The sequence below is a fragment of the Saccharothrix sp. BKS2 genome (assembly GCF_047689505.1).
In the GTDB taxonomy this organism is placed as follows: domain Bacteria; phylum Actinomycetota; class Actinomycetes; order Mycobacteriales; family Pseudonocardiaceae; genus Actinosynnema; species Actinosynnema lopnurensis.
Genome location: NZ_JAUQOL010000023.1, coordinates 1 through 55855, shown reverse-complemented (window position 1 = coordinate 55855; position 55855 = coordinate 1). Strand labels below are relative to the sequence as shown.

General features: G+C 73.6%; 55 protein-coding genes and 1 pseudogene (1 of these 56 cut by a window edge). 21 read left to right on the top strand and 35 right to left on the bottom strand.

Features of this window, described 5'->3' with window-relative positions:
- The 4 genes from hutU to Q5530_RS34865 all read right to left on the bottom strand — a co-directional run.
- Positions 1–141: the beginning of a urocanate hydratase gene (hutU, locus tag Q5530_RS34880; RefSeq protein WP_415367088.1), read on the bottom strand. The gene continues 1503 nt to the left of window position 1, outside the view; the window shows 141 of its 1644 coding nt (coding positions 1–141); the start codon lies at positions 139–141; the stop codon falls past the left edge of the window.
- Positions 141–1646: a histidine ammonia-lyase gene (gene hutH / locus Q5530_RS34875; RefSeq protein WP_415367087.1), complete on the bottom strand. Its 1506-nt coding sequence runs from the start codon at positions 1644–1646 to the stop codon at positions 141–143. Before hutH ends, hutU begins: the two co-directional genes overlap by 1 nt.
- Positions 1647–1757: 111 nt before the next feature.
- Positions 1758–2714, bottom strand: coding sequence for a hypothetical protein (locus Q5530_RS34870; protein WP_415367086.1), 957 nt, complete (start codon positions 2712–2714; stop codon positions 1758–1760).
- Positions 2711–3190, bottom strand: a complete 480-nt coding sequence (locus tag Q5530_RS34865) for a SigE family RNA polymerase sigma factor (protein ID WP_415367084.1) — start codon at positions 3188–3190, stop codon at positions 2711–2713. Before Q5530_RS34865 ends, Q5530_RS34870 begins: the two co-directional genes overlap by 4 nt.
- A gap of 45 nt (positions 3191–3235) precedes the next feature.
- Here Q5530_RS34865 and Q5530_RS34860 point away from each other — a divergent pair, with 45 nt between their 5' ends.
- Positions 3236–4012 (top strand): IclR family transcriptional regulator, encoded by a 777-nt coding sequence (locus Q5530_RS34860; protein WP_415367083.1) that lies wholly within the window; start codon positions 3236–3238, stop codon positions 4010–4012.
- Between the two features lie 192 nt (positions 4013–4204).
- On the opposite strand, the gene Q5530_RS34855 is transcribed toward Q5530_RS34860, so the two are convergent.
- The 4 genes from Q5530_RS34855 to Q5530_RS34840 are packed head-to-tail and all read right to left on the bottom strand — an operon-like array spanning position 4205 to position 7503.
- Positions 4205–5089 (bottom strand): ABC transporter substrate-binding protein, encoded by an 885-nt coding sequence (locus tag Q5530_RS34855; protein ID WP_415367082.1) that lies wholly within the window; start codon positions 5087–5089, stop codon positions 4205–4207.
- A complete protein-coding gene (locus tag Q5530_RS34850) occupies positions 5086–5805 on the bottom strand; it encodes an ABC transporter permease (RefSeq protein ID WP_415367081.1) in 720 nt (239 codons plus the stop codon). The genes Q5530_RS34855 and Q5530_RS34850 overlap by 4 nt, the downstream gene beginning before the upstream one ends.
- Positions 5802–6404, bottom strand: coding sequence for an ABC transporter permease (locus Q5530_RS34845; RefSeq protein WP_415367141.1), 603 nt, complete (start codon positions 6402–6404; stop codon positions 5802–5804). Before Q5530_RS34845 ends, Q5530_RS34850 begins: the two co-directional genes overlap by 4 nt.
- Before the next feature lie 49 nt (positions 6405–6453).
- On the bottom strand, positions 6454–7503 hold the full coding sequence (locus Q5530_RS34840) for an ABC transporter ATP-binding protein (RefSeq protein ID WP_380635914.1): 1050 nt from the start codon (positions 7501–7503) through the stop codon (positions 6454–6456).
- Positions 7504–7606: 103 nt separating this feature from the next.
- Between Q5530_RS34840 and Q5530_RS34835 the strand changes: the two genes are divergently transcribed.
- Positions 7607–9166: a bis-aminopropyl spermidine synthase family protein gene (locus tag Q5530_RS34835; RefSeq protein WP_415367080.1), complete on the top strand. Its 1560-nt coding sequence runs from the start codon at positions 7607–7609 to the stop codon at positions 9164–9166.
- A 140-nt stretch (positions 9167–9306) separates the two neighbouring features.
- Here the strand turns inward: Q5530_RS34835 and Q5530_RS34830 are convergent, their stop codons facing one another.
- From Q5530_RS34830 to Q5530_RS34815, 4 genes are all read right to left on the bottom strand, one after another.
- Positions 9307–10074, bottom strand: coding sequence for a hypothetical protein (locus Q5530_RS34830; protein WP_380635910.1), 768 nt, complete (start codon positions 10072–10074; stop codon positions 9307–9309).
- Positions 10071–10565 carry a YbaB/EbfC family nucleoid-associated protein gene (locus Q5530_RS34825; RefSeq protein WP_415367079.1) on the bottom strand — a complete coding sequence of 165 codons (495 nt, stop codon included), beginning with the start codon at positions 10563–10565 and terminating at the stop codon, positions 10071–10073. Before Q5530_RS34825 ends, Q5530_RS34830 begins: the two co-directional genes overlap by 4 nt.
- 49 nt (positions 10566–10614) lie before the next feature.
- Entirely contained in the window at positions 10615–13827 is a 3213-nt protein-coding gene (locus Q5530_RS34820; RefSeq protein ID WP_415367078.1) for an EAL and GGDEF domain-containing protein, read from the bottom strand.
- 222 nt (positions 13828–14049) lie between these two features.
- A complete protein-coding gene (locus tag Q5530_RS34815) occupies positions 14050–15231 on the bottom strand; it encodes an NAD(P)-dependent malic enzyme (RefSeq protein WP_415367077.1) in 1182 nt (393 codons plus the stop codon).
- Between the two features lie 289 nt (positions 15232–15520).
- Here Q5530_RS34815 and Q5530_RS34810 point away from each other — a divergent pair, with 289 nt between their 5' ends.
- Positions 15521–16114 (top strand): dTDP-4-dehydrorhamnose 3,5-epimerase family protein, encoded by a 594-nt coding sequence (locus Q5530_RS34810; RefSeq protein WP_415367076.1) that lies wholly within the window; start codon positions 15521–15523, stop codon positions 16112–16114.
- Between the two features lie 38 nt (positions 16115–16152).
- On the opposite strand, the gene Q5530_RS34805 is transcribed toward Q5530_RS34810, so the two are convergent.
- Entirely contained in the window at positions 16153–16455 is a 303-nt protein-coding gene (locus Q5530_RS34805) for a S26 family signal peptidase (protein WP_415367075.1), read from the bottom strand.
- A gap of 114 nt (positions 16456–16569) precedes the next feature.
- Here Q5530_RS34805 and sodN point away from each other — a divergent pair, with 114 nt between their 5' ends.
- The 4 genes from sodN (at position 16570) to Q5530_RS34785 (ending at position 18912) form a co-directional block, all read left to right on the top strand.
- A complete protein-coding gene (sodN, locus tag Q5530_RS34800) occupies positions 16570–16989 on the top strand; it encodes a superoxide dismutase, Ni (RefSeq protein WP_415367074.1) in 420 nt (139 codons plus the stop codon).
- Positions 16990–17259: 270 nt separating this feature from the next.
- Positions 17260–17769: a hypothetical protein gene (locus Q5530_RS34795; RefSeq protein WP_415367073.1), complete on the top strand. Its 510-nt coding sequence runs from the start codon at positions 17260–17262 to the stop codon at positions 17767–17769.
- A 59-nt stretch (positions 17770–17828) separates the two neighbouring features.
- Positions 17829–18434 carry a histidine phosphatase family protein gene (locus tag Q5530_RS34790; RefSeq protein ID WP_380635896.1) on the top strand — a complete coding sequence of 202 codons (606 nt, stop codon included), beginning with the start codon at positions 17829–17831 and terminating at the stop codon, positions 18432–18434.
- Positions 18427–18912, top strand: a complete 486-nt coding sequence (locus Q5530_RS34785; RefSeq protein WP_415367072.1) for a GNAT family N-acetyltransferase — start codon at positions 18427–18429, stop codon at positions 18910–18912. The genes Q5530_RS34790 and Q5530_RS34785 overlap by 8 nt, the downstream gene beginning before the upstream one ends.
- On the opposite strand, the gene Q5530_RS34780 is transcribed toward Q5530_RS34785, so the two are convergent.
- Entirely contained in the window at positions 18887–19357 is a 471-nt protein-coding gene (locus Q5530_RS34780; RefSeq protein ID WP_415367071.1) for a hypothetical protein, read from the bottom strand. The two genes, Q5530_RS34785 and Q5530_RS34780, sit on opposite strands and share 26 nt — an antisense overlap.
- A gap of 73 nt (positions 19358–19430) precedes the next feature.
- On the opposite strand from Q5530_RS34780, the gene Q5530_RS34775 reads away from it, so the two are divergent.
- Positions 19431–19922, top strand: coding sequence for a MarR family transcriptional regulator (locus Q5530_RS34775; RefSeq protein WP_415367070.1), 492 nt, complete (start codon positions 19431–19433; stop codon positions 19920–19922).
- Between the two features lie 24 nt (positions 19923–19946).
- Here the strand turns inward: Q5530_RS34775 and Q5530_RS34770 are convergent, their stop codons facing one another.
- The 3 genes from Q5530_RS34770 to Q5530_RS34760 all read right to left on the bottom strand — a co-directional run bounded on the left by Q5530_RS34770 (position 19947) and on the right by Q5530_RS34760 (position 22244).
- The gene (locus tag Q5530_RS34770; protein ID WP_415367069.1) at positions 19947–20741 is read right to left on the bottom strand and encodes an SAM-dependent methyltransferase; all 795 of its coding nucleotides are present in this window, start codon (positions 20739–20741) and stop codon (positions 19947–19949) included.
- Positions 20742–20969: 228 nt separating this feature from the next.
- Complete coding sequence (locus Q5530_RS34765; RefSeq protein WP_415367067.1) at positions 20970–21719, bottom strand: S1 family peptidase; 750 nt, start codon at positions 21717–21719, stop codon at positions 20970–20972.
- A 126-nt stretch (positions 21720–21845) separates the two neighbouring features.
- A complete protein-coding gene (locus Q5530_RS34760; RefSeq protein ID WP_380635885.1) occupies positions 21846–22244 on the bottom strand; it encodes a hypothetical protein in 399 nt (132 codons plus the stop codon).
- A 266-nt stretch (positions 22245–22510) separates the two neighbouring features.
- On the opposite strand from Q5530_RS34760, the gene Q5530_RS34755 reads away from it, so the two are divergent.
- Together Q5530_RS34755 and Q5530_RS34750 are read left to right on the top strand one after the other, a co-directional pair.
- Positions 22511–23455 (top strand): diacylglycerol/lipid kinase family protein, encoded by a 945-nt coding sequence (locus tag Q5530_RS34755; RefSeq protein ID WP_415367066.1) that lies wholly within the window; start codon positions 22511–22513, stop codon positions 23453–23455.
- A 238-nt stretch (positions 23456–23693) separates the two neighbouring features.
- On the top strand, positions 23694–23948 hold the full coding sequence (locus Q5530_RS34750) for a WhiB family transcriptional regulator (RefSeq protein ID WP_053719541.1): 255 nt from the start codon (positions 23694–23696) through the stop codon (positions 23946–23948).
- 130 nt (positions 23949–24078) lie between these two features.
- On the opposite strand, the gene Q5530_RS34745 is transcribed toward Q5530_RS34750, so the two are convergent.
- Entirely contained in the window at positions 24079–25557 is a 1479-nt protein-coding gene (locus Q5530_RS34745; protein WP_415367140.1) for a sensor histidine kinase, read from the bottom strand.
- Entirely contained in the window at positions 25558–25773 is a 216-nt protein-coding gene (locus Q5530_RS34740) for a biotin/lipoyl-binding carrier protein (protein ID WP_415367065.1), read from the bottom strand.
- Between the two features lie 108 nt (positions 25774–25881).
- Between Q5530_RS34740 and Q5530_RS34735 the strand changes: the two genes are divergently transcribed.
- On the top strand, positions 25882–25956 hold the full coding sequence (locus tag Q5530_RS34735; RefSeq protein WP_096498094.1) for a 50S ribosomal protein bL37: 75 nt from the start codon (positions 25882–25884) through the stop codon (positions 25954–25956).
- A 303-nt stretch (positions 25957–26259) separates the two neighbouring features.
- On the opposite strand, the gene Q5530_RS34730 is transcribed toward Q5530_RS34735, so the two are convergent.
- From Q5530_RS34730 to Q5530_RS34720, 3 genes are all read right to left on the bottom strand, one after another.
- Positions 26260–27732: a class I tRNA ligase family protein gene (locus tag Q5530_RS34730; RefSeq protein ID WP_415367064.1), complete on the bottom strand. Its 1473-nt coding sequence runs from the start codon at positions 27730–27732 to the stop codon at positions 26260–26262.
- A gap of 132 nt (positions 27733–27864) precedes the next feature.
- Entirely contained in the window at positions 27865–28230 is a 366-nt protein-coding gene (rsrA, locus tag Q5530_RS34725; RefSeq protein ID WP_415367063.1) for a mycothiol system anti-sigma-R factor, read from the bottom strand.
- Positions 28227–28853 carry a sigma-70 family RNA polymerase sigma factor gene (locus Q5530_RS34720; RefSeq protein WP_380635874.1) on the bottom strand — a complete coding sequence of 209 codons (627 nt, stop codon included), beginning with the start codon at positions 28851–28853 and terminating at the stop codon, positions 28227–28229. Before Q5530_RS34720 ends, rsrA begins: the two co-directional genes overlap by 4 nt.
- Before the next feature lie 256 nt (positions 28854–29109).
- Here Q5530_RS34720 and ybaK point away from each other — a divergent pair, with 256 nt between their 5' ends.
- Positions 29110–29586, top strand: coding sequence for a Cys-tRNA(Pro) deacylase (ybaK, locus tag Q5530_RS34715; RefSeq protein ID WP_380635872.1), 477 nt, complete (start codon positions 29110–29112; stop codon positions 29584–29586).
- Positions 29587–29700: 114 nt separating this feature from the next.
- Here ybaK and Q5530_RS34710 read toward each other — a convergent pair whose 3' ends face one another.
- Positions 29701–30312: an alpha/beta family hydrolase gene (locus tag Q5530_RS34710; RefSeq protein ID WP_415367061.1), complete on the bottom strand. Its 612-nt coding sequence runs from the start codon at positions 30310–30312 to the stop codon at positions 29701–29703.
- Complete coding sequence (locus Q5530_RS34705) at positions 30309–31070, bottom strand: SOS response-associated peptidase (RefSeq protein ID WP_415367060.1); 762 nt, start codon at positions 31068–31070, stop codon at positions 30309–30311. Before Q5530_RS34705 ends, Q5530_RS34710 begins: the two co-directional genes overlap by 4 nt.
- Positions 31071–31167: 97 nt before the next feature.
- Between Q5530_RS34705 and aroA the strand changes: the two genes are divergently transcribed.
- Genes aroA through Q5530_RS34690 form a run of 3 tightly spaced genes read left to right on the top strand, consistent with a single transcriptional unit; the run spans position 31168 to position 33862 of the window.
- Positions 31168–32433, top strand: coding sequence for a 3-phosphoshikimate 1-carboxyvinyltransferase (gene aroA, locus Q5530_RS34700; RefSeq protein ID WP_415367059.1), 1266 nt, complete (start codon positions 31168–31170; stop codon positions 32431–32433).
- 1 nt (position 32434) lies between these two features.
- A complete protein-coding gene (rsgA, locus tag Q5530_RS34695; protein WP_415367057.1) occupies positions 32435–33445 on the top strand; it encodes a ribosome small subunit-dependent GTPase A in 1011 nt (336 codons plus the stop codon).
- Positions 33446–33493: 48 nt separating this feature from the next.
- Complete coding sequence (locus tag Q5530_RS34690; protein WP_415367056.1) at positions 33494–33862, top strand: VOC family protein; 369 nt, start codon at positions 33494–33496, stop codon at positions 33860–33862.
- A 306-nt stretch (positions 33863–34168) separates the two neighbouring features.
- Here Q5530_RS34690 and Q5530_RS34685 read toward each other — a convergent pair whose 3' ends face one another.
- The 3 genes from Q5530_RS34685 to Q5530_RS34675 are packed head-to-tail and all read right to left on the bottom strand — an operon-like array spanning position 34169 to position 36700.
- Positions 34169–34660: a DUF6912 family protein gene (locus Q5530_RS34685; protein ID WP_380635861.1), complete on the bottom strand. Its 492-nt coding sequence runs from the start codon at positions 34658–34660 to the stop codon at positions 34169–34171.
- Positions 34657–36033, bottom strand: a complete 1377-nt coding sequence (locus tag Q5530_RS34680) for a WS/DGAT/MGAT family O-acyltransferase (RefSeq protein ID WP_415367055.1) — start codon at positions 36031–36033, stop codon at positions 34657–34659. The genes Q5530_RS34685 and Q5530_RS34680 overlap by 4 nt, the downstream gene beginning before the upstream one ends.
- Positions 36034–36043: 10 nt before the next feature.
- Positions 36044–36700, bottom strand: coding sequence for a phosphotransferase (locus Q5530_RS34675; protein ID WP_415367053.1), 657 nt, complete (start codon positions 36698–36700; stop codon positions 36044–36046).
- Between the two features lie 12 nt (positions 36701–36712).
- Between Q5530_RS34675 and Q5530_RS34670 the strand changes: the two genes are divergently transcribed.
- Positions 36713–37510 carry a TrmH family RNA methyltransferase gene (locus tag Q5530_RS34670; RefSeq protein ID WP_415367138.1) on the top strand — a complete coding sequence of 266 codons (798 nt, stop codon included), beginning with the start codon at positions 36713–36715 and terminating at the stop codon, positions 37508–37510.
- Here the strand turns inward: Q5530_RS34670 and Q5530_RS34665 are convergent.
- A complete protein-coding gene (locus Q5530_RS34665) occupies positions 37499–37897 on the bottom strand; it encodes an HAD-IA family hydrolase (protein ID WP_415367052.1) in 399 nt (132 codons plus the stop codon). The two genes, Q5530_RS34670 and Q5530_RS34665, sit on opposite strands and share 12 nt — an antisense overlap.
- 58 nt (positions 37898–37955) lie before the next feature.
- Between Q5530_RS34665 and Q5530_RS34660 the strand changes: the two genes are divergently transcribed.
- Positions 37956–38330: an Rv3235 family protein gene (locus Q5530_RS34660; protein WP_415367051.1), complete on the top strand. Its 375-nt coding sequence runs from the start codon at positions 37956–37958 to the stop codon at positions 38328–38330.
- A 689-nt stretch (positions 38331–39019) separates the two neighbouring features.
- Here Q5530_RS34660 and secA read toward each other — a convergent pair.
- The 6 genes from secA to Q5530_RS34630 form a co-directional block, all read right to left on the bottom strand.
- Positions 39020–41899: a preprotein translocase subunit SecA gene (gene secA, locus Q5530_RS34655; RefSeq protein ID WP_415367050.1), complete on the bottom strand. Its 2880-nt coding sequence runs from the start codon at positions 41897–41899 to the stop codon at positions 39020–39022.
- Positions 41900–42491: 592 nt separating this feature from the next.
- Complete coding sequence (hpf, locus tag Q5530_RS34650; protein WP_380635852.1) at positions 42492–43175, bottom strand: ribosome hibernation-promoting factor, HPF/YfiA family; 684 nt, start codon at positions 43173–43175, stop codon at positions 42492–42494.
- A gap of 1353 nt (positions 43176–44528) precedes the next feature.
- Positions 44529–46271: an LpqB family beta-propeller domain-containing protein gene (locus Q5530_RS34645; RefSeq protein ID WP_415367049.1), complete on the bottom strand. Its 1743-nt coding sequence runs from the start codon at positions 46269–46271 to the stop codon at positions 44529–44531.
- Positions 46268–48010, bottom strand: a complete 1743-nt coding sequence (gene mtrB, locus Q5530_RS34640) for an MtrAB system histidine kinase MtrB (protein WP_415367048.1) — start codon at positions 48008–48010, stop codon at positions 46268–46270. The genes Q5530_RS34645 and mtrB overlap by 4 nt, the downstream gene beginning before the upstream one ends.
- Positions 48011–48035: 25 nt before the next feature.
- On the bottom strand, positions 48036–48713 hold the full coding sequence (mtrA, locus tag Q5530_RS34635) for an MtrAB system response regulator MtrA (protein ID WP_033429120.1): 678 nt from the start codon (positions 48711–48713) through the stop codon (positions 48036–48038).
- A gap of 172 nt (positions 48714–48885) precedes the next feature.
- Complete coding sequence (locus Q5530_RS34630) at positions 48886–49551, bottom strand: dTMP kinase (protein WP_415367046.1); 666 nt, start codon at positions 49549–49551, stop codon at positions 48886–48888.
- 141 nt (positions 49552–49692) lie between these two features.
- Here Q5530_RS34630 and Q5530_RS34625 point away from each other — a divergent pair, with 141 nt between their 5' ends.
- Entirely contained in the window at positions 49693–50709 is a 1017-nt protein-coding gene (locus Q5530_RS34625; RefSeq protein WP_415367044.1) for a hypothetical protein, read from the top strand.
- Positions 50710–50766: 57 nt separating this feature from the next.
- Here Q5530_RS34625 and ahcY read toward each other — a convergent pair whose 3' ends face one another.
- Entirely contained in the window at positions 50767–52230 is a 1464-nt protein-coding gene (gene ahcY / locus Q5530_RS34620; protein ID WP_415367043.1) for an adenosylhomocysteinase, read from the bottom strand.
- 125 nt (positions 52231–52355) lie between these two features.
- On the opposite strand from ahcY, the gene Q5530_RS34615 reads away from it, so the two are divergent.
- The 3 genes and pseudogenes from Q5530_RS34615 to Q5530_RS34605 form a co-directional block, all read left to right on the top strand.
- The gene (locus Q5530_RS34615) at positions 52356–54866 is read left to right on the top strand and encodes a hypothetical protein (RefSeq protein ID WP_415367042.1); all 2511 of its coding nucleotides are present in this window, start codon (positions 52356–52358) and stop codon (positions 54864–54866) included.
- Positions 54867–54970: 104 nt separating this feature from the next.
- Positions 54971–55438 (top strand): hypothetical protein, encoded by a 468-nt coding sequence (locus Q5530_RS34610; RefSeq protein ID WP_415367041.1) that lies wholly within the window; start codon positions 54971–54973, stop codon positions 55436–55438.
- Positions 55431–55855: pseudogene (locus Q5530_RS34605) on the top strand (hypothetical protein); the annotation flags it as partial. The gene Q5530_RS34610 and the pseudogene Q5530_RS34605, both read left to right, overlap by 8 nt.

Here is a 55855-nt window from a genome sequence, read left to right as displayed (position 1 = left end):
CTTGCCCGTGCCGCCGTAGACCACCAGGTCGTCGGGGCGCTCGGCGACCTCCGGGTCCAGGTTGTTGTGGAACATCCGCAGGGCGGCCTCGGTCTGCCAGCTGCGGGCGGTCAGCTCGGTTCCTCGGTTGGCGCGGACCATCAGATCGCTCCACTTCGAATCAGTTCCTCGGCGGCGGCGATCTCCGGGGCGAGGTGGCGGTCCGGGCCGGGGCCCGGCACGACCTCGCGGAGCGTCGCGACGGCCGCCGCGGTGGCGGGTGCGGGCTTGAGGGGGTGGCGCAGGTCCAGGGCGCGGGCGGCGGTGACCAGCTCGATCGCCAGCACGGTCCGCAGCCCGTCCACGGCCCTGCGCAGCTTGCGGGCGGCGGACCAGCCCATGGAGACGTGGTCCTCCTGCATGGCGCTGCTCGGGATGGAGTCCACGCTCGCCGGGACCGCGAGCCGCTTGAGCTCGCTGACGATGGCGGCCTGGGTGTACTGGGCGATCATGTGGCCGGAGTCCACGCCCGGGTCGTGCGCCAGGAACGGCGGCAGGCCGTGCGAGCGGTGCACGTCGAGCATCCGGTCGGTGCGGCGCTCGGCGATGCTCGCCACGTCCGCGGTCGGGATGGCCAGGAAGTCCAGCACGTAGGCCAGCGGCGCGCCGTGGAAGTTGCCGTTGGACTCGACCCGGCCGTCGGCCAGCACCACCGGGTTGTCCACCGCGGCGGCCAGCTCGCGGTCCGCGACGGTCTCGGCGTGGGCCACGGTGTCGCGGGCGGCCCCGTGGACCTGGGGCGAGCAGCGCAGCGAGTAGGCGTCCTGGACCCGGGTGCAGTCCGGGCCGCGGTGGCTGGCCACGATCTCCGAGTCCGCCAGGAACGCGGCCATGCGCCGGGCCGAGTGCCCCTGGCCGGGGTGGGGGCGCAGCGCCTGGAGGTCGGCGGCGAACACGCGGTCGGTGCCGAGCAGGGCCTCCACGCTCATCGCCGCGGTCAGGTCGGCCACGTCCAGCAGGCGGTGCAGGTCCTCGATCGCCAGCACCAGCATCCCCAGCATCCCGTCGGTGCCGTTGATCAGCGCCAGGCCCTCCTTCTCGGCCAGCCGGACGGGCTCGATGCCCGCCGCGGCCAGCGCGTCGGCGGCCGGGACCAGGTGACCGGCGGCGTCGCGCACCTCGCCCTCGCCGATCAGCGCCAGGGCGGCGGCGGACAGCGGCGCGAGGTCGCCGGAGCAGCCCAGCGAGCCGAACTCGCGCACCACCGGGGTGATGCCCGCGTTGAGCATGGCGGCCATCGCCCCGGCGGTCCCCGGCCGGATGCCGGTGTGGCCGCTGGTCAGCGTCTTGAGGCGGAGCAGGACCAGCGCGCGGACGACCTCGCGCTCCACCTCCGGGCCCGCGCCCGCCGCGTGCGAGCGGACCAGGGACCGCTGGAGGGCGGCGCGGCGGTCCGGCGGGATGTGCCGGACCGCGAGCGCGCCGAACCCGGTGGACACGCCGTAGGTGGGCTCGTCGGCCGTGGCCAGGCGGTCGATGTGCGCGCGGGCGGCGGTGACCGCCTCGCGCGCCGCGTCCGTGATCTCCACCCGCGCGTCCTCGCGGGCCACGGCGTGGACGTCGGCTCGGGTCAGGGGCTTCGGACCCAGCTGCACGGGTTGCTGCATGTCCCCATCCCACCCCGGCGGCCGGGTCCGCACGACCCGGGAACCCGCGATGCCGTCTGGTACCCCAGACAGCTACCCCAGAGAGTTACCCCGGCCGGCCGGGGTAGCCGGCTACCACCTGACCTGGGGCCGCGGGTCCACCACCACCCGCCCGGCGATCCCGACCAGCACCTCGGGGGGCGCCAACGGGCCGGTCGGGGCGGAGTTCGACACGCCGAGGTACCGCCCGCCGCCGAGGTCCACGTTGAGCAGCCCGCCGCTGACCTCGTAGTACTGCGCGGGACGGTCCCGCGCCGTCACCTCCCGCACCGTGTTGGCCAGGTAGGGGGAGGTGGAGAGGGAGACGAGGTAGCGGTGCCCGTCCTGCGTCGCGTTCACGTAGGCGGTCCAGCCCTCCTCGCCCAGGGCGGAGACGGTGAAGTCGGTCGAGCCGTCGACGGACACCGGCACGCGCACCACCCGGTCGTCCGGCTGGACGGATTCGGCCACCCGCAGCGCCGTGGCGCGCGCGTCGGGCACCGCCTGCGTGGTGACGACGAGGAACCGGTCCTCGCGGACCCGCCAGTGGAGGTCGCCGCCGACGAAGTAGCCCGGCGCGCCGTGGATCGCGACCCGGTCGGCGGACGCCTCCAGCGAGGCGGTGCGCGTGGCGATGTCGTCCCGGCGGACGCTGAACCCGATCAGCGACGCGACGGAGTCGGGTGCCCCGGTCCGCTGGTAGGAGCGCTCCGAGCCGTGGGGGGAGGTGCCGCGCTGCCACTCGGTGAAGCCGTCGGGCAGCCACGTCGGGCTGTACTCCAGCGGCACGGTCGGCACGACCGGGCCCGGGTCCACCGCCGTCGTGGGGATCGACACCGCCGGCGGCGCCTGCTCGGCGGCGGGGGGCCCGGTGACCGTGGTGACCGCCACGACGGCCGCGGCGACCGTGCCGGCGGTGGCCAGGACCAGGAACAGCGGCCTGCGGTCGCGGCGCGGGCGGCGCAGGGCGGCGAGCACGGGACCGGGCGGCGGGGTGCGCTCGGCGCGCAGCCGCAGGGCCTCCGCGACCAGCTTCTCGGTGTCGTTCACAGCGCCTCCTTCACCTTCTCGGCCGCGCGCAGGGTGGCCAGCGCGCGGGAGATGTGGCTGCGGACCGTGCCCCGGGAGCAGCCCAGGGTGGCGGCGATCTCCTCGTCGTCGTACCCCTCGTAGAAGCGCAGGACCACGGCGGCCTTCTGCTTGCGCGGCAGCGCGTCGATGCGCTGGAGCATGGCCTCGCGCTCGTCGTAGTGCCCGGTGGGGTCCGGGGTGGGCGGGTCCACGCCGGTCAGCGGGACGTGGGGTTTGAGGCGGCGGCGCCAGCTCAGGTACTCGTTGGTGACCATGCGCTTGAGGTAGGCCACCGGGGCGTCCACGCCGCTGATGCGCGCCCAGCGCTGCTGCGCGCGCAGCAGGCACTCCTGGACCACGTCCTGGGCCAGGTGCGGGTCGCCGGTGAGCACGGTGGCGTAGCGGAGCAGCGGGGTCACCTGAGCCGCGGCGAACTCCTCGAAGCTCGTCGTCATGACCCTCCAATGCGCGCGACCGCCGATTTGTTGAGAATGGGTCCCGTGGGAGCCAGCAGCGACGTGCCGGCGCTGCGCCGGGGACTCGCCGTGCTGCGGCTGCTGGCGAGCAGGCCGGGACCGCTGTCGGCGGCGGCGGTGGCCCGCGAGCTGTCCCTGCCCCGGTCGACGACCTACCACCTGCTCGCGGAGCTGGCGGCGGCCGGGTTCGCGACCCACTTCCCCGAGGAGCGACGCTACGGGCTGGGCGTGGCCGCGTTCGAACTCGGGTCGGCCTACCTGCGGCACGACCCGCTGGAGCGGCTGGCCGGGCCGGTGCTGCGGCGGCTGGTGGACTCCGCCGGCCGCGCCGCGCACCTGGGCGTGCTGCACGGGGCCGAGTCGCTCTACCTGGTGCGCGAGCAGCCCCGGCAGCCGACCACGATCGTGTCGGACGTGGGCGTGCGGCTGCCCGCGCACCTGACCGCGTCGGGTCGGGCGGTGCTGGGGCGGCTGCCCGCGGCGCAGGTCCGGGCGCTGTTCCCGGGGGCGGCCTCGTTCGTGGACCGGACCGGGCGCGGGCCGGCGGACCTGCCCGCCCTGCGGCGGCTGCTGGCCGTGGAGCGGCGGCGCGGCTGGGCCGTGGAGGACGGCTACGTCACGGCCGGGTTCGCCTCGGTGGCGGCCCCGGTCTTCGACCACGGCCGGCGCCCGATCGCCGCGGTCACGGTGACCTTCCGGCACGAGTGCGCGGCGGAGTGCGGCGAGACCTGGCCCGACCTGGCGGCGGAGGTCCGGCGGGCGGCCGACGAGCTGACCTCCCGCATCGGCGGCCGCACCTGACACCCCCGCGAGTCGTACGCCCAGCCCCCGCGAGTCGTACCTCCAGACCCCCCGAGTTACACGTTCAGCCCGCGCGAGTCGAACACCCAGGACCACCGTGTCGAACGCTCAGGACGGGTGAGTTCCACACTCGGAACAGCGCGACGGCCCGGCTCCCACCGGGAACCGGGCCGTCGAAGCCGACCTGAAGACCTACAACGACACGTTCTTCAGGAAGTCCGCCGCCACGTTGGCGATGGTCTTCTTGTCCACGTCCACCTGCTTCACCAGGTCCGCCAGGATCTCGGTGGTCAGCTCCGCCGACACCTTGTCCAGCGCCTCCCGCCCCTTGGCGTCGACCGCGTCCGACCGCAGCAGCGGCACCACGTTCTGCGCCGGGTACATCGTCTTCGGGTCCTCCAGCTGCACGAACCCGTTGGCCGCGATGTCGGCCGACGTGGTGTACAGGTTGGCCACCTGCACCTCGCCGTTCTTGAGCGCGTCCACGGTCACCGGCCCACCCGCGTCGGTGGTCTTGATCTCGGTGAACTTCACCCCGTACAGCTCGTCGACCTTCGCCTCCCAGCGCTGCGCCCACTCGCCGGCCGCGCCGAGCGCGTACTTGCCCGCGCCGAGGTCCGCGATCGACTTCACGCCGCCGGCCGCGGTCTCCGCGGTGACCACCAGGACGTCCTTGTCCTCCGCCGACGACTGCGCCAGCACCTCCAGCCCCTCGGGCGTCTTGGCCTTCAGCGCCTCGTAGACCTCCTCGGACCCGGTCGTGGTGTTGGTCTTGTCGAAGTAGTTGAGCAGGTTGCCGCTGTACTCCGGCACCACGCCGAGCGACCTGTCCTGCAACGCCTTCACCACCAGCTCGCGCGCGCCGATGCCGGCCTTGACCGACACCGTCGCGCCCGTCGCCCGCAGCGCGCCGGCGTAGATCTCGGCCAGGATCTTGTTCTCGGTGAAGTCGGCCGAACCGACCACGACCTCACCGGACGCCGCCTGCTGGTTCGCCCCGCTCAGGTCGTCCTGCGACCCACAGCCGGTGACGACCAGCGCGGCCGCCGCGGCGATGACGGCCCACGTGCGCTTCATGCCGTGCTTCCTCCCGATTCGACGGTCACCGGCTTCTCCCGGCGACCCGGCCGCGTCCGCAGCCTCAACCCGGCCGGGACGACCAGTCGCCCCAGCCCCGCGAGCAGGACGTCCAGCACGACCGCCAGCAGCGCGATGACCACCGCGCCGCCGACGAACTGCCCGTAGTCCAGCACCCGGAGGCCGTCCAGCAGCGGACGGCCCAGCGTCTCGATGCCCACGTACGCCGCGACCGAGGCGGTCGCGACGACCTGGAGCGTGGCGTTGCGCAGGCCGCCGACGAGCAGCGGCAGCGCGTTGGGCACCTCCACCCGCCACAGCCGCTGCGCGCCGGTCATGCCCATGCCGCGCGCGGCGTCCACCACCCCGCGGTCCACGTCCTGGATGCCCGCGTACGTGCCCGCCAGGATCGGCGGCACGGCCAGCACCACCAGGCCGATCAGCACGCCGACCGCGCCGCCGCCCGCGACCAGGTACAGGAACGTCACCAGGCCCAGCGTGGGCAGCGCGCGCAGGGCGTTCCCGGCGCCAACCAGCACCACGCCGCCGCGCCCGGTGTGCCCGACGTACAGGCCCAGCGGCACCGCGACGGCGGCCGCGCCGAGCACCGCGCCCAGGCAGTACAGCAGGTGCACGCCGACCCGCACCGGGATCGACTTCGAGCCGGTCCAGTTGACCGGGTCGACGAGCCACGCGAAGGCGTCCGCGAAGATCATGGCTTCTCCAGCCTCGCCCACGGCGTCAGCAGGTTGCGCAACAGCACCAGCAGCAGGTCGACCACCAGCGCGAGCACGAGCGTCAGCACGATGCCGACGATGATCGGCGCGAGGTAGCGCTGGCGGAACCCGTCGGTGAACAGCGCGCCCAGCCCGCCGGTGCCGATCAGCGCGCCGACGCTGACCAGGCTGATGTTGCTCACCGAGCCGACCCGCACGCCCGCCGCGAGCACCGGCACGGCCAGCGGCAGCTCCACCGCCAGGAACCGGCGCAGCGGCCGGAAGCCCATCGCGGTGGCGGCGGCGGTGATGTGCTCGGGCACCGCGTCCAGCGCGTCGGCGACCGGTCGCACGAGCAGCGCGGTGGTGTAGGCGGTCAGCGCGATGATCACGTTGAGCGGGTCGAGCACCCGCGTGCCGACGATCGCCGGGATGATCGCGAACAGCGCGAGCGACGGGATCGTGTAGACCACGTTGGACAGCCCGACCAGCGCCGACCGCACCCGCCGGAACCGGTGGCACAGCAGGCCGAGCACGACCGCCAGCGCCACCGACACCAGCAGCGGGACCAGCGACAGGTAGACGTGGTCGAGCAGCATGTCCACCAGCGCCGCCCGCGTGCCCGCGTCGGCCAGGTAGGTCCCGAGCTCACCCACGGCCGCGCTCGATCACGTCCAGGACCTGCCGCGCGGTGACCACGCCCGCCAGCCTGCCCTCGGCGTCCACGGCCACGCCCAGGCCGGACGGCGAGGACAGCGCGGAGTCCAGCGCGCCCCGCACCGGCGCGCCCACCTCGTAGAGCGAGCCGCCGGGCACGAGCGCGCCGTCCGGCGCGACCCAGCCGCTGGGCCTGCGGTCCGCGCCGACCACCAGCCGCCAGCCGTCGCCGGGCGCGTGGCCGTCGGCGGGCGCGACGGTCGGCGCGTCGGCGACCTCCACCCCGGAAGCGTCCAGAAAGGACAGACTGCGGTAACCGCGGTCCTTGCCCACGAACCCGGCCACGAAGTCGTCGGCGGGGCGGGCCAGCAGCTCGGCCGGCGGCGCGTACTGCGCGAGCACGCCGCCGACGCGCAGCACGGCCACCTTCTCCCCGATCCGCACCGCCTCGTCGATGTCGTGGGTGACGAACACGATCGTCTTGTCCAGCTCGGCCTGGAGCCGCAGCAGCTCGTCCTGCAACCCCTCGCGCACCACGGGGTCCACGGCGCTGAACGGCTCGTCCATCAGCAGCACCGGCGGGTCCGCGGCCAGCGCCCGCGCCACGCCCACGCGCTGCTGCTGCCCGCCGGACAGCTGCACGGGGTAGCGCCGGCCCAGCTCGGCGGGCAGGCCCACCAGCTCCAGCAGCTCGGCGGCCCGCGACCGCGCCCGCCGCCGGGTCCACCCGGTGAGCAGCGGCACGGTGGCCACGTTGTCCAGCACCGTCCGGTGCGGGAACAGGCCGGCCTGCTGGATGACGTACCCGATGCCGCGCCGCAGCGTCGGCGGGTCCACGGCCATGACGTCGCGGCCGTCCACCAGCACGGTGCCCGAGGTCGGGTCGAGCATCCGGTTCACCATGCGCAGCGACGTGGTCTTGCCGCACCCGGACGGGCCGACGAAGACCGTGATCGTGCCCGCCTCGACCACCAGGTCCAGGCCGTCGACCGCGGTGGTGCCGTCGCCGAACCGCTTGGTCACGTCGCGGAACTCGATCACCCGTGCTCCTCCTGCCGATGGGCGCCAAGCGTCGAACGACCCTAGCCCGTCACCCGGACCGGGGCACGGCGTTCCACCATCCGGTCAGTACGCTGCACCGTTTGTGGCAACCGAACCGGTGCGCGCCCTGCTGGCCGCACGAGGCGTGCACGCGCGCAAGCTCCGCCGCGTGGTGGACCTGCTGATCGAGGACTGGCACCCGCTCGCGGAGCTGGTGCGGCTTCCCGCAGTGCCCCGGCGCACCGTGCAGGAGCTGCTGGCCGCGATCGGTGACGACCTGGAGACCAGCGGTGACCGCCACCGCGTGACCCCGGCGAAGGCCGCCGACTACGCGGAGTTCCGCGCGGGCGGCGAGCTGCCCGACCCGCTGGACGAGCTGGTGCGCGGGCACGCGGGGCAGCTGCGGTCGATCCGGGCCGACATCGCCGCCGTGCCGCCGCCGCTGGCCGCGCTGGACCACGTGCAGGCGACGCCGGAAACCGCGCTGCGGCGGGCGCTGTGGTTGGACGCGACCTACGACCTGGCCGGTCGGACGCTGCTGTGCCTGGGCGACCACGACCTGACCTCGCTGGCGGTGTGCGCGGTGAACCCGGCGGTGTCGGTCGTGGTGGTCGACGTGGACGACCGGCTGCTGGAGCACGTCGCGACCCTGGCCGGGGAACGCGGGTGGTCGGTGCGCGCGCTGCACGCGGACTTCCGGTTCGGGCTGCCGCCCGCCGCGCTGGAGTCGGCGGACCTGGTGTTCAGCGACCCGCCCTACACGCCGGAGGGCATGGCGCTGTTCGCGTCCCGGGCGATCGAGTGCCTGGCCGACCTCGGCCGGGGCCGGGTCCTGCTGGCGCACGGGTTCAGCGAGCGCACCCCCGCGCTCGGGCTCAAGGTCCAGCAGGAGCTCCAGAAGCTGGGCCTGCTGTTCGAGGCGGTCCTGCCCGCGTTCCACCGGTTCGACGGCGCGCAGGCCATCGGCAGCGCGGCGGACCTGTACGTGTGCCGGCCCACCACCCGCCGCTCGGCGGGCGCGCCGCCGAAGACCGCCATCTACACCCACGGCCCGCAGTCGGTGGAGGCGTCCGGCCCGGGTTCGCGGGCGCTGGAGGCGCTGGTCGACCTGGCCCCGCGCCCGGAGTCCTCGCCGCCGCCGAAGCCGCGCCGGCCGGGGTGGGCCGAGCCGGTCGGCAAGGGCGCGGCGTCCCTGGCGGTGGACCTGTCCGGCGACCCGGGACCGTGGCTGCTGCGGACGCTGCTGGCGTGCTCGCCGGGCCGGATGGCCGCGCTGGTGCCGAACAACCACCCGGACGTCGCCTCCGAGAAGGGGCAGCGGGCGCTGACGTCGTTGGTGGGCACCAGGTTCGCGCTGAGGTTCCTGCGGTCCACCCCGGACGGCAAGCACTGCGTCGTGGTGGCGGACCAGGTGCTGGCGGGCACGCTGGACGCGGGCGGCCTGGCCGTGCGCGAGGTGCTGTCGCGGGCGCACGGCAAGCTGGGCAACGTGTGGCGGGAGGCGCTGGTCACCGCGTCGCGGGGGCAGCTGACCAAGCGCGAGGCGCGCGACCGGGTCGACGGGCGCGTCGAGGACGAGGACGAGCTGGAGCTGAGGCTGATCGACCTGCCCCGGCACCGCATCGCCGCGCTGCTGCCGCTGGTCCGGGAGTCGGCGGGCTGATCCCGAGCGGCCGCGGGGGTTGGTTGCGGGGAGGTTGGCCGCGGAGGGTCGGGCACGGAGGGTCGGGCACGGAGGCGCTTGGCCACGGGGCCGGCGGCGGGGGCTTGGCCGCGAAGGGCTTGACCGCGGGGTCGGCTCCGTCACACCGGGCGGGCCAGCTCCTCCAGCCGCCCCAGGATGCGCGCGACCGCGCCGAGCAGCTTCGCGACCTGCTCGGTGATCCGCGCCAGCACGGCCGCCGCCCGGCCGACCGCCCACGCGGTGAACTCCGCCACCGACGCCCCGCCGCTCGCCTCGGCCGCGGCCAGCGCCACGGCGGCGTTGCGCACCACCTCGCGCGCGAACATGACGACCAGGTCGCGCACCACGCCGCGCACGGCCGCCACGGCGGTGCCCGCCATCGACACGTGGTCGGCGACCGCCCCGCACCGGCGCGAGGCGGCGAGCGCCTCCTCCACCCACGCCGCCCGCGCGTGCCGGAACGCCTCCGCCGCGCGCGGCGCCCACCCGGCGACCTGCACCTCCACCTCGTCGCGCCGCTCGCGGGCGAGGCGGTCCAGGTCGATCGACGCCTGCCGCCACCGGGCGACCGCGTCCTTGACCCGCTCGCCGTCGCCGGCCAGCCAGTCCAGCGGGGCGCGCAGGAAGGCGACGTGCTCGACCAGCCAGCCGACGTCGGCCTCGGCGAACGCGGCCAGCGGGTCGAGCACCGCGCCGAGCGTGTCCAGCCACGCGGCGGCCAGCCCGCGGCTGCGGGCGGCTCGGGACGGCTCGCCCACCCCGACGTCCGGTCCGGCGCGCCGGACGTCCTCCACCGCCCGCGCCGCCGCGTCGGCGAAGGGCCTCAGGAGCACGCCGAACGCGTCCCCGCCGAGGTCGACGCCGGACCGCAGGTCGAGACCGCTCACCGCGCCGCCTCACCGCCGTCCTCGGGGCACCACAGGCTGCGCGGCAACGGCAACCCGGGCACCTCGACCGGCGCGGGCGGCGGCTCCACCGACGACACGGCGTCCACCCGCTCCACCGGCGTCACGAACGCCACCCGCTCCACCGGTTCCGGCGCCCCCTCCGGCAGGAACCCGGTGAGGAACTCCATCGCCTCGGTCCCCCCGAACTCGACCTCCACGACCTCCGCCACCCGCCGCGCCACCTGGGCCTGCGCCCGCCGGACCGTCTCCATCACCACCTCGGTGAGCCGGGCGTCCGACACCCCCTCGGCGGGCAGCGCGAACCGGATGTCCCGCAGCGCCCCGTTGGGCGCGACGGTCGCCGTCACCACCCCGTCGGGCGAGCCGACCACCGCCTCCGCCGCGCGGATGCCCGCCCGCACCTCCCGCGACCGCCGGGCCAGGTCACGCGCCCTCGCCTCCAGGTCGGCGATCATCCGTGCCTGGTCCACCGCACCGCCCCCCGCTCCACGTAGTCACCCGATCGTGGAGTATCCCGAATCAGCCGGCGCGGGGGATGTGCAAGGGTCCCAGCGCCAGCACCGCCCGGAACTCCCTGGGCGGCACGGGCCGGGAGAACAGCCAGCCCTGGTACGCGTCCACGCCGACCCCGCGCAGCACGTGGAACTGGGTGGCGGTCTCCACGCCCTCGGCCACGCACTCGCGGCCCATCGCCCGCGCCATGTCCACCACGGCCTTGGCCACCGCGAAGTCCGACGAGTCGTTGCCCACGCCCGAGACGAACCTCCGGTCGACCTTGATGATCTGCGCCGGGAGGTCCTTGAGCCGGGCCAGCGACGAGTAGCCGGTGCCGAAGTCGTCGACGGCGAACCGGATGCCGCGGCCCACCAGCTCGTCCATCGACTGCCGCACCCGCGACGGCAGGTCGACCAGCGCGGTCTCGACCAGCTCCAGCACCACGCGGTCCCACTCGATGCCCGCCTCGGCGATCGCGTCGGCCACGATGTCGACGAACTCGGGGTCGCCCGGCACCAACCCGGCCAGGTTCACCGCCACCGACACCGCCCGGCCGCCGGGCGACGGCCAGCCCGCCGCCTCCTTCAGCGCCGTGCGCAGCACCCACCGGTCCAGCTCGCGCAGCAGGTCGCCCTGCTCGGCCACGGGCAGGAAGATGTCCGGCGGCAGCAGCCCGCGGTCCGGGTGCGGCCAGCGCACCAGCGCCTCCGCGGTCAGCACCGTCCCGTCCACGCCGACCACCGGCTGGAAGTGCAGCGTCAGCCCGTCGTGCTGGAGCGCCTCGCGCAGCTGGCCCTCCAGGTGGACCTGCCGGTCGGCGGAGGCGATCAGCGCGGCGCTGGCCAGCGACACCCGGCCCGCGCCGGCGCGCTTGGCCTCGAACATCGCCGCGTCGGCGAAGCGCAGCAGGTCGTTGCCGGTGACCCGGGACCCGTTGGGCACGGCCGCGCCGATCGACGCCGACACCCGGACCAGCTGCCCGTGCACCGGCACGGCCGTGCGCAGCAGGCTCGCCACCGTGGTGGCCAGCTTGTCCACGCCGCCCACCTCGTCGAGGTCCTCGCAGATGATCACGTACTCGTCGCCGGACAGCCGGGCCGCGGTGCAGCTGCCGGGCAGGCCGCCCTCCAGCCGCCGGGCCAGCGCCACCAGCAGCTCGTCGCCCGCGTCGTGGCCGAGCGAGTCGTTGACCCGCTTGAAGTTGTCGATGTCGCAGAACAGCACCGCGACCTTGGCCCGCCCCGGCGACGCCAGCAGGTCCGCCAGCATCTCCTTGACCAGCGCCCGGTTGGGCAGGCCGGTCAGCTCGTCGTGCGTGGCCTGGTGGCGCAGCGCCTCGGCGGTGCGGCGGCGCTCGGTGATGTCCTGGAACACGATCAGCCAGAACCGGCGGCCGTCGTCCTGCACGGACAGCGCGATGTGCAGCTCGCAGTAGACCTGCACGCCGTCGCGGCGCACCAGGATGCGCTGCGGGATCTTGAACGAGCGCTCGGCGCCCGGCGCGGACATCTCGTCGATCGGCGGCAGGGGGTTGCCGCTGTCGTCGGGGTGGGTGAGCTGCCCCGCGGTCATGCCGCGCAGCTGCTCCAGGTCCATGCCGAGCAGGTCGCACAGCGCGTCGTTGGCGTCCACCAGCCGCTCGCCCTCGTCGAACAGGCCGATGCCCACGGGCGTGAGCGACACCAGGTCGGCGAAGCGCTGGCTGGACCGCTTCATGCGGGTCTCGGTGGCCCGCTGCTCGGTGATGTCCTGGGCGGTGCCGACCGCGAGCGGCCTGCCGTCCGGGCCCTTGACCACCACGCCGTAGCAGCGGAACACGCGCACCCTGCCGTCGCGGCGCACGAGCCGGTGCTCCAGCTGGATCGGGACCTCCTCGCCGGCCAGCTGCTGCCACAGGTCGTCCACCCAGCCCCGGTCGTCGGGGTGCACCAGGTCCAGGTAGGTCTGGTAGTGGGTGTGCTCCTCGCGCGGCACGCCGAACAGCTCGGTCATCATGTCCGACCAGATCACCTCGCCGGTCTGGAGGTTCCACTCCCAGACGCCCAGCTGGGCGGCCTGCTGCGCGTCGGCGAGCCGGCGGCGGTCGGCGCGCAGCTGCCGCTCCAGCGCGCGGGCCTCGGTGACGTCCTGGACGGTGCCGTGCAGCCGGGTGACCCGGCCGCCCTCGGCCTCGGCCCGCGCCCGGCACACGTACACGCGGTCGCCCAGCTCGCCGCGCACCTCGGCCTCCAGCGTGCGGCCGTCGGGCCCGTCCTCGCCGTCCCCGCCGCGCAGCAGCCGGCGGCGCAGGTCCTCCAGCAGGGCCCGGTCCTCCGCGCGCACGCCGCACAGCAGGTCGTCGTCGGGGACCACGCCCAGCTCGGCGTACATCTCCAGCAGCACCTCGCTGCGGTGCACGGTGCCGGGCCGGCCCGCCCTGGTCGGGAACTCGTAGCTCCAGCTGCCCATGCGGGCGATGCGCTGGGCCTCCAGCAGGCGGGCGCGCTCGGTCTCCAGCGCGCGGTCGGAGCGCCACTGGTCGGTGATGTCGCGGATGTAGCCGGTGATGAACTGGGTCCGGCCGTCGGACCTGACCTTGGCCTCGGCGACGCCGCGGATCCAGCGCAGGCCGCCGTCGGGCCGGACGATCCGGTAGACGATGTCGATGGGGCTGCCGTCGAGCGCGCGGTTCGCCCAGTAGCTGGCGACCATCTCGTGGTCGTCGGGGTGGACCACGTCCAGCACGGCCCGCGCGCCGGGGACCACCTCGCCGGGCTCGACGCCCATCATCTCGTAGTGCGACTCGGACCAGACCGTGACGCCGGTGTCCGGGTCGTACTCCCAGGAGCCGATCTGGGCGACCCGCTGCACGGTGCGCAGCCGCCGCTGCTCGTCGCGCAGGTCCTCGGCGGCCCTGGCCAGGTCGGAGACGTCCACCATGAGCACGGCGTGCAGGCCCGTGCCCGGCACGTGGGTGCGCACCACGCGGACCGGCAGCAGCACGCCGTCGACCCGGCGCAGCCGCAGGTCCTCGGCGTCGCCGAGCAGCAGGTCGGTCAGGTCGCGGCCGACGAGGTCGTCGGCGGAGCGGGCCCGGCACAGCGCGACCGCGCCGGGGTTGGCGCGCATGACGACGCCCTTGGGGTCGCACAGCAGCGCGGGCGCCTCGGGCAGCGCGAGACCGCCCAGCTCCACCTCGCCGTTCGGCGGGCGGGCCGGGTCGAGCACCACCGGAGCGCGTCCAACCCGCTTGGGCACGGTCCCACCTTCCCGTGTCTACGGCAGGGATGACCGGCCCGACCGCACCCGAAAACGGCGTCCCTCTCCACGGGCAATATTCACCCGAGGAGAGGGACGGTAGCGCTTCGGAGCGTCATCGCCCACCCCTCAACGGGTTAACGAAACAACACCTTGGCGGTTTCGTTGTCAATCGAGGGGTACGGACGGATGCGGCCGGAGCTCTCCCAACTCCGACTCCGGTCAGGCTACCCCGTCCTGCCGGGCTGCCAAGGCCACCGCGGCGGCCACTTCGGGCGCGACCCGGGGGTCCAGCGCGCTGGGCACGATCCGGTCGACGGCGAGGTCGTCGGCGGCGACCGCGGCGATGGCGTCCGCGGCGGCGAGCTTCATGCCCTCGGTGATCCGGCGGGCGCCGGCGTCCAGCGCGCCCCGGAAGATGCCGGGGAAGGCCAGCACGTTGTTGATCTGGTTGGGGAAGTCGCTGCGCCCGGTCGCGACCACGGCCGCGTGCCGCCCGGCGACCTCCGGGTGCACCTCGGGGTCGGGGTTGGACAGCGCGAACACGATCGCGTCGCCCGCCATGGCCGCGATCAGCTCCTCCTCCACCCGCGAGGAGGACACGCCGACGAACACGTCCGCGCCGCGCAGCGCCTCCGCGATGCCGCCGCGCAGGCCGCTCGCGTTGGTGACCTCGGCCAGCTCCGCCTTGACCGGGTTCAGCCCGTCGCGGCCCGCGTGCACGATGCCGCGCGAGTCGACCAGCGTCACCTCGCCCACGCCCGCCGCGAGCAGGATCCTCGCGCAGGCCACCCCGGCCGCGCCCACGCCGGAGATGACCACCCGCTGGTCGCCGACGCGCTTGCCGAGCACGGCGTTGGCGCCGCGCAGGGCCGCCAGCGCGACCACGGCGGTGCCGTGCTGGTCGTCGTGCATGACCGGCACGTCCAGGGCCTCGACGAGCCGGGCCTCCAGCTCGAAGCAGCGGGGCGCGGCGACGTCCTCCAGGTTGACCGCGCCGAAGGACGGGCGCAGCCGGACCAGCGTCTCCACGATCTCGTCCACGTCCGTGGTGTCGAGCACCAGCGGGATCGAGTCCAGGCCGCCGAAGGTCTTGAACAGCGCGGCCTTGCCCTCCATGACCGGGAGGGAGGCGCGGGGGCCGATGTCGCCCAGGCCGAGCACGGCCGTGCCGTCGCTGACCACCGCGACCAGGCGGTGCGCCCAGGTGTAGCGGGCGGCCAGGGCCGGGTCGTCGGCGATGGCGCGGCTGACCCGGGCCACGCCGGGCGTGTAGGCGATGGACAGGGCGCGGGGGTCGGCCAGCGAGGCGGTGGTGCCGACGCCGAGCTTGCCGCCCTCGTGCGCGGCGAAGATCTCGTCGTCGGTCAGCTCGGTCGTGAGCGGCTCGTTGACTGCGGTCACGGAAGTCCCTCCTGCGGTGCGCGAATGGCGGTGGCGCACCGGGACCGGCGTGGTCACGCGGGTCGACGGGGCCTGGCTGCGGGTCGGCCCACGCGGTCGCGGGGCCGCCCTGGAAGGCGGTGTGCGGGCAAGCATGGCAGCGCGGACGATCGCTGTCTGCGACGGGGATCACAGTCTTTTCGCAGGTCAGAGGCCATTTTCACGAGACGTACGTCCGGTTTTCTGGACCGACCGGTCAGTTTCCGCAGGCAGGATCGGTCAAGAATCGCCGGGCCCTAGGGTGTCCGGCATGAAGGCACGTGAGCTGAAAATTCCCGGGGCGTTCGAGTTCACCCCTTCGGTGTTCCCGGACGACCGAGGGCTGTTCGTCGCCCCCTTCCAGGCGGAGGCGTTCGAGGAGGCCGTGGGCCACCCGCTGCGGGTCGCGCAGACCAACCACAGCGAGTCCCGGCGCGGTGTGGTCCGGGGGCTGCACTACGCCACCGTGCCGCCGGGCCAGGCCAAGTACGTCCACTGCTCGCGCGGGCGGCTCCTGGACGTGATGTACGACCTGCGGGTCGGGTCGCCGACGTTCGGCGAGTGGGACGCCGCGGAGCTGTCGGCCGACCGGTTCAACGCGGTGTACCTGCCCGAGGGGCTGGGCCACGCGCTGATGTCGCTGGAGGACGGGTCGGTCGCCTCCTACCTGTGCTCGGAGGGCTTCAACCCGAAGGCGGAGCGCGGCGTCCACCCGCTGTCGGTGGAGCTGCCGTGGCCCGTCGACATCGAGCCGGTGCTGTCGCCGAAGGACGCGGCCGCGCCGACCCTGGAGGAGGCGCGGGTGGCGGGCCTGCTGCCCTCGTACGACGCCTGCCAGGCGTGGTACGCGCAGCTGAAGGGCTGAGACCGGACCACCGGCGTCCGGCGCGTCAGCCGGGCGCGTCAGCCGGGGCGTCGACGAAGCCGCCGCGGCCGGGGCCAGAGCCGGAACCGCACCGCGCCCACCACCTCCGCCGCGCCCAGCGCGCGCGAGTCGGTCGAGGCGAACGGGTTGTCCCCCTCCACGTGCCACCCGCCGGGGACCTCGCGAACCGCCCGCTTGACCGACAGCTGCGCGGGCCGCGCGGCCCACCTGACCAGCACCACGTCACCGGGCCGGGGCCGCCCCCCGTACCGGACCAGCACGACGTCCCCGCCGCGGAGGGTCGGCGCCATCGACGGCCCGACCACCCGAACCAGCGGCAACGGGTTGACCTCCGCACCACGCCCGTCCGGTGCCAACGATCACCTCCGCCTGCCCGCGCGACGCCCCCGGAGTAGGGTTCCGCACGTCGGAGCATCCACTGTCAGGGAGGAAAGATGCGACTTCTGTCGCGCATCCGTTCACTCCGCCGCCCACTCCCGGAGGCCACCGCGCACTGCGACCTCCCGTGCGGTGTGTACGACCCGGCTCAGGCCCGGATCGAGGCGGAGTCGGTCAAGGCGATCCAGGAGAAGTACCAGGCGAACGAGGACCCGGAGTTCCGGACCCGCGCTCTCCTGATCAAGGAGCAGCGCGCCGAGCTCGTGAAGCACCACCTGTGGGTGCTGTGGACCGACTACTTCAAGCCGCCGCACTTCGAGAAGTACCCGGAGCTGCACGAGCTGTTCAACAAGGCGACCAAGGCCGCCGGCGCGTCGGGCGCCAAGGGTTCCATGGACCCGGCCAAGGGGCAGGAACTGCTCGACCTGATCGCCCAGATCGACAAGATCTTCTGGGAGACCAAGGCCGCGGCCTGATCCACCTCGCACCACGACGACGCTGACCAGCGGGAACGCCTTCCGCTGGTCAGCGTCGTCGTGCGTCCACCACCGCCGTTGAGCGGTCGACGCCGTTCCGCGCTCACACCACCCTCCCCGCGCTCGTCGACGCCGAGCTGGTACCGATGGGCAGCCACCCGTACACCTCCTGCCGCCCGCACGACCGTGGTGCGTCCCGTCTGCGCGACCTGGGTTCGAACCGGTCGACCTCGTCCGCGGCGTCGCGCCGCCGACGGGCTTGGAGGAACCATGGCCAGGACCCGCCCGGAAGACCAGGACCTCGCCGCCCACGCCCCGGCGGGCCCCCGCGCCCGCCGCCACGTCGACGAGCCGACCCGCACAGCCCCGCCGCGGTCGGCCGGGCACGTCATCGGGCTCCAGCGCGCCGCGGGCAACGCCGCGGTCAGCCGGCTGGTCACCTGGGCCCCGCCGGTGCAGCGCCTGCCGTCGGACGACGTCGAGAACGCCGAGGCCAACCAGAAGTACGTGCGGGACACCGCGCACCCCGGGGTGCAGAGCGGCATGTCGATCGCCCACCGCGACAACCGCCGGCCGGGTCCGAAGAGCTACCGGAAGGCGGACCTCTCGGCCACCCTGGCGCAGGTCGAGAAGATCCTCAACGAGATGGAGCTCGTACACGCGACCACCGTCCGGGTGATCGACGTCCGGGTGAGCGATGAGGTGGACGACTCCGAGCGGATCACCGTCAAGGCGGTATTCGTCGACGCGACGGGCAGGTGGAAGGCCGAAGTCGGTTGAGGCATGTGTGGGGCGCGTCCCACCACCGCCGGCGACCGTCCGACCGTAAGATCGACGACGTGACGTCACACGTCTACCTCCTCCGGCACGGCCAGACCGAGTGGTCGGAGACCGGTCGCCACACCGGCCGCACCGACATCCCGCTGACGGAGGTCGGCGTGCAGCAGGCCCGCCGCGCCGGGGCCGTCCTCGCCCGCCTGCGCGGCACCGACCGGCCGCCCGCCCTGGTCCTGTCCAGCCCGCGCCAACGCGCCTGGCGCACCGCCGAGCTGGCCGGCCTCCACGAGGTGGAGCGCACCGAGGACCTGGGCGAGTGGGACTACGGCGACCACGAGGGCCTCACCACCCCGCAGATCCGCGAGACCGTGCCCGGCTGGACCGTGTGGACCCACCCGTCCCCCAACGGCGAGACCGCCGAGCAGGTGCACCGCCGCGCCACCGCGGTGCTCGACCGCGTTCGCCGGGCCCTGCGGGGCGGTGACGTGGTCCTCGTCGGCCACGGGCACTTCAGCCGCGTGCTCATCGCCGCCTGGCTGGAGCTGCCCCCGGACCAGGGCGTGCACTTCGGCCTCGACCCGGCGGGCACCGCGGTGCTCGGCGACGAGCGCGGCGACCCCCAGGTGCGCCGGCTGAACGTGCCCGCCTGGGAGGTCGACGTTGACTGACCCGCGCGTCCGCCGCGTCCGCCCGGACGACGTGCCGGCGATCGTGGCCCTGGTCGAGGAGCTGGCGGAGTACGAGCGCGCCCGCCACGAGTGCCGGCTGACCACCGAGCAGCTGCACGACGTCCTGTTCCGCCCGAACGCCTCCCTGTTCGGCCACGTGGCCGAAGTGGACGGTCGGGTCGTCGGCGTCGCCCTGTGGTTCCTCAACTTCTCCACCTGGCGCGGCACGCACGGCATCTACCTCGAAGACCTCTTCGTCCAGCCCGACCACCGCGGCGGCGGCCTCGGGCGGGCGCTGCTCCAGGCCCTCGCGGAGGAGTGCGCGCGGCAGGGCTACGCCCGGCTGGAGTGGGCGGTGCTCAACTGGAACGACCCGGCGATCGGCTTCTACCGGTCGCTCGGCGCGGTCCCGATGGACGAGTGGACCGTCTTCCGCCTCACCGACGACGCGCTCACCCGACTGGGACGGGACGGCTGACGGCGGCCTGCCGGACGATCCCGACCCACCACACGACCGTGAACGCGATGACGGTCGGGTTCTTCACGAACAGCAGCACGGCCAGGTAGGTCGGCGACGAGCCGAGCGACTCCAGGCCGACGTCGAAGACCAGGAACGCCGCCGTCAGCATCGCGCCCTGCCACAGCAGTGACCGCCGGTGGTGGGAGGCGAACGCGCGGGCGGCGGCCCACCTCGGTCGTTCACCGCGCACGGCCAGCCGCCACACCACGACCACCAGCGCGATCCGCGCCGCCAGCACCACCACCTCCGAGGCGAACCCCGCGACTCCGGGCAGGCCCCGGTTCACCGCCACCAGCCGCTGCACGGACGCGACCAGCGACAGGCCGACGACCACCGGCCAGTGCCGCAGGTAGAACCGCGCCGCCCACCTCGGCACCTCCAGCGCCAAGCGCAACTCAGCCACCCGAACAACCCCCTCTGCCGTCAAATATTTTAGTTCAGTGTACTGAAATATCAGCAGCGGTAAAGTGCCGGGCATGGGCGAAGGGAGCGAGGCGCGGGGCGAAGAGCAGGCCAGGACTCGGGACCAAGCACGTGACCAGGGGCGCGAGCTGAGCACCGCCGTGGTGGCCTTCCACGAGGCCGTGGGCGCGCACCTGGGCGTGACCGCGGTCGACCAGCGGGCGCTGGCACTCATCGCCGGCCGCGGCCCGATGACCGCGGGCGCCCTGGCCAAGGAGATCAACCTGACGCCGGGCGCGGTGACCGGCGTGGCCGACCGGCTCGAACGCGCGGGCCTGGTCCGCCGCGAACCCGACCCCGAGGACCGCCGGCGCGTGGTGATCACCGCCGTCCCCGGCGCGTTCGGGCAGGTCTTCGCGGGCCTGAGCGCCGCGATGGCGGAGCTCTCCGCCCGCTACACGCCCGAGGAGCAGCGGGTCATCGGGGACTGGGTGGTCCGCACCGTCGACGTGCTCAGGGAGCAGACGCGGCGGCTCACCGAGGGGCGCTCACCCGGGCCGCGGTGAGCCGACGCGCCGAGGAACCCGCGCTCACCACCCCCGGGCGGACGAGCGCTTCACCCCCACCGCGCCGTAGGCGACCGCTTCCGCGCCGCTCTCCGGCGCGCCCTCGCCGCGCCACCGGGTGGCCATCACCAGCCCCGGCTCCAGCAGCTCGTAGCCCGCGAACAGCGGCTCCAGCTCCGCCTTGGACCGCGCCACGATCGGGGACAGCGACTCGGCCGTCACGCCGACCAGCTGCTCCACCATCTCCGGCTGCTCGTCGGCGGTCAGGTGGCTCATCACCAGGTAGCTGCCGTCCGCGACCGCGTCCCGGTAGCGGGCGACCAGCTCGACGGGCCGGTCCGCGTCGCCGAGGTACGGCAGGATCGCGACCATCAGCACGGCCACCGGCTGGGACAGGTCGATCAGCCCGCGGACCTCGGGGGCGGACAGCACGGCGCCCACGTCCCGGATGTCGGCCTCCGCGATCGAGGCGCCCGGGTTGTCCCGCAGCATGGCGCGGCTGTGGGCGACGGTCGTGGGCTCGTTGTCCACGTACACCACGCGGCACGTCGGGTCGACCTGCTGGGCCACCTCGTGCACGTTGCCCGCGGTCGGGATGCCGGAGCCCAGGTCGAGGAACTGGCGGATGCCCGCGGCCACGCACACGCGCACCGTGCGGCGCAGGAACGCGCGGGTGTGCTGGACGATCTCCGCGGTCGGGATCTGCGGCATGGCCAGTTCGGCGAACCTGCGGTCGACCGCGAAGTTGTGCGCCCCGCCGAGGTAGTAGTCGAAGAGCCGGGCCACGTTGGGCCGTTCGACGTCGTCGTTCGTCGACACCCATCTCGGGGGGTTCTGCACTGCGCACCTCACCCTGCACGGCACCCGGAGTGGCGTGAACGCCTGCAGAACCGTATCTGGCTACTCCGTTCGTGTCCATCCGCCAATCGTGAACACGCAGGGTGATTGGAACTGGTGGGTGGGCCGGAACGGCCCGGGTGGTACCCCGACCGGGGGGCGGCGCAGGGGAAGACGGGATGTCCTGCCCCCCGGTCGGGAGCCTCGCGGTCAGACGCCGGCGTAGGAGCGGATCCAGTCGCGGTAGCGGGTGACGGCGGTGTAGTTCGACCGCGTGGAGCGGTCGGAGGTGGAGGCGACGCCGACCTGGTAGCGGCGGCCGTCGACCGGGCTGGTGGCGAACATCGGGCCGCCCGAGTCACCGCCGGCGGCGATGCCGTTGACGCGGGTCACCGAGATGGCGACGCCACCGCGGTAGTCGCGGCCGTTGACCGAGGTGACCCGGGTGTCGGCGTACTTGAGGTAGCGCGACTGGCAGTTGATCTCCGGCTGGTTGGTGCAGGTCGCGCCCCAGCCGTAGAGCTGCACGGTCTGGTTGACCGCCACGGCGGTGGTGGTGCCCAGCGGCGCGTAGGTGCCCGAGACGGACCGGTCCAGCCGCGCCAGCGCCAGGTCGACCGACGGGTGCTGGATGATCTGGGTCGCGGTGGCCATCGTGCCGCCGGTGGTCTGGTCCAGGCTGCCGATGCGGAACGTGTAGGTCCCCGAGGACGCCACGCAGTGCTGCGCGGTCAGGACCCAGGTCGGCGCGATGATGGTGGCCGAGCAGTTCTGCTGGCCGTTGCGGAACAGCCGGGCCGCCCAGGGCGCGTTGCTGGCCGTGCCGCCGCCGATGATGTACGGCTGGACGCCGTCGGTCTCCTGGGCGGAGGCCGTCGGCGCGACCGCCGTCAGGGCCAGCGCGGACAGCACTGCGGCGGTGGCTCCGACGGCCGCGGACAGGGCGCGAGTGAGTCGCATGGATTCGTCACCTCAACGAACGCAGGGAGTGGTGAATTCACCACCCACAGCGTCACTCGTTGGAGTGAGCGGGGCCACCCGCCGTTAGTAGGCGAGCGTCCAGACCATGGTCTGGGACCGAAAGACCTAATCGTCCTGTTCGTCCACACCCAGCGCCCAGCGGCGCACGGGGTTGGTGAACAGCAGGTACAGCGCCACCGCCGCGTAGACGCCCACCAGCGCGCCCCACAGCTGCTGCCCGGAGGGCCCGTAGGTGTACCAGGCCACGCCCAGGAGCAGCAGTTGCAGCACGACGGCCGGCGTCCGACCCCAGTGCCTGCCCAGCAGCAGCCCGATCGCGGCGGCGAGCACCCCGCCGCCGAGCACGGCGAAGTACGCCGCCTCGCCGAGCACCGCCCCCGCGTCCTCGACGCTGAACGACCGCACGACCAGGGCGACCGCGAACGCCAGCGCGGCCAGCGCCTCCAGGGCGGTCAGCGCGCCGGCCACCCGGACCGCCGCGGGTACCCCATTCCGGTTCGACACGCTGGGCCTTTCCTCACCGTGAGTACTCGTCACGCATCGTAGGCCACCCGGTTGGCGAGTCCCCTTCGGCCGCGCCAGGGGCGAAGATCAAGGGAGTCTTCGGCGAGCCGGCGGTCGGGCCGGGGTGCACTTGTCGCGGATGCTGGTCACGAGGCTCCGCAGCGCTCTGCGGGAAAGGAGAGCCTGCCCACTTCCGGGCATCCTGAACCTCCCTACCGGGTGAAGCGCGATCTGCCTCAGGTCACGCACTGTCCTACTCTGGGGTAGTGCGCGCACTTCTGGTGGTCAACCCGCAGGCGACGGCGACAACGCCCGGCGGTCGGGACGTGCTGGCGCACGCACTGGCCAGCGAGGTGAAGCTCGACGTCGTCGAGACCGATTACCGGGGGCACGCGGCGGACGCCGCCGCGGGAGCCGTCGTGGACGGGTACGACCTGGTGGTCGCGCACGGCGGCGACGGCACGGTGAACGAGGTCGTCAACGGCGTGCTGCGCGGTGGCGCGCGACCGGGGCTGCCGCTGCTCGGGGTCGTCCCCGGCGGCTCGGCCAACGTCTTCGCGGGCGCCCTGGGCCTGCCCCGCGACCCGGTCGAGGCGACCTACCGCCTGCTCCAGGCCATCGAGCACGGCACCAGCCGCCGGGTCAGCCTCGGCAAGGTCGCCTCCTCGGGCGGGGAGCTCGACCACGACCGCTGGTTCACCTTCAACGCGGGCGTCGGCTGGGACGCCGACGTGGTCGCCGAGGTGGAGCACCAGCGGGCCAGGGGCCTCCAGGCGTCGCCCGGCCTCTACGCGCGCACCGCGCTGGCCAGCTACTTCACCCAGCGCCGGCAGCCCGCCTGCCTGACCGTGCAGATCCCGGACGAACCGCCGTTCGAGGACGTGCGGCTGGCCTTCGTGTCGAACACCGATCCGTGGACCTACCTCGGCGACAAGGCGATCCGGCTCAACCCGAGCACGTCGTTCGACGGCGGTTTGGGCCTGTTCGCCCTGCACGGGATGGGTTTGCCCACGGTTTTGCGCTACGTCGCGCATCTTTTGACCACGGATGGGAACCCGAGGGGCGCGAACCTGCTCCGGCGTGACGACGTCGAGTACGTCCGGGTGACGACCCGGGAGCCTGTCAACCTGCAGGTGGACGGAGACCTGCTCGGGGAGTGCACCGAGGTGGAGTTCACGGGTGTGCCGGGTGCGCTGACCGTGGCGGTGTGACCACGTTCGTGTGACCGACGCGTGACCGTCACGCGATCGATCCGCGATGTTGTGGCCTGCGGTGATGCCTCTGCGTGAAACCACAGGTGAACTCAGTCGATCTTTCGGGTGAGTTCACTCACCGGGTTAGTGCTAACCCCTTGACATCCCGGCCGTTCGTGAAAGCATTCACAAGCACCCCAAAACCGACCGCTGACGACCGGCGCGCCTTTGCGCGCCTAGCTGAGGAGTAGTTCCAATGGACTGGCGCCACCGCGCGATCTGCCGCGACGAGGACCCCGAGCTGTTCTTCCCCGTTGGGAACAGCGGTCCTGCGCTCCTGCAGATCGCCGAGGCGAAGACCGTCTGCCGCCGTTGCCCCGTCGTCTCCGACTGCCTCTCGTGGGCACTGGAGAGCGGCCAGGACGCCGGCGTGTGGGGCGGGATGAGCGAAGACGAGCGTCGCGCCCTCAAGCGCCGCAACGCTCGCACCCGGGCTCGCAGCAACGCCTGAGCCGACAACACACAGCAGCGAAGGGCCCGACACCGTGCCAGGTGTCGGGCCCTTCGTTTGTGTTGCACACCCTCCCGCATGACCACGTGACCCCGCTGAGGCAGGTTGTCACGTGTGCACGGGGAGCAGTCTAACGCCGCGCTCTGAGGGGCACGCGCAGGACCGCCTCTGTACCGCCTTTGGGGCGACGCCGCAAGCTCAAGGAGCCCCTGAGTTCGGACTCCACCAGTGTCCGCACGATCTGCAACCCGAGGCGGTCGGTGCGCTCCAGCGAGAAGCCCTGCGGCAGGCCTCGGCCGTCGTCGGAGATCACCACGTCCAGCCACTTCGCCGACCGCTCGGCGTGCACCACGACCTCGCCGCGCTGGCCCGCCGCGTACGCGTGCTCGAAGGCGTTCTGCACCAGCTCGGTCAGCACCATCACCAGCGGCGTGGCCAGCTCGGCGGGCACGATGCCGAACGGCCCGTCCCGGCGCACCACCACCTGGGACTCGGTGGCCGCGACGTCGGACATCATCGGGATGACCCTGTCCACCACCTCGTCCAGGTCCACCCGCTCGTCCACCGACATCGACAGCGTCTCGTGCACGAGCGCGATCGAGGTGACCCGGCGCACCGACTCGGCCAGCGCCTCGCGGGCCTCCTCGCTGCTGGTCCGGCGGCTCTGGAGGCGCAGCAGCGCGGCCACCGTCTGGAGGTTGTTCTTCACCCGGTGGTGGATCTCGCGGATCGTCGCGTCCTTGGACATCAGCGCCCGGTCCCGCCGGCGGACCTCGGTGACGTCCCGGCACAGCACCAGCGCACCCGCCGCGCTGCCCCGCGGCCGCAGCGGCAGCGCCCGGAACAGCACCGCCGCGCCCCGGCGCGACTCGGCCTCGATGCGCATCGACGGCTGGCCGTCCAGCGCCGACCGGATGCGCTGGGCGACCTCGGTGGCGTCGAACGGGTCCCCGATCAGCGACCGCGTCAACGGCGCCAGGTGCACGCCCACCAGGTCCGAGGCGTGACCCATGCGGTGGTAGGCGCTGAGCGCGTTGGGGCTCGCGAACACCACCGCGCCCGACGCGTCGAGCCTGATCAGACCGTCACCGACGCGCGGGCTCGTGTGCACGTCCGGTGAGGGCTCGGTGGTCGGGAACGTGCCGTCGGAGATCATCTGGCACAGGTCGGCGGCGCTGCCCAGGTAGGAGATCTCCAGCGGGCTCGGCACCCTCGGCACGGCCAGGTTGGTGTTGCGGCTGAGCACCGCGATGACCTCGTCGTTCCGCTTGACCGGGATGGCCTCGCGGCGCACCGGGACGCCCAGGTGCCAGCGCGGGTCCTCCTCGCGGCAGATCCGCCGCTCGGAGATGGCGCGCCGCAGCTGCGGGTGCTCGTCGACGTCGACCGTGCTCCCCACGACGTCCTCGGGGTGCGCCGTCGGCGCCGTGGTCGGCCGGGCCTGGGCGACGCACAGGAACTCGCGGTCGTCCAGCGGCACCCACATCAGGAAGTCCGCGAAGCTCAGGTCCGAGAGCAGCTGCCACTCCGCGACCACCAGCTGGAGGTGGTCGACGGCGGCGCCGGAGAGCTTGGTGTGCTCGGCGAGCAGATCGGTGAGCGTGGACAGCTACTCCACCACCGCGATCAGGTCGCCCTCCTGCACCACGTCGCCGGGCGCGACCGCGATGCGGGTGATCCTGCCGGAGCCCTCCGGGAGGACCGGGATCTCCATCTTCATGCTCTCCAGGACCACCACGGTGGTCTCGTGGTCGACCTCGTCGCCCTCCCGGACGGAGATCTGCGCCACGTTGGCGACGATCTCGGCGCGAATCTCCTCGGCCATGGCCCTCCTTCGCTCGGGTGCAATCCAACCACGGTTCAGGCCCGGTGATGGGCGGATCAGGGGTCGTGACACACTGACGTGAGGTAGTTCGAGCACTAGGAGAACCCCATGTCGAAGCGTGCCCGCAAGCGCCGCGACCGCAAGAAGGGCGGCGCCAACCACGGGAAGCGCCCCAACGCCTGACCCGTCGTTCGGCGGTGTGGTGTCGCGAAGGCCCCGGAGCTGCGGCTCTCGGGGCCTTCGGTTTTCTGGGGGTCGGTGGGTTGGATGGCCGTGCGGGGTAGGGGCGCGTTAGGGGTCGGGCGGCGCCGGACCCTGCGACTTTGTCGCACGACCGGGTGAAGCAGACCCGGAGATGTACGGAAACGCTGTTACGCCCATCGGTTGTCAATGAAATGGAGTCCCGGGCAACCACCCCGCTCGCCCCGCACCCCGCACACCCCCGCCCAGCGCACCCTCACCGCGCTCACTTCACCCCGCGCACCCTCACCGCCGGGGGAACAGGGACCGAGGCGCGGCGAGCGAGTCGGTGAGCGTGATGCACTGCCCCGCGATGCCGGCGGCGAGCGTGGGCAGGAACGGCGTCAGCTCGGTCGCCAGCACGCGGCAGGCCGTGAGCAGGACGGCCAGCACGGCGTCGAGCCGGTCACGGGCGTCGCGGCCACCGGCGCGGTCGGCACGGGCCAGGTCCCACGGGCGGGCGCGGTCGGCGTAGCGACGGGCCTGCTCGACGATCCGCCACACCGCGTCGGTGGCCCGCCGGAAGTCGAACGAGGCCAGCGCCTCGCGGACCTGCTCGGGCGCGGCGCGGCAGGCGGCGAGCAGGGGCTCGGCGCCCGCCGGCGGGTCGGCGACGGGCGGTCGGCCGGCGCGGTAGCGGTGGACCATGGTGGTGACGCGGTCGACGAGGGCGCCGAGGGCGGTGGCCAGGTCGTCGTTGGCGAGGGTGACCGAGCGGTTGGCCGTGGAGGTCGTCGGGCGGTCGGCGGCCGGGGGTGTCGGGTGGTCGGTCGGGTGATCGGTGGAGGTGGGCGGGCCGTCGGGTGTTGTCGGCAGGTGGGTGGCGGGGTTCGGTGCGGCGGGGTTCGGCGCGGTGGCGTCCGGCGCGGTGCGCAGCAGCCACCACCGCACGGCGTCGGCGCCGTGGTGTTCGGCCAGGCCGGCGAGGTCCGGGCCGGTCGGATCGGAGCCTGGCCGACCAGGGCCGGTCGGGTCGGTGCCGGTCAGCCCGAGGCCGGTCGGGTCGAGGTCAGTCAGCCCAAGCCCCGTCAGCCCAAGCTCTGTCAGCCCAAGCCCACCTACCGGCTCGTGGGCGTAGACGTCCGTCGGCAGCGGTAACCCCGCCGACAGCAGCACCGCAGGCCACAGCATCGCGTGCAGCCGCAACCCGTCCGCGCCGACCACGTGCACCCGCCGGTCGCTCTCCAGCCACCAGCGCCGGTGGTTGGGGCCGTCCGCGCCGTACCCGAGGCCGGTCACGCCGGTCGCCACGTCCCACCACCGCTCCAGCGCCAGGCCGGGGTGGTCGGGCACCGGCACGCCCCGACCGGCGGGGCCGGCCGCGCGCACGTCCGGCAGCCCGGCGGCGAGCAGCTCCAGCACCTCGTCGCGGCGGGCGGCGGGCGCGATCCGCAGCTCACCGGCCGCGATCAGCTCGCGGAGCCGCCCGGTGTGCCTCGACAGCCGGAACGACCACTCGTCCCCCGGCCCCCGGCTCAGGTCGCCCGCCGCCTCGCACGCGCGCCACAGGCGTGCCACGCCGGCGTGGTGCGCGGGGTCCTCCGGGGTGACGGTGTCGGTGGACGACAGGGCCAGCAGGTCCCTGGTGCCACGATCGGGTGAGACGAGCAGGAAGCGGACCCGGTCGCCCCGCAGGCGGTGGTGGCGGGCCAGCACGTCGGCCGGCACCTCGGCCCGCGCGGGGTCCAGGTGCGAGGTGGTCACGTAGAACCGCGGCATCGGCCCTCCCGGGGTCGGCCGCGCGACCGTAGCAACGGGCCGCGTCGCGCGCACCGGGGTTTCCGGGCGCCCCCCGGTGACGCGAACGGCGCCGGACCACGAGGAGGTCCGGCGCCGTTCTGCGGGCTCGCGTCAGTCCGAGGAGGACCGGGAGGGCTGGGAGGACTGGGAAGACCGGGACGAGGACGGCGCGGCGGCGGCCCGGGTGGTCGTCGTGATCTCGACCTCGACCTCGACGGTGCCCTCGCCGGTCGTCTGGAACAGGTGGGCGCGCAGGCGCCGCTTCAGCTCCTCGGGCGCGAGCTCGCCGCCGCACTTGCGGGCCAGCAGCGCCTTCAGGTGCTCCTCGATGCCGTACTGCTCCAGGCACGGGTGGCACTCGTCCAGGTGGGACTGGAGGAGTTCCTTGCGCCGCTGGTCGCACTCGTGGTCCAGGAACAGCCAGACCTCGGACAGGACCTCGGAGCAGTCGGTCTCGTGCGGTTCGCCGCAGCTCATCGTCCCGCCACCTCCCGGCTGCCGTCGCGGAGGAAGCCGCGTTCGCGCGCGACGTCCGCCAGCTGCTCGCGCAACTGCCTGCGGCCCCGGTGCAACCGGGACATCACGGTGCCGATCGGGGTGCCCATGATGTCTGCGATCTCCTTGTACGCGAAGCCTTCGACGTCCGCGAGGTAGACCGCGATCCGGAACTCCTCGGGCAGTCTCTGGAGGGCGTCCTTGACGTCCGAGTCGGGCAGCCGGTCGAGCGCGTCCACTTCGGCCGACCGCAGCCCGGACGACGTGTGGCTCTCCGCCTGGGCCAACTGCCAGTCGGTGATCTCGTCGGTGGGCTGCTGGAGCGGCTGGCGCTGCTTCTTGCGGTAGCCGTTGATGTAGGTGTTCGTGAGGATCCGGTACAGCCACGCCTTGAGGTTGGTGCCCTCGGCGAACGACTGGAACGCCGCGTACGCCTTGAGGAAGGTCTCCTGCACCAGGTCCTCGGCGTCGGCCGGGTTGCGGGTCATCCGCAGGGCCGCCGAGTACAGCTGGTCGAGCATCGGCATGGCGTCGCGTTCGAACCTGGCTGCGCGCTCGGCCGAGGTCTCGTCGCTAGGCGGGACCTGCGTTCGCGTGGCTGGCACCGCGCTCCCTTCCCACCTGCCGGTCAGCGCGGTGGACGTCGTCTGGGACGCGTTCGAGGATACGCGGCGGGCGGTGGGACGGCAGTGAGCCGAACCACGCGGCGGGCGCGCCTTCCCCGGTCGCCCGACGTCCGCCCGTCCGCCGGTCGGCCGTGCCGTGACCGACTGCCCGACCCGCTGGTCCTTCACCTCGGTAGCCACGTCCCGAGCAACGCGGGCGCCTCGGCGGGCATTCCCTCCACTAGGGTGCGCGATCATGGCCGGACGCGGGACGCCCGCCACCGCGTTGCTGGACAAGCAGAAGGTGGCCCACGAGCTGCACACCTACGAGCACGACCCCCGGCACGAGTCCTACGGGCTGGAGGCGGCCGAAGCGCTCGGGATCTCACCCGAACGCGTGTTCAAGACGCTGGTGGCGGAGGTGGACGGCAGGCTGGCGGTGGGTGTGGTGCCGGTCACCGGTCAGCTGGACCTGAAGGCGCTGGCGGCGGCGCTGAAGGGCAAGAAGGCGAGGATGGCCGACGTGGCGGCGGCCGAGCGGGCCACCGGGTACGTGGCGGGCGGCATCTCGCCGCTGGGGCAGAAGAAGCGACTGCCGGTGGTGGTGGACGCTTCGGTCGAGTCCTTCGGGACCGTCTACTGCTCGGCGGGTCGGCGCGGGCTGGAGGTCGAGCTCGCGCCGGCGGACCTGGTGCGCCTGACCCAGGCGGTGGTGGCCCCGATCGCGGGCTGACCCCGGGTCAGGAGGTCAGGGCCGGAAGCCCGACGACCCCCGACCCACCGGCCTCCGACCCATCGGTCCCCGATCCACCGGCCCCCGATCCACCGGCCCCCGATCCACCGGCCCTCACCCCATCGGCCGCAGCACGCGGTCCAGCCACTCCCCCACCGCGCGGTGCACGCCCTCCAGGTCGGCCTTGAGGTTGTGGTCGCCGCGCAGGAGCGCCAGTTCGCGGTGGTGCGCGGCGGCCGGGCGGCCGAACGGGTCGTTCTCGCCCTGCACCACCAGCGTGGCGACCTCGACGGCGTCCAGCTCGGGCAGGCGGGTCTTCTCCGGCCGGCCGGGCGGGTGCACGGGGAACGCCAGGCACAGCACCGCGACCGCCTGGCCCTCGGCGGAGGTGCGGCAGGCCACCCGCGCGCCGGACGAGCGCCCGCCGAACACCAGGGGCAGGTCGTCGAACCAGCCGGTGGACAGGTCCTCGACCACGGCGAGCCACGCCGCGTCGAGCTGCACGGCGGGCGCGGGGGCGCGTCTGCCCGCCACCCGGTAGGGCTGTTCCACCAGGGCCACGTGCACCCCGACGTCCACGGCGGCCCGCGCGGCGGCCACGAGGTCGGGCGCGGTGATCAGGCCGCCCGCGCCGTGCCCGAGCAGCAGCGCCGCCCGACCGCCGGACGCGCAGTGCAGTTCGGCCCGTGCCGGGCCGTGGGGGGTCTCGACCACCCGGGAGGTCATGACAGTTCGAACAAGGTGGGCTCCGGTTTCTCGGACTCCCCCAGGGCGACCGCGTCCATGAGGGACGGGTCGTTGTTCTTGATGCTGTTGACCCGCATCGACACCGGGCGCAGCTCCAGCGCGTCGACCAGGGCGGGGTCGGGCGCGAGGAGCTCCTGCGGGTCGGTCAGGTCGGGGTCGAGCCACGCGTGCCAGCGGTCCGGCGGCAGCACCAGCGGCATCCGGTGGTGCACGGCGGTCATCTCGCCGATGGCGTCGGTGGTGAGCACCGCGCAGGTGATGACCGGTTTGCGCTCGTCGCCCTCCTGCTGCCACCACACCGACCAGATGCCGGCCAGGGCGAGGCTGGAGTCGTCGCCGGGGTTGATGAAGTAGGGCTGCTTGCGGCCCTCGCCGGGCTGCCACTCGTACCAGCCGGCGGCGGGGATGAGGCAGCGGCGCTTGGCGGCCGAGTCGCGGTAGGAGGGTTTGGTCAGCACGCTCTCCGAGCGCGCGTTGATCATCTTGGCGGCGCCGGAGGTGTCCTTGGCCCAGTGCGGCACCAGGCCCCAGCGCATGACGCGGACGCTGCGCTCCAGGGTGTCCGGGTCGGGGGTGCCCTCGTCGTCGCGCGGGTGGCGCTCGACGACGGCGAGCACGCGCTTGGTTGGCGCGACGTTGTAGTCGGGACCGGGCGCGTCGCCCTCCGTCCCGTCCACCGCGTCGAACTCGGCGGCCAGCAGCGCCGGGTTCTTGGTGGAGGCGTACCTGCCGCACACGACCCATCACCCCACAACGATCAGTTCCGCCGGTCATCGTCGCACGTCGGAAGGCCCGGTGCGAGCCGTCCGGGAGCCCATGCGGGATCATCGGCGCATGACTGAGCAGTGGTTCGCGCCCACCGCCGAGGGTCCCGTGCACGCGACGGTACCCGTTCCCGGTTCCAAGTCGATCACCAACCGGGCGCTGGTGCTGGCCGCGCTGGCCGACCGACCGTCCACCGTGCACGCCCCGTTGCGCAGCCGCGACACGCTGCTGATGGCCGCCGCGCTGCGGTCTCTGGGCATCGGCGTGGACGACGGCCCGGACGGGTCGTGGCTGGTCACGCCGCGGCCGATGCGCGGCCCGGTCCGGGTGGACTGCGGGCTGGCGGGCACGGTGATGCGGTTCCTGCCGCCGGCCGCGGCGCTGGCCGTGGGCGACGTCGCGTTCGACGGCGACGAGCACGCCCGGGTGCGGCCGATGACCACGATCCTGGACGCGCTGCGCGCGCTGGGCGCGGACGTGGAGGGCGGCGCGCTGCCGTTCACCCTGCGCGGCACGGGGGCGGTGCCGGGCGGGGAGGTCACCATCGACGCGTCGGCGTCGTCCCAGTTCGTGTCCGGCCTGCTGCTGTCGGGCGCCCGCTACGACGGCGGGGTGACCGTGCGGCACTCGGGCAGGCCGGTGCCGTCGCTGCCGCACATCGAGATGACCGTGTCGATGCTGCGCGAGGCCGGGGTGGACGTGGACGACTCGACCCGGGACGTGTGGCGGGTGGCGCCGGGCCCGATCGCGGGCCGCGACCGGCACGTGGAGCCCGACCTGTCCAACGCGACCCCGTTCCTGGCGGCGGCGGCCGTGACGGGCGGTTCGGTGACCGTCCCCGGCTGGCCGGAGCGCACCACGCAGCCCGGCGGGGCGGTGCGGGAGCTGTTCGAGCGCATGGGGTGCCGGGTGGAGCTGACCGCCGAGGGCCTCACCCTGACCGGCCCGGACCGGCTGACCGGCGTCGACGTGGACCTGCGTGACGAGAGCGAGCTGACGCCGACCGTGGCGGCGCTCGCCGCGCTGGCGGACGGGCCGACGCGGATCAGCGGCGTGGCGCACATCCGCGGCCACGAGACCGACCGCATCGCCGCGCTGGCCGCCGAGATCAACCGGTTGGGCGGGGCGGTCGAGGAGACCGAGGACGGCCTGGTGATCACGCCGCGGCCGCTGCACGGCGGGCCGTGGCGCGCCTACGCCGACCACCGCATGGCCACCGCGGGGGCGATCATCGGGCTGGTGGTCGAGGGGGTGGCCGTGGACGACGTCGGCTCGACGTCGAAGACGATCCCGGACTTCCCGGGGATGTGGACGGCCCTGCTCGGAGCGCGCTGACGTGGCGCGCGGCGATTGGCGGCGGCTGGACGAGTCGGACGTGCGGGTGCGGCCCGGCAAGGGCACCCGGCCGCGCACCAAGCGCCGGCCCGAGCACGCGGACGCGGTGCCCGCGATGATCGTCGGCGTGGACCGCGGCCGGTGGACGTGCGCGGTGGAGGGTGACCCGTCACTGCTGGTCACGGCGATGCGGGCGCGGGAGCTGGGCCGCACCCCGGTGGTGGTCGGCGACCGGGTGGGCCTGGTCGGCGACACCACCGGCGAGCCGGACACGCTGTCCCGGATCGTGCGCGTCGACGAGCGGCGCAGCGTGCTGCGGCGCACCGCCGACGACACCGACCCGTTCGAGCGGGTGGTCGTCGCCAACGCCGAGCAACTGGTGATCGTGTCGGCGCTGGCCGAGCCGCAGCCGCGGCGCGGGTTCATCGACCGCTGCCTGGTCGCCGCGTACGCGGGCGGGCTCCAGCCGCTGCTGTGCCTGACCAAGAGCGACCTGGCGTCGCCGGACGAGCTGCTGGCGGCGTACGCGGAACTGGACCTGCCGGTGGTCGTGACGCGGTCGGACGAGGACCCGGCGGAGCTGCGCGAGCGCCTGACCGACCGGCTGTCGGCGCTGATCGGGCACTCCGGGGTGGGCAAGTCGACGCTGGTCAACAAGCTCGTGCCGGACGCCAACCGGGCGGTGGGCGTGGTCAGCGGCGTCGGCAAGGGGCGGCACACGTCCACGCAGGCGGTGGCGCTGCCGCTGCCCGGCGGCGGGTGGGCCGTGGACACGCCGGGCATCCGTTCCTTCGGGTTGGCGCACATCACGCCGGACGACATCGTGGGCGCGTTCCCGGGCATGGGGGCGATGGCCGAGGAGTGCCCGTCGGGCTGCGGGCACCTGGGCGCGCCGGAGGACCCGGACTGCATGTTGGACACGCTGGTGGAGACCGGCGCGGCGTCGCCGGGGCGGCTGGCGTCGCTGCGCAGGCTGCTGGAGTCGCGCGGGAAGCTGGAGGAGTACGACTAGCGTCACCCGCTCGGGCGGGGGTGGTCGGCGGTAGTACGGTGCGCAGCCGTGGCGAAGGTGACCGGCATCGGCGGCGTGTTCCTGCGCGCCCGCAACCCCGCGCGGCTGGCCGAGTGGTACCGCAGGACCCTGGGCGTGCCGATGAGCGACGGCGGCGCGGTGACGTTCCACTGGGACGGGTCGGAGACCACGACGCTGGCGCTGTTCGCGCAGGACACGGACTACCTCGGGGAGCCGGGGCAGCGGGCGATGCTCAACTTCCGGGTCGACGACCTGGTGCTGCTGCTGGAGCGGTTGCGCACGAACGGGGTCGAGGTGCTGCCGCAGACCGAGGAGTCGGAGTTCGGGCGGTTCGGGTGGTGCGTGGACCCGGAGGGCAACCGGATCGAGCTGTGGGAGCCGGCGCCGGGCATGTGAGGGCGTTGGCGGGTGAGGGGTCCGGGCGGGTGAAGGCGCGGGGCCGTGGTGGGGGTGGCGCGTGGCGGCGCGGGGCCGTGGCCGCCCGAACGGGGACGCGGGCCGAACGCTTCGCAGGCGTCCCCCGCCAAGGGGACCCCTGCTTTTATTGTGCCGGCAGGGTCCGACAATCCCGGGTCGCGCGCGCTTCGCAGGAGTCCCCGCCCAGGGGACCCCTGCTTTTATCTTGCCGGCGGGGTCCGACAATTTCCGGCCGGCGCTCCCGACCGCGCCGAACCCCGCCCACCCGCCGAAACCCCGCCGGACCTACATCAGCTCCAGCAGGAACGGCAGCTCCTGCAACGCGTACCAGGCCAGCTCGTGGTCCTCGGCCCCGCCGAGCGTGAACTCCGCGTCCGGGTCGCCCAGGTCGGCCGCGTCGATCACCTCGGCCGCCGCGCGCACGTCGTCCTCCGCCTCCTGCGTGTCCAGGTGCACGGCCGCGACCTGCTTCACCGGCACCGGTCCCGACAGCTTCACCACCGAGAAGTCCAGGTCCGGGCGCAACTTCACGCCCTCCACGTCGACCGACACCACTGCCCGCCGGGGCATGGCCTTGTCGTCGCCGGCGATCAGCCGCAGCGACGCCCGCGCCGCGTCGAGCATCGCCGCGTACTCCAGCTCCTCGGCGTCACCGGCCGCGTAGGACTCGCGCAGCGCGGGGGTCAGCGCGAACCCCGTGCCGCCCACCGGGACGAACTGCCCCTGGTCCACCAGGTCGCGCAACATCGCGACGGTCGCAGGGAGGTACACCCTCATGCGGACACCGTTCCCATCAGTTCCTCCACCGACTCCTCCACCATCGCCGCGAGCACGTCCACATCGGACATGGCGTCGCGGTCGGCGTTCAAGCCGAAGTACACCCCGCCGTCGTACGACGTCACCCCGATCGACAGCGCCTGGGTCTTGGCCAGCGGCACCACGGGGAACATCTCGATCATCCTCGCCCCCGCCGCGTACAGCGGCACCTGGGGTCCGGGCACGTTGGTCACCACCACGTTGAACAGCCGCCGCGAGAACGACGACGCCGCCCGCGCGCCCAGCGCGTGCAGGGTGGGCGGCGCGAAGCCGGTGAACCGGACCAGCGTCTGCGCCGCGACCGACTGCCCGGACTCCTGGTGGGCGCGCATCGCGTGCGACACGTGGTGCAGCCGCACCACCGGGTTCGGCTCGCCGACGGGCAGGTCCACGAAGTACGCGGCCACGCCCGCCTCGTCGTCGCGCACCGACATGGGCGCCATCGCCCGCATGGTCGTCCCGGCCGTGACGATCTCGCCGCGCGAGAGCAGCCACGTCCGCAGCGCGCCCGACAGCACGGCCAGCACGCCGTCGTTGACGGTGCCGCCGTGCGCCCGCCGCACGGCGCGGAAGTCGTCCAGCCGCGCCCGCGCCACCGCGAACCGCCGCTGGGGCGAGATCCGCACGTTGAGGGGGCTGCCGGGCGCGGGGTTCGCGGCCGTGCGCACCGCCGAGGCCAGGCCGCCGAACACGCCGACGACCTTGCGCACCGTGGCGACCGTGTCCATGGCCGCCGAGCGGGCGTTCTCCACCACCTCGCCGGGCCGCTGCACGGCCTCCGCCACCGCGTCGGCCACCAGTTGCAGGCCGCTCGGCTCGGGCGAGGGCATCCACAGCGACTCGACGGGCGGGCGCGGCGTGGCGGACACGTCCAGGATGACCTGCCCGATCTCCGGCGCGCCCAGCCCGTTGACCACGGCCTGGTGGGTCTTGGTGACCACCGCGATCCGGTTCCGGGCGAGCCCCTCGACCAGGTAGACCTCCCACAGGGGCCGCGCGTGGTCCAGCGGGCGGGACATCAGCCGGGCGACCAGGTCGTGCAGCTGCTGGTCGCTGCCCGGTCTCGGCAGCGCGGACCGCCGCACGTGGTAGGTGACGTCGAAGTCCGGGTCGTCCACCCACACGGGCCGCGCGAGCCGCCCCGGCACGGGCACGACCTTCCGCCGGTAGCGGGGCGCCAGCGACAGCCGTTCCTCGATGAGCCCGACCAGCCGGTCGTAGTCGAAGCCCGAGCGCGGCCGGCGGAACACCGCCACCCCGCCGACGTGCATGGGCGTCGTGGAGTCCTCCAGGTACAGGAACGAGGCGTCCAGCGCGGACAGGCGGTCGGGCATGCCGACCAGGCTAGCCGTTGCAGTCCGCGACGAGCCGCCTCACGGCGCTGACCTCGGCTTCGTCGCGCTGGCGCCGGGACAGGCGGATCGCGGCGGCGGCGGGCATGGCCGCGCGCACCCCGCCGTCGACGCCGGACAGGAAGCCCTTGAGCAGCCGGGACCGGGCCAGCCGCTTGAACGGCCGCAGCGGCGCCACCGCCATCACCAGCCAGCTCAGCGCCACGTCGACCCGGCGGTCGCCCCGCACGGCGCTGGTCCAGTCGACCACCACGGGTCCCTCCGGGCCGAGCACGACGTTGCCGGGGTGCAGGTCCAGGTGCAGCAGGCCGCCCTCGCCGGGCAGGAAGTCCGGCGGGGGCACGTCGTCGAGCCTGCGGTGCAGCTCGGCCAGCTCCCGCCCCAGCGCGCCGGCCCGCCACGGCTTGGCGTCGACCTCCTCGGACATGCGGGGGCCGGGCACGTACTCCATGACCAGGTCGGTTCCCGAGGACGCGGCGACCCGGGGCACGGGCAGCCCGTGCCGGCGCAGGTAGCGCATCAGCTCGGCCTCGGGTCGGGCGTCGCGCCCCGCCCGGCTGCGCTTGACCAGCAGGCCGTCGGAACGCAGGTAGACGTCCGCCTCCTGACCGGAAGCCAGCAGACGGTGCGCCTCGTCGCGCGGTGCCATGTGACGATCATCATGGTTGTCGGCGGAGAAACAAGGCCCGAACGGGTGGAGGACACTGCTCCCGTGGATGTTTCGCCCAAGGACAAGTTCGTCACCGTCTACGGCCGCAAGCCGGTGCTCGAAGCGCTGGACGACGCGCGGCTGGAGGTCGACAAGGTGGTGCTGGCCGACACCGCGCGCGGGCCCGCGGCCAGGGAGATCCTGGACGCCGCCGCGAGGCGGGGCGTGCGGGTGCAGCGGGCCACCGCGCAGCGGGTGAAGGTGCTGGCGGGCAACGGGCGGCACGACCAGGGCGTGCTGGCGGACGTCGTGGCGCCGCGGATGCTGCCGCTGGAGGTGGGGCTGCGCTCGCGGCCCCGGCACGTGCTGGTCCTGGACGGCATCACCACGCCGGCGAACGTCGGCATGATCCTGCGCACCGCGACCGCCGCGGGCGTGGAGGGGATCGTGGTGCCGCGCCGCGGCGTGGCCTCGATCGACCCGCTGGTGGTGAAGGCGTCGGCGGGGGTGGCGTTCCGGGCCCCGGTGCTCAAGTGCGCGACGGCCGCCGAGGCGGTGGCGGCGCTGGTCGCGGGGGGTTACCCGATCTACGCGCTCGACGCCGGCGCGCCGCGGACCGTGTACGGGTTCGACCTGCCCGAGCGGGCGGCGTTCGTGCTGGGCAGCGAGACGGCGGGGGTGTCGGCGGACGTGCGGCCGCACGTGACGGCGTGGCTGTCCATCCCCATGGCGGCGGGGGTCGAGTCGCTGAACGTGGCCAGTGCGGCGGCGGTGCTGTGCTTCGAGGTGGCGCGGAGGTCAGCCCGGTAGCAGGACGTCGAGTTCCTCCAGGGTGGCGTCGACGGACCGGTGGTGGACGCCGACCATGCCGGCCGCGACGGCGCCGCGGACGTTCACCGCGAGGTCGTCGACGAAGACGCACTCGTCCGGTGGGAGCCCGAGGAGCTCGGCGACGAGCAGGTAGGCGCGCCGGTCGGGCTTCGCGACGCCGGCCTCACCGGACGTGACGACGACGTCGAACAGCGGCGACCAGGCGGCGGGCGGGCGCCACAGGCCGTCGGCGTTGGAGAGCACGGCGGTGCGGACGCCGGTGCGGCGCAGGCGGCGGGTGGCGGTGACGAGGGGCGGTTCGGCGGCGGTGTGGTCGTCGCCGAGGTCGGTCAGCACGCCGCCGAAGTCGAGCACCAGTCCGCGCACCCGTTGCCTCCATCAGGTGATCTTGGTACGTACGGCGGGGTTCCCCACTCGGTTCAGCATGCCACCTCAACTGCGCACGCTGCCCCCGTCGTGGGGACCCTCCGCCCCGCCGCCCGCCCCGGCGGCTCCGGCGCCCTACCCGACCACCCTGGACGCGCGCCACTTCCTGATCCCGGCCCTGGAAGCCCTGTGCGGCCGCCGCCCGGCCAGCCAACTGGCCAAGACGTTCGCGCCACCGGCGGTGTCCGCGTTGGCGGGGGCGGTGACGAAAGGCCGGACCCGCCTCGGCCGCTACCGGCTGTGCCGGGTGTCGTCGGACGCGGCCGAGTTGGCGGGGACCCTGCACATGCCCACGCGGACCCGCGCCTTCGCGGCGAGGGTGGAGCGCCAGGGCGACCGCTGGCGGTGCACCGAGTTCCACCTGCTGCCCTGACCCCTCACCGACCCTCGCCCTTTGCCCCTCGCCTCTGCCCGCACCCCCGGTCCCCACCGACTCCCGCCACACGATCGGGTGATCACCACCCCAACCATGTACGGAAACACCGTTACGGCCATCGGTTGATGAAATGGACGCCCGAGCAACCACCCCGCTCCGTACCCAACCCTCCCCAGCCGCCCCAGTGCCCCCTGACGAACACTCAGACTCAGCTACGGACCCGCCACCGACCCCGCCCCCACGGGAGCTACGTGACCAAAGGCCGCCCCGGAGCCCCCACCGCCGCCCCTAGCCGCCCTAAGCCCACGGACCCGGCCCACCCTGTCCTATAGCCGACCACGCCGCGCCCCGCCCCGCTCCACCGACAACGCACCACCGCCCGCAGGCTCCGCCACCCGCAGCCCTGGTCAGGTCATGACCAAGCCGGGACCGAAGTCGCAGCCCGAAGCGTTGCCCAGCCCACCCGAAGCGTTGCCCGGCGCAGCCCGAAGGTTCGCCTGAAGTCGCGGATCAGGGGTCGGTGGCCGTGTGGGCGACGTGAGGGGCTGCGGATTCACGCTGATCGCGGAGCCCGGCGATCGCAAGCACGGTGATCGCGAAGCACGAACTGGCAAAACGCCGGAAGCGGGGCACCGGCCTCGGCCGGTGCCCCGCTTCCCGTGCGTGCTCGTACGCGTCGCCGCGTGTTACGGCTGCTTGCGCTGCCCCTTGGCCTGGGCACGGGCCGCCGCGCGGCGTTCCTTGCGCGTGGCACCGCCGGCGCCACCGCCGCCGCCACCCTGGCGCGGACCGCCACCGCCCTTGGTCTGCGTGTCACCGCTCTCCGACGGACCCGAGTAGGTCAGGCCCTGCTGCTCCTGACCCTCCAGGCCCTTGCCGCGCAGGGCGGGCGGGATGGCGTTGCCGCTCTGGAGCTGGGCCAGGGCCGGGCCGGCGGGGGCCTGGTTGGCGGCTTCCGCCTCCTGCTGGGCCGCCGCGGCGGCAGCGGCTCGGGCGCGGGCCCGGCTGCCGGCCAGCGGGCCGCCGTTGGCGATCGAGACCTGGACCGGCGGCTCGGGCGCGGGCTCGGGTTCGGCGGCTTCGACCTGGAGGTTGAACAGGAAGCCGACGCACTCCTCCTTCAGGGCCTCCAACATGGAGTTGAACATGTCGAAGCCCTCCCGCTGGTACTCGATCAGCGGGTCGCGCTGGGCCATCGCCCGCAGGCCGATGCCCTCCTTGAGGTAGTCCATCTCGTACAGGTGCTCGCGCCACTTGCGGTCGAGCACCGAGAGCAGGACGCGGCGCTCCAGCTCGCGCATGGCGCCCTCGCCGACGCGCCCGTCGATGTCCGACTCCCGCGCCTCGTAGGCGGCGAGGGCGTCCTCCTGGAGCAGCTCCTTCAGCGACTCGCGGGTGACGTCGTCGTCGGACTCGATCAGCTTCTTGTAGTCGAGGGTGATCGGGTACAGCGTCTTGAGCGCCGTCCACAGCTTGTCGAGGTCCCAGTCCTCGGAGTAGCCCTCGGAGGTCGCGCCGTCGACGTACTCGCCGACCACGTCGGTGATCATGTGGGTCACCTGGTCGCGCAGGTCCTCGCCGTCGAGCACGCGGTGGCGCTCGGCGTAGATCACCTTGCGCTGCTCGTTCATGACCTCGTCGTACTTGAGGACGTTCTTGCGGATCTCGAAGTTCTGCTGCTCGACCTGCGTCTGGGCGCTGCGGATGGCCCGGGTGACCATCTTGTGCTCGATCGGCACGTCGTCCGGCACCTTGAGCCGCGTCATGACGGTCTCGACCATGGCCGCGTTGAAGCGGCGCATGAGCTCGTCCTTCAGCGACAGGTAGAAGCGGGACTCGCCGGGGTCGCCCTGCCGGCCGGAGCGGCCGCGCAGCTGGTTGTCGATGCGCCGCGACTCGTGCCGCTCGGTGCCCAGCACGTAGAGGCCGCCCGCCTCGCGGACCTCCTCCGCCTCGGACTTGACCTCGGTGGTGATGTCCTCGATCAGCTTCGCCCAGGCGGCCTCGTACTCCTCGGGTGCCTCCACCGGGTCGAGGCCGCGTTCGCGCAGCTCGTGGTCGGTGATGATGTCGGGGTTGCCGCCCAGGACGATGTCGGTGCCGCGGCCCGCCATGTTGGTGGCGACGGTGATGGCGCCCTTGCGGCCGGCCTTGGCGATGATCAGCGCCTCGCGCTCGTGCTGCTTGGCGTTGAGCACCTCGTGCGGGATGCCCTTCTGGACGAGCAGCTTGGAGAGGTACTCGGAGCGCTCGACGCTGGTCGTGCCGACCAGGACCGGCTGGCCCTTCTCGTACCGCTCGGCGATGTCGTCGGCGACCGCCTCGAACTTGGCCTCCTCGGTCTTGTAGACGAGGTCGGCTTCGTCCTTGCGCTGCATCGGGCGGTTGGTCGGGATGGGGACCACGCCGAGCTTGTAGGTCTGGTGGAACTCCGCCGCCTCGGTCTCGGCGGTACCGGTCATGCCGCCGAGCTTCTCGTAGAGGCGGAAGTAGTTCTGGAGGGTGATCGTGGCCAGCGTCTGGTTCTCGGCCTTGATCTCGACGCCTTCCTTGGCCTCGATCGCCTGGTGCATGCCCTCGTTGTAGCGGCGACCGGAGAGCACGCGGCCGGTGAACTCGTCGACGATCATGACGTCGCCGTTGCGGACGATGTAGTCCTTGTCCTTGGCGAAGAGCTCCTTGGCCTTGATCGCGTTCTGGAAGTAGCCGACCAGCGGGGTGTTGGTCGAGTCGTACAGGTTGTCGATACCGAGCTGGTCCTCGACGAACTGCACGCCGGCCTCGGTGACGCCGATGGTGCGCTTGCGCTCGTCCACCTCGTAGTGGACGTCGCGGCGCATCCTGGTGGCCAGGCGCGCGAACTCGACGTACCAGCGGGACGACTGGTCGGCGGGGCCGGAGATGATCAGCGGGGTGCGGGCCTCGTCGATGAGGATCGAGTCGACCTCGTCGACGATGGCGAAGAAGTGGCCCCGCTGGACCATCTCGTCCCGGCTCCACGCCATGTTGTCGCGCAGGTAGTCGAAGCCGAACTCGTTGTTCGTGCCGTAGGTGATGTCGGCGTTGTAGGCGACCCGCCGCTGCTCGGGGGTCATCTCCGACAGGATCGCGCCGACGGTCAGGCCCAGGAAGCGGTGGATGCGGCCCATCCACTCCGCGTCACGTCGGGCCAGGTAGTCGTTCGTGGTGACGACGTGCACGCCCTTGCCCGCGAGGGCGTTCAGGTAGGCGGGCAGCACCGAGGTCAGGGTCTTGCCCTCACCGGTGCGCATCTCGGCGATCTGGCCGAGGTGCAGCGCAGCGCCGCCCATCAGCTGGACGTCGAAGTGCCGTTGGCCCAGGGTGCGCGTGGCGCCCTCCCTGACCACGGCGAACGCCTCGGGAAGCAGTTCGTCGAGCGACTCGCCGTCGGCGTGGCGGCGGCGGAACTCCTCGGTCTTCGCACGCAGCTCCGCGTCGGAGAGGTCGACGACGTCGTCTTCGAGGGCGTTGATGTGCGCTGCGATGTTGCGCAGGCGCTTGAGCATCTTGCCCTCGCCAGCGCGGAGCAGTCGGGACAGCACCATCCGGGTCGACCTCATTACCTCATCGCGAGCGCCCGGGACGGGCGCCTTCCAGCGGCTCGTCACGGCATGGCGAGCCCTCACCGACTGCCATCGTAGGCAAGTCGTGGAGGTGTGTGCACAGACACAGGTAGGAAGGGGTGCGAAACACCCCGTGACGGAGCCCGGACGGGTAGTTGATCTACCTGCGGTGGCGGGGCCGGGTGGCGGGCCGGCCGGGGGCCGCGCGGTGCCGGGGCGGAGGACGCGAGGTACGCCCGGTCGGACGACACGCGATGCTTCGGCCAGGACGCCGCCGGGCCCTGGACGCCCGGTTCACGGGCCTTGGACGTCGGACCCGGGGGCTCGAACGCCGAACTCGGGATACCGAACGGTCGAATCGACGATCCCGAACACTGAACCCGGAGGTCCCGAACGTTGGTTCGAGGGTCCCGAACACTGAACTCGGGGGTCGCGAACGTTGAACTCGGGGGTCCTGAACGTACGACACGGTGGGTCTGGGCGTACGACTCGTGCGGTGGGGACGGGTTTGGACCCCCGGCGTCGGAGACGCCGGGGGTTGGTCGTGTGGTGGGGGACCGTGGTCAGGTGGAGGTCAGGCCAGCCTGATCACGCCGTAGTCGAACCCCTTCCGGCGGTAGACGACGCTCGGCCGGCCGGAGTCGGCGTCGGAGAACAGGTAGAAGTCGTGGCCCACGAGTTCCATCTCGTAGAGGGCCTGGTCGACGGTCATGGGCTTGGCCGGGTGTTCCTTCTCCCGCACGACGCGGCCCGGCTCGTTGTCCTCCACGCCGTCTTCCCAGCGCTGCGACGGCAGTTCCGCCATGCCGTCGAAGTCCGGTTCCGGCTCGGAGTCGAGCACGGCGGTGCGGCCGGGCCAGGCGATCCGGGCCTGTCCGCCGTCGGTGTCGGCGGTGAGGGCGGCCGCGAGTCCGCTGGTCGCCTCGGCGACCGAGGTGGGACCGCGCCGGCCGTGGTGCACGCGCCTGCGGTCGTGGGAGCGGCGGAGCCTGCTCTCCAACTTGGCGACCGCGAGGTCCAGCGCGGCGTAGAAGTCGCCCGCGCAGGCTTCCGAGCGGATCACCGGGCCTCGTCCCTTGCCGGTGATCTCCACGCGCTGGCAGTTCTTCGCCTGCCGGGGGTTCGGTTCGTGGAAGAGCTCCACGTCGAAGCGGATGACCTTGCGGTCGTAACGCTCAAGCCGGGCCAACTTTTCGGCGACGTGAACCCGGTAGTGATCGGGCACCTCGACGTTGCGGCCCTTAACGACGATGTCCATACACGACTCCCTCGCTTAGGGGCGAGCTGTGGCTTTGGATCGTTCGGCACCGGATACGCGATCTACTTCGCGATCTGCTTCGCGGACTTGTCGCTGAGGGTTGCCCCCCAGCGTCCCACCGGCGCCAGGGACATGGGCTGTTCGCCTCCTCCCCGCGTGCCGGGAACGCTGATAGCGGTGGACGTTAGCCCGGTATTCGCCGCTGCGACAGCCCCCGGGGCGGGGGAAACCCAAGTTTTTCCCGCGGTGACGCAGAGCGACGAAAAACCGGCACCGGCCGTGCGCCTGGCAGGCGCTTCGAGGCACCACAACGAGAACGGCTCACCCGAACGGCCCTGCCGGTCGCGGACATCCACCGGCAGCGCGGTTACGTCGAACAGCCCCTGCATGGCCCTCACATCCGCCTAACGGACGAGCACGTCGGGAGGTTCCCGACGTGAATCACTCGACCGGGTGGCTTCATCGAGCAGTCGTCAGTGCGAGTACACCGGATACCCGGAACCCGCCCGATTCCAACACCGAAATGCAGGTTCGTGCCGTCGAACCTGTCGTGACCACGTCGTCCAGCAGGACAACCGCTGTTCCGGGCGGTGGCAGCCCACCCGGAACGATCCGCACGCGACCTGCCAGATTCGCTCGGCGGGCCGCCGGGTCCAACCCGACCGAATCGCGAACCCCTTTCGCGAAACCCAGTGCGGGGGCCACGGGAAAGCCGGACGCGCGTGCCATTCTCAGCACGTGGGAGCCGCCCCTGGCCCTGGCCGCCGATGATCGGGACGGGACGGGCACCAGCCACGGCAGCGCGCAAGCGGAAGAAGTGGGAGAAGTGGGAGAAGTGGGAGAAGTGGGAGAAGCGAGAGGAGAGGAAGGAGAGGGAGGAGAGGGAGGAGAGGGAGGAGAGGGGGAAGTGGGAGGGGAGGGATAAAGGGGAGGGGGAGCAGGGGCCGCGGAGGTGGGGACGCGCGTGCGGGACGGCGAGGGGGAAGAGGCGGGGGAAGGCGGAGGGGTGGTCAGCGGCAGGGTGGGTACGGCGGCGGCCACCAGGGCGCCGAAGACGGCGGCCAGGTCCCGCCGCCCGTGCTCCTTGAAGGCGAGCACGAGTTCGCGCGCCGCCCCCGCGTAGGGCGCCAGGGCGTACACGGGTGGGCCGGCGCCGGCGACCCGGACGCGCCGGGGCGGGCCGAACCCGGCCAGGCAGCGGGCGCACACGAGCGCGCCCCAGGCGCGGCAACCGGGGCAGCGGGGCGGGAACAGCAGGGTGATCAGCATGGAACGAGCGTGCCGGCGACCACCGACGGAAAAGGGGGTCGGGAGCCGCCCCAGGAGTTCCCGATCGGGTGAAAAAAGCGGTGGTCAGCCCGGGTAGAAGACCTGGGTGGCCCGGTCGACCTCGGTCGGCGAGGCCCGCCACACGTCGGCCACGTCGCCGGCGCTCCACAGCCCGCTCTGGTCCACCGCGAGCACGTTGCGCCCCGGCGCGGCGGTCACCGAGGTGACCGGCGCGGTCAGGTTCGAGGTGTTGTAGCGCTCGATGCCCAGCCCGTCGACGGTGATCTTCGCGATGGGCCACGACGCCAGCGAGGTGCTCACCACGAGCACGTCCTGCGCCAGCCAGTCCAGCGACAGCGCGGTCGCGCCCACGAGCGACGGCTGGAGGTTGCGCGGCGAGCGCAGCGTCACCGCCGAGTCCTGCCCGCGCACCACGGCCGCCACGAGCAGCCGCCCGCCCGCCACCGCCGCCACCCGCGTCCCGTCGCGGGACAGCCGCAGCTCGGTGATCGGCCCGTGCAGCGCCAGTTCGGAGGCGTTGACCGTGCGCGCGGTCCACCCGGTGTCGGTGGCGACCACCCGCACCACGTTGGTCCGGTCGACGACGGTCCACACCTCGCCGCTGGGCTCGTCCTGCTGCCCGCTGGGCACCCACGTCGGCCTGGTCATCGAGGTGGCGGCCAGGTCGACCTGGCCCAGCCCGTCGTTCACGCCGCCCACGCGCAGCCGGACCGAGCCCTCCCCCACCCGGCCCACCACGGCCAGCCGGTTGCCGTCCAGGGACTGGGCGGCGCTGACGGCCTGGTACTCGCCGGTGCCCGCGGGGCCGGCGACCTGCTCGCCGTTGACGCGCCGCAGCCGACCGCCGGTCAGCAGCATCCCGGTGAGGCCGGCGCCGGGGGCGGTGAGGGCCTCGCCGGTGTCCACGTCCGCGGAGCGCCACTCCTCCCGCTCGGCGAGGATCGGCTGGCCCTCGACGAGCACCCGGATGCGGCTGCTGCTGACCCCGGTCAGCGACTTCACCACCTGCGCCACGACCTTCCGGCGCACCGCCGCGGTGATGTCGCCGACCTTGGTCAGGTCGACCTCCAGCGCCCCGTCGTCGGCCTCGGTGGTGTTGTTGCGCTGCTCGGCGCCGTTCGGGACGGCCGACACCAGCGCGCCGCGCAGGGCCACCGCGGGCCCCTTGAGCAGCAGCTGCGTCACCCGGTAGGGGATGGACGTGGAGGGCGCGACCACCACGTAGCGGGGGTCGGGCACGAGCACGCTGAAGTCGGAGTTCCAGAAGAACAGCGTCACCCGGCGGTAGTGCTGGTTGAACCCGCCCTGCGGCACGTAGATGCCGTCGGGGGGCTGGGAGATGCGCCACTGGCCGTCCGCGTCGCGGGCGACGCCGATGGCGGTGTCGACGTTGCCGACGAGCTCGACGAACGAGTTGTCCTCCAGCTGGAGCCGGCCGACCTTCTTGCCCTGGAGCAGCACGGTGCGGGCCCCGTCGTCGTCCTCCGCGCCGAGCCCCGTCGGCACGGTGTTGAACGTCGGGTCGATGATCGTCGGCGTGCTCCTGGTGTTCCAGCTCTCCTTGGCCGCGTCGGTGAGGTACGCCTTGGCCGCCGCGTAGCCGTCCTCGGGGTCGGCGGTGGCGTTGACGAACTCGCGGACCAGGGTGAGCGGGTCGATGTCCCGGGCGGGCTGGATCGCGGCGGTCTTGGTGGCGCGGCCCGCGGAGGTGTTGACCGCGATCGGGGAGGTCGCGGTGGGGATCGCCGCGCAGCCCGAGGCCGTCAGCAGCACGAGCAGCGCGAGCAGCGCCTGGCGCGGCCTCACCGGACCTCCTCGCGTTCGCCGGTGACCGGCTGGGCGGGCTGCCACGTGATCTCCTCCTCGGTCAGCTCGACCTCCTCGACCGGCTCCGGGGCCTCCGGCGCCGGGTCGACCACCGGCAGGCCGGGCGGCACCAGCGGCAGCGGGCTGCCGGTGATCCCGTGCCCGTGCCGGCACGGCACGGTCAGCCGGAACACCGCGCCGTGGCCGCGCTCGCCCCACGCCTCCAGCCACCCGCCGTGCAGGCGGGCGTCCTCCAGGCTGATCGACAGGCCCAGGCCGGTGCCGCCGGTGCGGCGGTTGCGGGACGGGTCGGCGCGCCAGAACCGGTTGAACACCAGGTCCGCCTCGCCCGCCCGCAGGCCCACGCCGTGGTCCCGCACGGTCACCGCGATCGCGTCGTCGTCGCCGCGCATGGTCAGCTCGACCGGCAGGCCCTCGCCGTGGTCGACGGCGTTGGCCAGCAGGTTGCGCAGGATTCGCTCGACCCGGCGGGCGTCGACCTCGGCGAGCACCTCGTGGTCGGGCAGGTCCACCACGATCGTCGAGCCGCTGCTGTTGGCGATGGCGCGCACCGCGTCGTGGGCGCGGCGGGCCAGCACGCGCACGTCGACCAGCTCGGCGGCCAGCTCCTCCACGCCCGCGTCCAGGCGGCTGATCTCCAGCAGGTCGCCCAGCAGCGACTCGAACCGGTCCAGCTCGTCCACCAGCAGCTCGGTGGAGCGGGCCAGGCCGCCGGGGAACTGCTCGCGGGAGGCGTGCAGCACGTCGGCGGCCATCCGCACGGTGGTCAGCGGGGTGCGCAGCTCGTGCGAGACGTCGGAGGTGAACCGGCGCTGGAGCTGCCCGAACGCCTCCAGCTGGTGGATCTGCCGCTGGATGCTGGCGGCCATCTCGTTGTAGGACTCGGCCAGCCGCGCCACGTCGTCCTCGCCGATGACGGGCATCCGCTCGTCGAGGTCGCCGTCGGCGAAGCGCTCGGCGATCTCGGCGGCCTGCCGCACCGGCCGCACGACCTGCCGGGTGACCAGGTTCGCGATCACGGCGAGCAGCAGGAGCAGCACCAGGCCGCCGACCACGAGGGTGTTCTGCACGACCTCCGCGGTGGTCTGCTCGCCGGTCAGCGGGAACAGCAGGTACAGGTGCATGGCGCGGGACGAGGTGCTCACCGGTTTGCCCACGACCAGCAGCGTCGTCGGCCCGGTCTCCCGCTCGACGGTGGTGATCTGGTAGCCGGTGCTGGCCTCGCCGAGCATGTCGAACAGGCCGCCCGGCACCTCGCGGTAGGGGCCGACGGCGACCGGCAGGCCGTCCGCGCCGACCTGCTCCGGGTCCCACAGCACGGGTTCGAACGCGCCCGCGCCGGAGCCGGCGGGGTCGAGGTCGACGCCGGAGCTGGTGAGCTTGGTCAGGGCGAGGGTGAAGCGCGCCTTGACGCTGTCCGGGCCGGGGTTGAGGCCCGCCATCTCGGGCTGGATGGCCGCCGCGCTGGCGTCGGTCTGCCGGACCGCCGCCTGGATCTTGTCCTGGAGCAGCTGGTCGGTGATCTGCACCTGGAGCACCATGCCCAGCACGAACACCACGGCCGAGGACAGCGCCAGGGTGCTGACCACGACCCGCAGCTGGAGGGAGCGGCGCCACAGCTCGCTGAACGCGACCGCCCGGCGGCGGGCGCGCTCGACCGCGCGGCGCGCCTCGCGCACCACGGGGTCGAGCAGCCTGCGCCGGGCGGGCCGGGTCATCCGCACCCGGTCGGCGCGCCGCCGATCACGGAGGACCCGCCTTGTACCCGACGCCGCGCACGGTCAGCACCACCTCGGGGTGCTCCGGGTCGCGCTCGACCTTGGACCGCAGCCGCTGGACGTGCACGTTGACCAGGCGGGTGTCCGCGGCGTGCCGGTAGCCCCAGACCTGCTCCAGCAGCACCTCGCGGGTGAACACCTGGCGCGGCTTGCGGGCCAGCGCCACGAGCAGGTCGAACTCCAGCGGGGTGAGCTGGATCGGCCTGCCCTCGCGCAGCACCTCGTGGCCGGGCACGTCGATGGTCAGGTCGCCGATCTGGAGCACCTCGGCGGGTTCGGCCTCGGTGCGCCGCAGGCGGGCGCGGATGCGCGCGACCAGCTCCTTCGGCTTGAACGGCTTGACCACGTAGTCGTCGGCGCCCGACTCCAGGCCGAGCACCACGTCCACGGTGTCGCTCTTGGCCGTCAGCATCACGATCGGCACACCCGATTCGGAGCGGATGGCCTTGCAGACGTCGATGCCGTTCATGCCGGGCAGCATGAGGTCCAGCAGGACCAGGTCCGGCTTGAGCTCGCGCAGCGCGGGCAGGGCGCGGGCGCCGTCGCCCACCACGGCGGTGTCGAAGCCCTCGCCCCGCAGCACGATGGTCAGCATCTCCGCCAGGGCGGGGTCGTCGTCCACGACGAGCACGCGTGCCTTCATACCCGACATCGTCCCACTAACGGCCGGCAGCCCCCGCACCGACCGGTGGTCATCGCCGCTGGTCGCCGCACGGGTCCAGTCCGTGACCACTCTGTGTCGCCGTTGCACGTGACCGCCTCGCCTCGCCGAACCCGGATCTTCAGCGGGTCATCGGCCTGGCCGTCACGTTTCGTTACACCGCTCCCCCGCCGACCGACCAACGGGTGAACCAGCGGTCGACGAGGGTGTCCACGCGCAGGTCAGCGGTGCCGTCCAGCACCTCCCACGGCGACACCCAGCCCGCCGCGGCCAGCTCGTCGTAGGCGGCGGCGCAGCGGGCCTGGAGGCCGCCGTCGGTCTCGTAGAGGTCGCGGTCCCTGGCCTCCTCCGCCTCGCGCCGGGCCGCGCGGTCCGCCGCGACGTCGGCGGGCACGCGCAGCAGCAGCTGGAGGTCGGGCACCGGCAGGCCGAAGCGGTCGAACTCCAGGGCCCGCAGCCACTCGACGAACCCCCCGTCCGCGGGCTGCCGCAGCCGGGCCGCCCCGTAGGCGGCGTTGGAGGCGGCGTACCGGTCGAGCAGCACCACGTCGTGCCCGCGCAGGTCGGCGCGGATGCCGTCGGCCGCGGCCCGCCGGTCCAGGGCGTAGAGCACGGCCATGCCGTGCACCGAGTCGGTCAGGTCGCCCAGCCTGCCGTGCAGCGCGTCGCACACCAGTTCGGCGTGCACGTCCTGCTCGTAGCGGGGGAACGCGCCGGTCGCGACGCGGAGGCCGCGGGCGTCCAGCGCGTCGGTGAGGGCTTTGGCGAGGGTGCGTTTGCCGGCGCCGTCCAGGCCCTCGATCACGACGAGTTTTCCCACGAAGAACACCCTAAGGGGCAGCGCTCCTCCACGTTCGGCGGCATCATGTCGCCCAGTCGGGTGATGAGAGATCCTTTCGATCACCAGATCGAGTGACTACGGTGAAGCCCATTTCCGGTTGCGCGAAAGGGTGGTGCCGCGGTGACCGCGGATTCCGGGCACGCCAGACCGGTGGACGAACCGGTGGGCCACCCGACCGGGGGCCTGTCCGCCGGGGGCCACCCCACCGGGGGCCTGTCGACCGGAGGGCTGTCAACCGGGGGCCTGCCGAACGCGCTCGCCGAGACGCTGCGCTACGGACCGTTCCACCGGGCCCTGCACGACGCCATCGCGCACCGCGGGCTCTCGCTGGCCCGGCTGCGCGCCCACCTGGAGCAGCAGGGCGTGCAGGTGGGGCAGTCCACGCTCAGCTACTGGCAGCGCGGCCTGCGCCACCCCGAGGTGCCGCGCGCGATCGCCACCGTGCGGGCGCTGGAGACCGTGCTGAAGCTGCCGCCGGAGTCCCTGGTGGCGCTCGTCGGCCACCGCCCCCAACCCCGGCCCGCCCGACCGGCGTGGCTGTCCCCCGCGCCGCTGCCGGCCGAGTTCGCGGCCGTCACCGACATCGGCGCCAACACCGACCTGGACGTGCTGTCCGTGCACGACACCGTGCTGGTCGGGCCCGAGCGGGAGCAGCGGTCGATCACCACGCGGCTCGTGGTGCGCGCGGCCAAGGCCGGGCCCGACCGGTTCCTGGCCGTGCACCGGGGCGACGAGGGCAGCCTGGTCGACAACGCGCTGGTGCGCCCCGGCGAGGGCTGCCGGCTGGGCCGCACGCGGCGGCAGCCCGCGGCCCGCGGGCTCGCGTTCGAACTGCTGTTCGACCGCAGGCTCGCCGAGGGCGAGGAGCACGTCTTCAGCTTCACCGTGGTCGACGACACCGGCGGCCCCACCCCCGGCCACCACCGCACGTTCGGCGGGGCGTGCCGCGGCTACCTGCTCCAGGTCGCCTTCAGCCGCCGCACCCTGCCCGCCCGGTGCACCAAGCAGTTCCGACCCGACGCCGCGTCCCCGCCGGTGGACCTGGAGGAGCTGGTGTGCGGGCTGGGCGGCTTCGTCAGCGCCTACTTCGAGGACGTCGGCCCCGGCGTGGCCGGGATCGGCGTCGAGTGGACCTGAGGGCGCGGACGCGGCGGGGCGGCCGGGACCCGAGGGCCCCGACCGCCCCGGACGGCGTCAGTAGCGGTAGTGGTCCGACTTGTACGGGCCCTCGACGTCCACGTCGATGTACTCGGCCTGGTCCTTGGTCAGCTTGGTGAGCCGGCCGCCCAGCGCCTCCAGGTGGATGCGCGCGACCTTCTCGTCCAGCTTCTTCGGCAGCCGGTAGACCTCCCTGTCGTACTCCTCGTGCTTGGTGAACAGCTCGACCTGCGCGATCACCTGGTTGGAGAACGAGTTGGACATCACGAAGCTCGGGTGACCGGTGGCGTTGCCCAGGTTCAGCAGGCGGCCCTCGGACAGCACGATGATCGAGTGGCCGTCCGGGAAGACCCACTCGTCGACCTGCGGCTTGATGTTGATCCGCCGGATGCCCGGGTAGCGCTGGAGGCCGGCCATGTCGATCTCGTTGTCGAAGTGGCCGATGTTGCCCAGGATCGCCTGGTGCTTCATCCGGGACATGTGCTCGGCGGTCACCACGTCCTTGTTGCCGGTCGTGGTGATGACGAGGTCGGCCCGGTCGAGCACGTCCTCGAGCACCTGGACGTCGTAGCCGTCCATGGCCGCCTGGAGGGCGCAGATCGGGTCGATCTCGGTGACCACGATCCGGGCGCCCTGGCCGCGCAGCGACTCCGCCGCGCCCTTGCCCACGTCACCGTAGCCGCAGATCACGGCCACCTTGCCGCCGATCAGCACGTCCGTGCCGCGGTTGATGCCGTCGACCAGCGAGTGGCGGATGCCGTAGCGGTTGTCGAACTTCGACTTGGTCACCGCGTCGTTGACGTTGATCGCGGGGAACAGCAGGTCGCCGGCCGCGGCCAGCTGGTACAGCCGCATCACGCCGGTGGTGGTCTCCTCGGTCACGCCCCGGATGCCCCCGGCGATCCCCGTCCACTTGCCCGGGTCGGCCGCCAGCGAGCGGCGCAGCGTCTCCAGGATGATCCGCCACTCCTCCGGGTCGTCCGCCCCTGCCTCCGGGACGACCCCCGCCTTCTCGTACTGCACGCCCTTGTGGACCAGCAGCGTCGCGTCGCCGCCGTCGTCCAGGATCATGTTCGGGCCGGTGCCGTCGGGCCAGGTCAGCATGGACTCCGCGGTCCACCAGTACTCCTCCAGCGTCTCGCCCTTCCAGGCGAACACCGGCACGCCCCGCGGCTCCTCGACGGTGCCGTGCGGGCCGACGACCACGGCCGCGGCGGCGTGGTCCTGGGTGGAGAAGATGTTGCACGAGGCCCAGCGGACCTCGGCGCCCAGCGACACCAGCGTCTCGATGAGCACGGCGGTCTGGATGGTCATGTGCAGCGAGCCGGAGATCCGCGCGCCCCTGAGCGGGTAGACCTCCGAGTACTCGCGGCGCAACGTCATCAGGCCCGGCATCTCGTGCTCGGCCAGCCGGATCTCCTTGCGGCCGTACTCGGCCAGGGAGAGGTCCGCCACGGCGAAGTCGACGCCGTTGCGGTGTTGGAGCCTCTCGGCGGTCATCGTGGATTCCTCCATATCGGGTTCGTCCGACCATACCGCCCGCCACGCCGGGTCCCCGGAAGTCGACGCCAAGTGTGGCCGATGCACCACTATGGCCAGGTGGCCTGAGGCTCGCTGGAGGTTTGGTGCTCATTCCCGGCCCCGACACGAGGGTGGTCGAACTGCGGGTGCACGGTGTCCAGGGCACCACCCCGGAGTCGTTGGTCGACGCGGTCGCGGCGGTGGACGTGGCGGGCGACGGGCTGGGCCGCGTCGTGCGCCCGGCCGACCGGCTGCGCAGGCCCGCGCCCGGACCGGTGCTCCAGGCGGGCGGGCGGCCGGTCTCGCGGGTGGTCGAGGGCTACGTGTGGGGCCGCATGACCTCCGGCGGCCTGGCCAAGGCGACGTGGGCGCTGCTGTTCCCGTTCGCGCTGGCCAACGTGGCGCACTGGATGCTGCCGCCGACGCCCGCCGGCAGCGTGCCCGCGCGCCTGCTGGGCACCTGCCTGCGCGCGCTGCTGCGGTTGGCGGCGCTGCTGCTGACCGTGCTGCTGGTGGCGCAGCTCGGGGTGATCAGCCTGGACCTGGTGGCCGCGCAGTGCCTCGCGCCCGGCTCGGGGTGCCCGTGGGGGCGGACGTGGGCGGGCGGGGCGCCGTGGGTGCGGGCCCTGGTGGGCACGGCTCCGATCGCGCTGGTCCTGCTGGTGCTGCACCGGATGTCGAGCGTGGACTGGCGGATCGAGCGCACCGGGCCGCCCGCCGCGGCCGACCCGTCCTCCGGCCTGCCGGGCGCGCTGGTGGCCGCCGACCCGGACACACCCGCGCTGCGGGTGCTGCACCTGGTCGCGGGCCTGGGCACGGGGGTGGCGGTCGCGCTGGGCGGTCCGGCGGGGCCGCTGCCCGCGCCGGGCTGGCACGGGCGCGCCATCGCGGTGTGCTGGGCGGCCGGGATCGCGCTGGTCGCGGTGGCGGCGCTGGGCGCGGTGCTGCTGGACGACCCGACCGGCGCCGCGCCGCACCGGGGCGGGCGGTGGCTGCGCGCCGCGCTCGGTCGGGAACCGCGCCGGGTGCTGCACACCGGCGCGTGGCTGCTGCTCCTGGCCGCCACCGCGCTGCTGGTCAGGCTGCCCGCGTGGCACCAGGGCGCGGACCTGCCGCCGCGGCTGCCCGGCGCGGACCTGTCCGTGCAGCTGGTGGCCGCGCTGGCGACGCTGGTGTGCCTGCTGATCGGGCTGCTGCTGGTGCCCGCCGCGCTGCTGGCCCGGCGCGACTGGTCGGCGCAGCCGCGCGGGCTGCGGCCGTGGGCGGGCGGCTGGATGGCCGCGCCGGTGGTCGCGGTGGCGGCGATGCTCGGCGGCGGGTTCGGCGCGGGGCTCGCGCTGGCGCTGCGGGGCGTGCTCGGGTTCGGCAGGCTGCCGCGCGGCTACTCCTACATCGTGCTGCTGTGGGGCGTGGCCGGGGTGCTGGCGCTGGCCGCCGGGCTGGCGGTCGCGGCGACGACCGGGATGCTGCGGTGGAGCTCGCTGCGGCGCCGGGAGGAGTGGGCGCGCGAGGCGGCCCTGCTGCACGCCGGGCGTCCCCGGGACGTCAAGCGCGCGGCCCGCGCCTGGTGGTGGGCGCGGTGGCAGCGGCGGCACAGCCACCAGGCCGTGCTGGGGCTGGCGGTCGTGCTGGTGACCGGCGCGGTGCCCGCGGTGTTCCTGCGGCTGAAGGAGGTGGACCCGCCGGAGTGGTCGCGGCCCGTGTCCACCTTCGGCGTGGTGGTGCTGGCCCTGCTGGCGCTGGCGCTGCTGCGGGCGGTCCACCTGGCCGCGCGGCGGCCGGACAAGGCCCGGCAGGTGGGGGTGCTGGCCGACCTGGCGGCGTTCTGGCCGCGCGAGGCGCACCCCGTGGTGCCGCCCTGCTACGCGCTGAAGGTGGTGCCGGAGCTGGTGGCGCGGGTGCGGGAGCACCTGGCCGACCCCGGCACCCGGGTCGTGCTCGCCGGGCACAGCCAGGGCAGCCTGCTCACCGCGGTGGCGGCGGCCCGGCTGCTGGAGGAGCTGCCGCCGGAGCAGGCCGAGCGGCTGGGCCTGGTCACCGCGGGCTCCCAGCTCCAGTGGGCGTACTCGCGGGCGTTCCCGGCGGTGGTGCCGCACAGCTCGCTGGCCTCGCTCTCCGGGCGGCTGGGCGGGCGGTGGCGGGCGCTGTGCCGGGGCACCGACGCGCTGGGCGGCGCGGTGACCACGTGGGACCGCCAGGTGTTCGACGAGGCGCTGCTCGGGGTGGGTTTCCGGGCGGACGGCACGACCGGGGCGCTGCCGCCCGCGCGGCGGGGGCCGACGGGCGCGCTGGTGCTCGGCGGCGACCACTGGCTGCCCGACCCGCAGCGGGGGCCGTTCCCCGGTCGCCGCTGGGCGCCCGGCGTGAACCGGCACGCGGACTACACCTCCGACCCGGAGTGGGACCGGGCGGTGGCGATGGCGGCCGGCCTGGACACCGGGGAACCGGTGTCCCCCCGGCTGTCGACGATGCGGTCGACCGGGCTGTCGACGGGTTTGTCGACCGGACTGCCGACCGCGCGGTCGGCGGGGTTGCCCACCGGGCTGCCGACGAGCCTGCCGACCGCGCGGCAGGCGCCGTTGGCGGAACCGGAACCGGAACCGGAACCGAAGTAGTCGGGGGCGGGGGCCCTCGTGCCGCGGGCCTCCACAGCCGACATAGAACGAGTCGTTGGCCGACCTGCGCCTCGGGGAGTTGCGATTTGTACGCCGTGGATGACGTGGACGACAGGGAAGAGCGCCGCCGGGTGGGCACCAGGATGCGTGACCGGGTGGTCGACCGGGGGTGCCGGCTGCGGCAGGCCCCGCCGCACGAGGAGGAGGACGGCCTGATCAGCCTCACCGGCGACACCCCGGTCAACGCGGTGGACGACGTCCGGCGGAAGGCGCCGCCGGCGCGCCGCGCCCGCGAACCCTCCCGATTATCCGGCCCGGCGGAACCGGCGGCCACCGCCTCCGCCGCGCCGGACCCCGGCGACGTGGTGACCGCCAGGCTGGGAATCGCCCGGGGCCTCGCCGCGATCGGCGACCGGCGCACCAGGGCCGCGCCGGTCGTCCACGCACTCGGGTGCGGCGTCGCCGGGACGGCGGAACCGCTGAACACCACGCACGGCGCGGTCAAGGGCGCGCTCCAGCGCCACCGGCACAACGCCGGCCGCGCGAACCGGGAGGGGGGTGACCATGCCTGAGCCGATCCGCAGCGGGCGGGCCGCGTTCGAGGGCTTCGTCGAGGGGTCCCCGCCCGGCGCCCGCGACCCGCGCGGTCGCGGGCCCGCCGAGGCGATCACGGGCCGGGTGGAGCAGCCGGGCGCGGCGGCGTACCCGCCGACCGAACCTCCCGCCCGGGGCGCCGGCCGCGCGGCGCGGGCCTCGGGCGCCACCGGTCCGCTGCCGGCGCCGACCGCGGCGCTGGGCCGGGGTGTGTCGTGGCCCGGCAACAGCCTGCTGGGCCGGCTCCGGGAGAGCACGAGGCAGGAGCTGCTGGAGATCGGGACGGTCGTGCGCTACACCGCCGACCGCGAGGTGATGGAGCAGGACGCGAAAGACACTCATGTGTTGTTGTTGCTCGATGGTGTGGTGAAGGTGCAGACCACGGACGAGACGGG

What these genes read in the sequence shown, in the direction of transcription:
- Q5530_RS34685 (WP_380635861.1), bottom strand. Translation starts at nt 34,660, where the DNA reads ATGAGGGTGTACCTCCCTGCGACCGTCGCGATGTTGCGCGACCTGGTG.
- Q5530_RS34660 (WP_415367051.1), top strand. Translation starts at nt 37,956, where the DNA reads ATGCCACCTCAACTGCGCACGCTGCCCCCGTCGTGGGGACCCTCCGCC.
- Q5530_RS34845 (WP_415367141.1), bottom strand. Translation starts at nt 6,404, where the DNA reads ATGCTGCTCGACCACGTCTACCTGTCGCTGGTCCCGCTGCTGGTGTCG.
- Q5530_RS34855 (WP_415367082.1), bottom strand. Translation starts at nt 5,089, where the DNA reads ATGAAGCGCACGTGGGCCGTCATCGCCGCGGCGGCCGCGCTGGTCGTC.
- Q5530_RS34730 (WP_415367064.1), bottom strand. Translation starts at nt 27,732, where the DNA reads ATGCCGCGGTTCTACGTGACCACCTCGCACCTGGACCCCGCGCGGGCC.
- Q5530_RS34675 (WP_415367053.1), bottom strand. Translation starts at nt 36,700, where the DNA reads ATGGCACCGCGCGACGAGGCGCACCGTCTGCTGGCTTCCGGTCAGGAG.
- Q5530_RS34775 (WP_415367070.1), top strand. Translation starts at nt 19,431, where the DNA reads ATGGGCGAAGGGAGCGAGGCGCGGGGCGAAGAGCAGGCCAGGACTCGG.
- Q5530_RS34680 (WP_415367055.1), bottom strand. Translation starts at nt 36,033, where the DNA reads ATGCCCGACCGCCTGTCCGCGCTGGACGCCTCGTTCCTGTACCTGGAG.
- hpf (WP_380635852.1), bottom strand. Translation starts at nt 43,175, where the DNA reads ATGGACATCGTCGTTAAGGGCCGCAACGTCGAGGTGCCCGATCACTAC.
- Q5530_RS34810 (WP_415367076.1), top strand. Translation starts at nt 15,521, where the DNA reads ATGAAGGCACGTGAGCTGAAAATTCCCGGGGCGTTCGAGTTCACCCCT.
- hutH (WP_415367087.1), bottom strand. Translation starts at nt 1,646, where the DNA reads ATGCAGCAACCCGTGCAGCTGGGTCCGAAGCCCCTGACCCGAGCCGAC.
- secA (WP_415367050.1), bottom strand. Translation starts at nt 41,899, where the DNA reads ATGGTGCTGTCCCGACTGCTCCGCGCTGGCGAGGGCAAGATGCTCAAG.
- mtrA (WP_033429120.1), bottom strand. Translation starts at nt 48,713, where the DNA reads ATGAAGGCACGCGTGCTCGTCGTGGACGACGACCCCGCCCTGGCGGAG.
- Q5530_RS34670 (WP_415367138.1), top strand. Translation starts at nt 36,713, where the DNA reads ATGGTTGTCGGCGGAGAAACAAGGCCCGAACGGGTGGAGGACACTGCT.
- Q5530_RS34795 (WP_415367073.1), top strand. Translation starts at nt 17,260, where the DNA reads ATGGCCAGGACCCGCCCGGAAGACCAGGACCTCGCCGCCCACGCCCCG.
- aroA (WP_415367059.1), top strand. Translation starts at nt 31,168, where the DNA reads ATGACTGAGCAGTGGTTCGCGCCCACCGCCGAGGGTCCCGTGCACGCG.
- sodN (WP_415367074.1), top strand. Translation starts at nt 16,570, where the DNA reads ATGCGACTTCTGTCGCGCATCCGTTCACTCCGCCGCCCACTCCCGGAG.
- mtrB (WP_415367048.1), bottom strand. Translation starts at nt 48,010, where the DNA reads ATGACCCGGCCCGCCCGGCGCAGGCTGCTCGACCCCGTGGTGCGCGAG.
- Q5530_RS34865 (WP_415367084.1), bottom strand. Translation starts at nt 3,190, where the DNA reads ATGACGACGAGCTTCGAGGAGTTCGCCGCGGCTCAGGTGACCCCGCTG.
- Q5530_RS34850 (WP_415367081.1), bottom strand. Translation starts at nt 5,805, where the DNA reads ATGATCTTCGCGGACGCCTTCGCGTGGCTCGTCGACCCGGTCAACTGG.
- Q5530_RS34710 (WP_415367061.1), bottom strand. Translation starts at nt 30,312, where the DNA reads ATGACCTCCCGGGTGGTCGAGACCCCCCACGGCCCGGCACGGGCCGAA.
- Q5530_RS34765 (WP_415367067.1), bottom strand. Translation starts at nt 21,719, where the DNA reads ATGCGACTCACTCGCGCCCTGTCCGCGGCCGTCGGAGCCACCGCCGCA.
- ahcY (WP_415367043.1), bottom strand. Translation starts at nt 52,230, where the DNA reads ATGACCGCCGAGAGGCTCCAACACCGCAACGGCGTCGACTTCGCCGTG.
- ybaK (WP_380635872.1), top strand. Translation starts at nt 29,110, where the DNA reads ATGGCCGGACGCGGGACGCCCGCCACCGCGTTGCTGGACAAGCAGAAG.
- Q5530_RS34740 (WP_415367065.1), bottom strand. Translation starts at nt 25,773, where the DNA reads ATGGCCGAGGAGATTCGCGCCGAGATCGTCGCCAACGTGGCGCAGATC.
- rsrA (WP_415367063.1), bottom strand. Translation starts at nt 28,230, where the DNA reads ATGAGCTGCGGCGAACCGCACGAGACCGACTGCTCCGAGGTCCTGTCC.
- Q5530_RS34750 (WP_053719541.1), top strand. Translation starts at nt 23,694, where the DNA reads ATGGACTGGCGCCACCGCGCGATCTGCCGCGACGAGGACCCCGAGCTG.